This is a genomic window from Streptococcus sp. HMSC066F10 (assembly GCF_001813805.1).
Taxonomy (GTDB): Bacteria; Bacillota; Bacilli; order Lactobacillales; family Streptococcaceae; genus Streptococcus; species Streptococcus vaginalis.
The window spans coordinates 1-57671 of record NZ_KV813959.1 but is presented as its reverse complement, the minus strand read 5'-3'; the positions used below and the strand labels follow the sequence as shown (position 1 = coordinate 57671).

The window sequence follows — 57671 nt, the reverse complement described above, 5'->3', positions numbered from 1 at the left end:
TGACGAAAGAGATGACGATAATCCATAAAAGGCTCCTTTTATAGTTGCATTTACAATTATCATATAATAAAGAAGAAGGGAAAACAAGTATGTGGTATAAAAAGATATTTGAGGAATTAACCACCTTAGAATTTTATAAATGCTTGAAATTACGTTTGGAAACATTTGTCGTAGAGCAAAATAGTGTTTATAATGATTTGGATGAGCACGACTTAGAAGCGATCCATATTTTTCATGAAAATGAAGCCGGCGAGGTAGATGCTTATGCGAGAGTATTTGAAACGGGCACTACCATTCATTTTGGACGTGTCGTAACAGCGGCTTCTACTTGCGGTCAAGGGCTTGGTCGTAAGTTGGTCCAAGCTATTATGGAGACTTGTGCTGAAAAATGGCCTGAAAAAGAGATCTACATAGAGGCGCAAGAGCAGGTGGTGGGCTTGTATGAGAAATTTGGATTTGAAGCTGTTAGTGAACCCTTCATCTTAGAATCACGAGTACATGTGAAAATGGTTTACAAACGAGAATAAATGGGAAAATAAGTTTTGATAATGAGAAACGAAAGAGTCTGTTCCTAAAATAATTTAAGCCATTTTAAGAAAAGCACTCTATTTTAGTGGAAAATATGATAGAATAGCTGATAGGAGGAACAGTATGTTTCATAAAAGTAAGTTATTTTTTTGGACAACAGAAGTCTTACTACTAACCATTATCTTTTTTATCTGGCGGCAAATGGACGGCTTGATTTCCCCTTTTGTGAGCGTTTTAAATACGGTTTTAATTCCTTTTCTAATTGCGGGATTTTTGTACTATGTGACGAATCCTTTAGTGAAATTCCTAGAGAAAGAGCTGAAAATTAAGAGAATTTTTGGAATTTTGATTACCTTGGTTCTCTTGTTTGGAATTATTGCTCTGGGCATTATTTATCTGCTACCTATTTTGATTACGCAGTTGACAAGTTTGATTTCTTCTAGTCAAAATGTTTATGGGGAATTGCAAAATTGGATTAACCAGCTATCGCAGCACTCTCTCTTTAAAAATCTGAATATCCAGTCTATTATTAAGCAGTTAAATTTGTCTTATGTGGATATTTTGCAAAATATTTTAAATAGTGTCACCAATAGTCTGGGGAGTGTCGTTTCAGCAGTAGTGAATACATTTTTGATTCTCATCATGACGCCGATCTTTTTGGTCTATTTCTTAATTGACGGGGATAAATTACTGCCCATGTTGGAAAGAACTGTTTTGAAGCGGGATAAGCTCAACATCACGAAATTATTGACCAATCTTAATGCAACGATTGCTCGGTATATTAGTGGGATTTCGATTGATGCGTTTATTATTGGAACGTTGGCTTTCATTGGCTATAGTGTTATTGGTCTGAAATATGCTTTGATATTTGCTATTTTTTCTATGATTACTAATCTTATTCCTTATGTGGGTCCAAGCATTGGGTTGATTCCGATGATTATCACTTATCTGATTGCTGATCCGAAAAAAATGGTGATTGCAGTTATATATATGTTAATTGTGCAGCAAATTGACGGAAATATTCTCTATCCACGGATTGTAGGTGGCGTGATGAAGGTGCATCCAATTACCATTATGGTTCTCTTGCTTTTGTCAAGTAATATTTATGGGATTGTTGGGATGATTGTAGCGATTCCGATTTATTCTATTTTGAAAGAAATTGCAAAATTCCTAGCGAATTTATATGATAATCATCGAGCTGCACAGGAGCAAAAGAAAAATGAGGAGTACGGAATTATTAATAAATAAGAATGGGATGATGAATAAATTCAAAATCTGAAAGATGAATAGACATTCAGAAGGACTGTGTCTTAATGTTTTAGAATGATGAATATAGGGAAGTGGAAGCAAGCTAAATGTAACAAAAATTTAGTTTGGAATTCCACTCCTTTTTCTTTCTAATACGTTTTATTAAAACCATAAGTGTATTTTTATGCTAAAATAGAACTAATAAGATAGAGGAGGTACACTTATGGTAACACGTCGTAAATATTCTCCGCAGGAAATAAGAAAAAATTCTTCTTATTTCTCTCCTTTGAAGGCAATAATTGAAACAGCTTTTTATGAAAATCAGGTTGTTGCAATAAAAACAGTGGAATAAGCTTATCAATTGGCTTCCGCAGCTGCTGGGACAGTTGTCTTAGATATGCCTGTCATTCATACAAAGGAATTGGGCTTGCCTTCTTATGCTCGCGTTTTATTAACGAATTATGGAGCAGTCGTTGGTCGAACGGCCAAAGCTCGACGGATTTGGTAGGGACAGTGAGGAAGATGAAAAGCTGCTTTCAATAGTACGCAGTGCAATCTATCAGGCTCATCATCGAAAATTTTATAAGGCAGATGCAGTTGTGGGGCTCGCTGAAGCCTTCATGGCTTGTGCTCATCTCATGGTTCCTGAAGATGAAATCAACAATCTCTATTCTTGGCTTTTAAACTTACAAATTTTGGATGAAGAGTTTAAAAATCGTTTGAGAGTTTCTAAAAAGTACGATGAAAATGACATATTTGTTTTTTTCGATCCCAAATGGAAGCATCCAGATTATCCTGAAGGATTGGTATATTTTGATACTCAGCACAATTGTGTCATTATTTTGGGTTTAAATTACTTTGGTGAGTTGAAAAAAGCGACTTTAACCTTAGCTTGGGCAACCGCTGCTAGAAATGGTTATGTGGCGTGTCATGGCGGCTTGAAAATCTTTAAACAAAAAGAGGTTGAAAAGCAAGACTATGTAGCCTCCTTCTTTGGTTTATCTGGTTCAGGGAAATCCACACTGACACATGCCAAACACAATGGAAAATATGATATTAAGGTTTTGCATGATGATGCCTTTATTATTTCTGTCAAAGATGGGTCTTCCATTGCTTTGGAACCGTCCTATTTTGATAAAACGAATGACTATTCCATTGGACATAGGGAGCAGGACTTTTTTGTAACAGTTCAGAATTGTGGTGTGACACTGGATGACAATGGTCTAAAAAAATTGGTGACAGAGGACATTCGAAATGGAAATGGTCGGACAGTTAAGTCTCGTTTTGCAACGCTAAATCGGGTCGATCGAATTGATGAACCTATCCAAGCCATTTTCTGGATTATGAAAGATGATTCTCTTACACCCTTGGTTAAAATTAACGATTCGCTGATAGCTTCTACGATGGGTTGTACCTTGATGGCCAAGCGTTCCAATGCTGAAAATGTGATTGGCAAGCATGATGATTTGGTGATTGAACCTTATGCCAATCCATTTAGAGTGTATCCCTTGGTGGAAGATTATCGGATATTCCGTAGTCTCTTTGAATCTGGTGTCGACTGCTATATCATCAATACTGGATTTTATATGGGCAGGGGAATTTCAAAAGAGGTCAGTCTGAGTATTATTGAAAAAATTGTTGATGAAGAAGCAGATTTTAAACCATTTGGACCGTTGGAAGGTTTTGAATATATGGAATGTGAGGGCTATCCTGTTCCAAGTTTTGATTCTCGCTATAAACAATTAATCAGAGAAAGAATGCAGGTACGGTTAAATTTCTTGCTTGCTTTCAACCAAAAATACCCGAAAACGGCACTTCCTATTGATGCAATTTCACGCTTGGAAACAGTTCTGCAAAATTTAGAAGCCTAAACAATCGATTTTCTTCTTTGCAATCTTCCTTCAAACTTTCTTTTTAACACTCCCTGTGCAAGAAGTCAAAAAGTATGCTATAATTAAGATTACTTATATATGAGGAGAGAATATTCATGGAAGACCCTAGCAGTCAGACCTTGTTACTGCAAGCTTTATTATTACTGATTTTAACGCTATTGAACGCCTTTTTTTCAGCAGCAGAGATGGCGATGGTATCTTTAAATCGCGCTCGTGTAGAGCAAAAAGCTGAAGAAGGCGATGCAAAATACATTCGTTTGTTAAAAGTCTTGGAAAATCCTAATCATTTTCTGTCCACTATTCAAGTTGGGATTACTTTGATTACAATTTTGTCAGGAGCTAGTTTGGCTAATACACTCGGTCGGGAAATTGCTTCTTGGATGGGAAATTCTGAGACAGCAAGAGCGATTGCAAGCTTCTTATCTGTTGCTATTTTGACTTATATTTCGATTGTTTTTGGTGAATTGTATCCAAAGAGAATCGCTCTGAACCTCAAAGATTCCCTAGCAGTTCGTACAGCGCCAGTTATCATCTTTTTGGGAAAAATTGTCAGTCCCTTTGTTTGGCTTTTATCAGCTTCTACCAATCTGCTCAGTCGAATCACTCCCATGACTTTTGATGATGCAGATGAGAAAATGACACGTGATGAGATTGAGTATATGCTGACCAATAGTGAAGAAACATTGGATGCAGATGAAATTGAAATGCTGCAGGGGATTTTTTCACTAGATGAGATGGTGGCGCGTGAGGTAATGGTGCCGCGTACCGATGCGTTTATGGTGGACATCAATGATGATACCAAGGAAATTATCGAAAGTATTTTGAGGCAGAATTTCTCACGAATCCCAGTCTATGATGATGACAAGGATAATGTTATTGGACTTATTCACACCAAACGTCTGTTAAATGAGGCGTTTACTAATGGTTTTGATAATATTGTACTACGAAAAATTTTGCAGGAACCGCTCTTTGTGCCAGAAACGATTTTCGTGGATGATTTGCTGACAGAGTTGCGGAACACGCAAAATCAAATGGCGATATTGTTAGATGAATATGGTGGTATGTCTGGTCTGGTAACGTTGGAAGACCTACTGGAAGAAATTGTCGGTGAGATAGATGATGAAACAGATAAGGCTGAAGTAGAGGTGTATCAGGTTTCTGACCATACTTATTTCGTCCTTGGCACCATGAGTTTGAATGACTTTAACGAGTATTTTGAAGTTGAACTGGAAAGTGATGACGTTGATACCATTGCGGGTTATTATTTGACGGGCGTAGGCTCGATACCCGACGTGAAAGAGCGTTTGAGTTATGAAGTGGAAAGTCAGGGCAAAAAGCTCATTTTAACCAATGATAAGGTAAAAAATGGACGTGTGACAAAGCTCAAAGTAGAAGTTTCTGAAATAGTAGAAGAAGAGGAAGAAGTTGAGAAATAATCTCTGCTTCTTTCGTTTTTCAAAAATTGATAAGTTTGCTTTACTTTTTATAAATATGTGAATGGCATTAAAAATAAAGGAAGCAGATCGATGACAACGACATTCTTCCTTTTTGGCTATTTTTAATATTGAAGAGTGAATTTTGTGAAGGGTCATGATCATTTTTGCCGTTTGGAAAAGTCAACGAAACGGAATTTTTCGAGTTTATGACGACTATCTGTAAACTGAAATTGTTGTCCGTCTGCAAGATAAACTTTGGATTTGACAGAGACGACATGGTGGTCATTTCCAATGTTCATCAATATTTTATCGCGATTGGTGGCTGGATCAATTGTGATTTCTTTTTGGGCGTAAGAAATGTGTAGTCCCAGTTCATCTTCTAAATAAGCATAAATTGAATGTTCTGCAATTTCACGGCTAATAGAAGGGACAAAACTCTTATCAAGGTAATCAATATCCAAGACGGAGGCAATCCCGTCAACGACCCTTTGGCGAATAATCCGCCACACCAGACGGTATTCAGGAAAACCAGTAAGACTGGATAATTTTTTATCAACTGTAATTTTTTCTAACTGTATGACATTGGTTTTAGAATTCATTCCATGTTGCCGAACAAGTTCTTGGTAACTAGTTAGGTTGGAAACAGGAAAGTCAATCTGTTCTTGTTGGATGACTTTAGAGCCTTGACCTCTCATTTTTTGAATGAGACCAGCTTTTTGAAGCAAATCAAGCGATTTACGAATCGTGTCACGGCTGACCTTGTAGGTCTGGACAAGTTCGTGTTCGCTAGGAAGATAATCATTCATCTGATATTTCTCGTTTAGAATATCTTGTTCTAAGAGTTTAAAAATTTGTTCATATTTTTTCATGATATCCTCACTTGTTTTCTTTTTAGCATACAACTAAATAAATTTTACCAAAAAAGAGCCTTTTTTACCACGAACAACTTGCAGACATCTTTGGTATCGTTTACAATAAATGTATCAATCAATTGTACAATGATGAAAAAAAGAAGGAGAGTGTTAGGTTAAGCCTAGCCAAACAGAAAATGGGAAAATTTGAGAAAGACGCCAAGACGCTATTAGAGGCTATCGGCGGCAAGGGAAATATCTCAGCTGTCAGCCATTGTGCAACTCGGATGCGCTTTGTATTGGCAGATGAAAAGAAGGCGGACGTAAAAGCAATTGAAGCCATTCCAGCTGTAAAGGGAACTTTTACAAATGCAGGGCAGTTTCAGGTCATTATCGGAAATGATGTGCCGATTTTCTACAATGATTTTACAGCTGTTTCAGGGATTGAAGGAGTATCAAAAGAAGCAGCCAAAGCTGCTGCCAAAAGCAATCAGAATCCAGTACAGCGTGTCATGACAATGCTGGCGGAAATTTTCACTCCAATTATTCCAGCCATTATCGTTGGGGGGCTAATTCTCGGTTTCCGCAATATTCTGGAAGGTGTGCAGATTCAGGCACTCGGTCAAAAAATGGTTGACGGTGTTGCTCAGTTTGCTAAAGACGGTACTCCGATTTACAATACGATTGTGGATGTATCACAGTTCTGGAGCGGAGTAAACTCATTCTTGTGGCTGCCGGGTGAAGCGATTTTCCACTTCTTACCTGTTGGTATTGTTTGGTCTGTTTCTCGTAAAATGGGAACCAGCCAGATTTTGGGAATTGTTCTTGGGATCTGTTTGGTGTCACCACAATTGCTCAATGCGTACTCAGTAGCCAGCACACCGGCTTCAGAAATTGCTAAAAACTGGGTATGGGATTTTGGTTTCTTCACAGTTAAAAAAATTGGATACCAAGCACAAGTTATTCCAGCTCTGCTTGCAGGATTATCGCTATCTTATCTTGAAATCTTCTGGCGCAAACGCATTCCAGAAGTTGTGTCCATGATTTTTGTGCCATTCTTATCCTTGATTCCAGCTTTGATTCTAGCGCATACAGTCCTTGGTCCAATTGGTTGGACACTTGGACAATGGCTTTCAACAGCGGTGCTTGCTGGTCTGACTGGTCCTGTTAAATGGCTCTTTGGTGCGATATTTGGTGCCCTCTATGCACCGTTTGTTATCACTGGTCTGCACCACATGACCAATGCCATTGATACACAGCTGGTTGCAGATACAGGCGGTACGGCGCTATGGCCAATGATTGCCTTGTCCAATATCGCTCAAGGTTCAGCTGTATTTGCTTACTATCTGATGAACCGTCATAATGAACGTGAAGCACAGATTTCTCTGCCAGCAACGATTTCTGCTTATCTAGGTGTTACAGAACCAGCCCTTTTCGGGGTCAACGTGAAGTACGTCTACCCATTTGTGGCAGGGATGATTGGTTCTTCTATCGCAGGTCTCTTATCCGTAACCTTTAACGTAACAGCCAATGCTATCGGAATCGGTGGAATTCCAGGTATCTTATCTATCCAAGCTAAATACATGCTTCCATTCTTCCTTATTATGTTAGTAGCTATTGCAGTACCGATGATTTTGACTTTCTTCTTCCGCAAGACAGGCATGTTTACAAAGACAGAAGATGAAAGTGTCAAATCACCGCAAATTGAAGCCATTGACGAAGCAAAAGAAGCCGCTCCAAAAGTAGATTTTGCAGAAATTGCTAGCCCACTGGCTGGGGAAGTCAAAGAATTAAGCCAAGCAACCGACCCTGTCTTTGCTCAAGGCGTGATGGGACAAGGAGTTGTCATTCTTCCACGTGAGGGAGAACTGGTGGCCCCTGTGAACGGGACGGTATCAGTGCTTTTCCCAACCAATCATGCTGTTGGAATCGTGTCAGATGAAGGTGTCGAATTACTCATGCATATCGGTATGGACACAGTTAATCTCGACGGCAAAGGTTTTGAAGCTCATGTGGCTCAAGGAGACAGAGTGAGCGTAGGTCAGAAACTGGTTAGTTTTGATATAGCAGCTATTCAGGAAGCTGGCTTAGTGACTGAAACACCTGTGATTATCACAAATCAAGAGCAATTTCAGGCTGATGAACAGAGAACATTACCGCGGACTGTCGAACGTGGAGATAAGCTGATGACAGCTACTCGAATCGGGTAAAATGTTTGATACGATCTATGGTGAGCAGGATTTTATCTAACGAATGGACAAATTTATCTCAGTAATCCATTTGCCTCACTACTGGAAATCCAAGCAGCAATCTCTTAACGAGAGGCAAAAAGGCTCGTACAAAGAATAAAAGTAACGATAAAGGGGAGGAGCGCAAGCCCCGCCTCTTTCTTTTAGAAAATAGAAAAGGAAGACAAATGGCATTAGATAAGACAAAAGTCGTCTATCAAATTTATCCAAAATCATTTAAAGACACGACTGGCAATGGGCTAGGAGATTTTCAAGGCATTATTGAGAAAATTCCTTACCTCAAAGAATTAGGAGTGGATATGGTCTGGCTCAATCCTTTCTATCCCAGCCCGCAGCGTGATAATGGTTATGATATTTCAGATTATACGGCTGTCAACCCTCTTTTTGGGACGATGTCTGACTTTGAAGAGATGGTCCAAGTTGGGAAAGAATACGGCATTGACTTCATGCTGGATATGGTCTTAAATCATTGCTCGACCGAGCATGAATGGTTTCAAAAAGCTTTAGCTGGCGATCCGTACTACCAAGATTTTTTCTTTCTGCGTGATGAGCCGACAGACTGGCTGTCTAAGTTTGGCGGCAGCGCCTGGTCACCTTTTGGCGACACTGGCAAGTACTACCTGCACCTCTTTGATGTGACGCAGGCTGATCTCAACTGGCGCAATCCTTATGTCCGCGAAGAACTTTTCAAAGTTGTCAATTTTTGGCGGGACAAGGGTGTCAAAGGTTTTCGCTTTGATGTCATCAATCTGATTGGAAAAGATGAGGTGTTGGAAAACTGTCCGGAAAATGATGGTAAGCCTGCCTATACGGACAAGACCATTGTACATGACTACCTGCACATGCTGAATGAAGCGACTTTCGGACAGGCTAACTCATTTATAACTGTCGGAGAAATGAGTGCGACTACTATTGAAAACTGCATTCTCTATACAGATCCGGCACGTCACGAATTGTCTATGGCTTTCAATTTCCATCATTTGAAGGTGGATTATGAAAATGGTCAAAAATGGAGCTTGAAAAAATTTGATTTCGAGGAACTCAAGCATCTTTTCCATACGTGGGGCAAGGAAATGAGTGACCATGATGGCTGGAGTGCTCTATTTTGGAACAACCACGACCAGCCACGTGCCTTAAATCGTTTTGTTGATGTTCAGCATTTCCGCAATGAAGGAGCAACCATGCTTGCGGCCAGCATTCATCTATCTCGCGGCACGCCGTATATTTATATGGGAGAAGAAATCGGCATGGTGGATCCAGACTATGACTCTATGGCAGATTATGTGGATGTGGAGTCTATCAATGCCTATCAGATGCTGCTGGAGCAAGGCAAAACACCAGAAGAAGCTTTTGCAATTATTCAGGCCAAATCTCGCGATAATTCTCGCACTCCCATGCAGTGGGGTGATTCAGCAAATGCTGGCTTTACGACAGGCACCCCTTGGCTCAAAGCAGGGAAATCTTATCCTGAAATCAATGTTGAAAATGAGATACAAGGACCGATTTTCACTTTCTATCAAAAACTGATTGCCCTTCGTAAGGAGCTTCCTATTATTGCCGAAGGCAGCTATCAACCAGCTTATGAAGATAGTCAGCAAGTTTATGCTTTTGAGCGTCAATTAGGTGACGAAAAACTTTTGGTACTCAATAACTTTTATCCAGATCCGATTACGATAGATATTTTACCAGAGTATCAAAATGGCGAAGTGCTCCTTTCCAATTATGAAGAAACTCAAACAGCAGAAGTTGTAACATTAAGACCTTATGAAAGTTTGGCAATTATTGTAAATAAACACTAAATGTAGCAATAAATCCTAAAATCGACTGAACCATTCAGGCGATTTTTTTAAATTTGAAAGAAAGCGCTTGCATCGGCCTTCTGTTTTATTTATAATAATTACGGTAGAAATACATCTCAAGGAAATTTGATTTCTAAATTATGATGTAAAGGAGAATATATGAAAAAAACTTCAAAACAATTGCCTGTATTGTTTGCGACAGCTATTTTGTTAGCTAGTAGCGTTCTAAGTCCTATTGTTCAGGCAAATGAGGCGAGCTCTTCAAGTTCAGAAACTTCTGTAACAACGACTTCAGAGTCTAGTTCTGTTGCTTCGACAACTCAGTCGCAATCATCAGAAACAACTTCTGAAAGTTCAGCAAGCAGTACGAGTAGTACGAATGAGCCAAGTAGCACAAGCGAAGAAACACCTAAGACAGAAGCTTCAAGCAGTGAAGCAAGAGCCGCTGTTTCGGAATTTACCGAGGTAGCTAATATTGGTCAAATTCAAGGCGAAGCACATGAATCGCCTTATAATGGGAAAAAGGTGCGCGTGTCAAGTGTAGTCGTCACTAAAACGGATCGATATGGCTTTTATGCACAAGACATCAAAGCTGACGGGAACACAAAGACTTCAGACGCTATCTATGTAGTTTCAAAGGAAAAAGTAGCTGTTGGAGACCGATTGACGATTGAAGGTGAAGTTAAAGAAGGTTACATGGAGTCGCTCAGCGTCCGTCCGGGGCAAACTTTCCGTAAACCAACTGACAGCTTAACTGTAACACAATTGTTTGCTTCTAAGGTAACGAAAAACGGTACAGCCGCACTACCAGAATCAGTCAATATTTCAGAGCGTATGCCAAAAGATATCGTAGACAATACTCCGACTGTCTACGATCCAGAGCATGACGCCTTGGACTATTGGGAAAGTCTTGAAGGCATGTTGACAACAGTTAAAAAACCTCATGTGCTTGGACCACAATATCGCGGGGATATCTACCTGTTGCCTGCTGGCTATCAAGAATTACCGTTAAATAATATCGGTGGCGTCAATTTACGTCTGAATGTGCAAAATACGGCAACCATTCCAGTTTATGTAGGAAATAAGTTTGTTGCCAAAGCCAAAGATTACTTTAATGAAGATGTTGTTGGAGTCGTGAGTTATCGCAGTAAAGTCTTTAAGTTGGAGCCAACCCAATTACCAGCTTTGCAAGACGGTGGTTTGCAAAGAGAGGTTTCTAAACTTTACCCAAGTGAAGATAAATTGACGATTGCTTCTTACAATATCGAAAACTTCTCGGCGAACAATGCAACGGGCGAAACACCTGACGCAAAAGTGGAGAAAATTGCCAAATCCTTTATCAATGAAATCCATAGTCCAGATATTATCACACTCATAGAAGTTCAAGATAATAATGGAAGTGTCAATGACGGCACAGTAAGTGGTGTTGAAAGCGGGGAAAAGTTAGCTGCTAAGATTAAACAATTAGGTGGCAAAGAGTATAAGTATGTCGAAGTAGCTCCTGTTGACGGTGCAGACGGAGGAAAACCTGGTTCCAATATTCGTGTAGCTTTCTTGTACAATCCTCAACGAGTGAAGCTAGTAGAACGTGAAGCAGGAAGTAGCACAGAAGCGGCTACTTTCAAAGACGGTCATTTGGTGAAAAATCCTGCCAGAATAGCCCCAGCTAATCCAGTATTTGAAAAAGTTAGAAAATCTTTAGCAGCTGAGTTTGAATTTAAAGGCGAACGGATTGTCGTGATTGCCAATCATTTGAAATCCAAGCTCGGGGACGATGCGGTTTATGGTTCAAAACAGCCTGCAGTACAAAATACATTGGCACAACGGATTGAACAAGCTAAGTTGCTGAATGCCTTTGTAAAAGAAGGGTTGAAGCAAAATCCAAATTTGAAGTTTGTCTTAACTGGTGACTTTAATGACTTTGAATTTTCAGAAACTGCCAAAGCAGTGGCTGGTAATGAATTGGTAAATATGATGCTCAATCATGATGCAGCTGATCGGTATTCTTACTTCTACCGTGGCAGCAATCAAAGTTTAGATAATATCTTTATTTCAAAAAATATTGCAGATAAAACAGTATTCTCACCAGTTCATATCAATGCTTCCTTTATGGAAGAACACGGTCGGGCGTCAGATCACGATCCCGTTATTGCACAGCTTGATTTTAGTCAGAAGAAAGGTAATACGACACCGACACAATCAACTGAACCAAAACCTTCTGGTGACACCACAATGCCACCAAATAAAGATGATAAACTAACTAAAAAGAGGATTTTACCATCTACAGGAACAACAGGCGCTGAAGTCGTTGTTGTAGGGATTGTCATCTTAAACGCAACCCTCCTTTGGCGAAAGAAAGTGGCGGATTAAAAGGAATAGATGATAAACGAGAGAGTTTTAGACTTCTCTCGTTTTTTGAAAAACATTGAAAATGAAACCGAAAAACAGATTATTTTCTAAAAAATAGACAAATTGTCCCTCTATCTAGAAAAGAAGTGTTATAATAGTATTATAAAACGTTTTCAAGAGGATAAGACGATGGAAAAAGAAGTCATTGATTATGGAAAAGTAACAGGTATGGTCCATTCAACTGAAAGTTTTGGAGCTGTTGATGGGCCTGGTATCCGTTTCATTGTCTTTTTACAGGGTTGTAAAATGCGTTGCCAATATTGCCACAATCCAGATACATGGGCAATGGAAACCAATAATTCAAGAGAGCGAACGGTTGAAGACGTTTTGCAAGAAGCGCTTCGTTATCGTGGCTTTTGGGGTAAAAAAGGTGGGATTACAGTAAGTGGTGGTGAAGCTCTTTTGCAGATTAATTTTGTGATTGCACTTTTTACCAAAGCTAAAGAATTGGGAATTCATTGTACGTTAGATACTTGTGCGATGCCGTTCCGTAATACACCAGAGTATCTCAAAGTTTTTGATCGCCTGCTTGAAGTGACAGATTTAGTGTTGCTGGATATTAAAGAAATCAATGATGCCCAGCATAAATTTGTGACAGGGCATACCAATAAGAATATTTTGGAATGTGCAAAATATCTGTCTGATAAAGGTGTTCCAATGTGGATTCGCCATGTTTTGGTTCCAACGTTAACAGACCGTGATGACGACTTAAAAGAATTAGGTGAGTTTGTCAAAACGTTAAAAACAGTTGATAAATTTGAAGTGCTACCTTATCATACAATGGGAGAATTTAAATGGCGTGAATTAGGAATTCCTTATCCATTAGAAGGTATTAAACCACCAACTGCTGACCGAGTAAAAAATGCCAAAGAACTCATGAAAACCGAATCCTATACAGAGTATATGAATCGCATACATAATAGTTGATCAAAAGTAGAAAGTGAAATGTTGACCAGCACCTAAGAAGTTAGATAGAAAAACTGACGATTAAGTGCTTTTCTATTCCTCTCTTTGTGAAAATCTTAAAATTGTGCTAAAATAAAGTATATAAAAAGTTTACGAGGTACGATCATGTCTAAAATTTTAGTTTTCGGTCATCAAAATCCAGATTCAGATGCGATTGGCTCAGCTGTGGCCTTTGCTTATCTTGCGCGTGAAGCTTATGGCTTGGATACAGAAGCAGTGGCTCTTGGGACTCCAAATGAAGAAACAGCGTTTGTCTTGGATACTTTTGGTGTAAAAGCACCGCGTGTGGTGACATCTGCCAAAGCAGAAGGAGTTGAGCAAGTCATTTTAACAGACCACAATGAATTTCAACAATCTATTTCTGACATTGCAGAAGTAGAAGTGTATGGCGTTGTGGATCATCACCGTGTAGCTAATTTTGAAACATCCAGCCCACTTTATATGCGTTTGGAGCCTGTTGGTTCAGCTTCTTCTATCGTTTATCGTATGTTTAAAGAATCTGGTGTAGCTGTACCAAAAGAACTTGCAGGCTTGATGCTCTCAGGTTTGATTTCAGACACGCTTCTTCTGAAATCACCAACCACTCATCCGAGTGATAAAGTGATTGCACCTGAGTTGGCAGAGCTTGCAGGAGTTGATTTGGAAAAATACGGTTTGGCTATGCTTAAAGCTGGAACGAACTTAGCAAGCAAAACAGCCGAGGAATTGATTGATATTGATGCTAAAACATTTGAATTAAACGGAAATCAAGTTCGTGTGGCACAGGTCAACACAGTTGATATTGCAGAAGTTTTAGAACGCCAAGCAGAACTGGAAGCAGCTATTGAAAAAACAAATGCAGCCAATGGTTATTCTGACTTTGTTTTAATGATTACTGACATTGTCAATTCAAACTCGGAAATCCTGGCAATCGGTCGCAATATGGACAAGGTAGAAGCAGCTTTCAACTTTGTTCTTGACAATAACCACGCTTTCCTTGCTGGCGCTGTTTCTCGTAAGAAACAAGTCGTTCCGCAATTAACAGAAAGTTTTAATGCTTAAGAATAGAATAAAAAGGGAGTTTCGGCTCCTTTTTTGATACAATAGTTCTATGAAAATTCAAGATTTAAAAAATGGGGATTTGCTTTTTGTGTCCAGCCCATCTGATATAGCAGAAGCTATTCAGCGATCAACTGGGCGGTATAACCATGTGGCAATCTTCTTTGCTGGTTGGATTTACCATGCGACAAGTAAGCGCGGTGTCATTAAAGAATCGATAGATCAATTTTTACAGGTTGATGAATGTTATGCTGTTTATGCTTGTTCTGACATAGATGTAAAAGCTGTCTGGAAAAGAGCAGAGCAACACCTTTATAAACCTTATAATAATAGCTTTTATCCAGATACGACAGGCTTTTATTGTTCTGAATATATTGCAGAAATCCTCCCCATTTTTGAAACCATTCCTATGCAGTTCGGTGATGAAAAAGAGGAAATAGCTCCTTTTTGGCAGCAGTATTACAAAGAGTTAGGTTTAGCAGTTCCTCTTCATCAGCCAGGAACCAATCCTAGCCAATTGGCTCAATCCGAAAAATTAGTTTATAAAGGAAGATTAGATGATTAAAGTAATCAATCCCAGTCGTTTGACACGTCAGCCTTTTTTTCATGAATTGATAAATTATTTAGATCAACATGACGATGTTACTTTGCGAGAGATAAAGCGTGAGTTTGTAAATTTTCCCAATATTGATCGCTCTATAGAGGATTATATCAAGGCAGGCTATGTGCTTCGGGAAAATAAACGCTATCGTCAAAGCGTTCCTCTGTTGGAAAATGTGACGGCTTTGTCTTTGGATCAGGAAGTCTTTGTGCGAGATGATAGTCCTCTTTATCAAGAATTGCTGAATATGCGTTTTGAGACGCATTTAACCAATCAAACAAACCAAGCTATTTTAGTAGAAAAAACGGATTTTCTCAGAGAGCAGTTGACGCTTTCCAATTATTTTTATAGGTTGAAACAACAATATCCATTGATCAATCAGCAACAAAAACTCTATGATTTGGTAGGAGATGTAAATCCTGAGTATGCTCTAAAATATATGACGACCTTTCTCTTAAAATATGGTCGAAAAACTGAGCTGATGCAGAAACGGCGTGATATTTTTGTAGATGCTCTAGTGATTTTAGGCTACATCGTGCCTAACGAAGCAAGAAAACATGAATTAAAGTTGGATTTTGATCAGGCAACATTGACCTTTCGTGTAAAGGAAGCATTAGATAAACCTTAGAATAATAAAATTTTAAGGTTTATTTGATAGATTTATAAGTATAAGGTTTAAGTTTAGCAAGATTTGGTAGTCACTAAATCGTTTCGTTGCATGAAAGGAAGGTATCGTGAATCTTTTAGCAAAAATTCGTCCGTCTCAGCCGTTGAAGTATTTGAAATGGTTTGATATTGTCATTGTTACAGCTCTGCTATTTGGACAATTTATCTATCGCTCAACGGAACTTTATTTTGCGAGCTTATCACCGTCCACTACGGCAGCAGTAACAGGTACAGCTAGTAAAACAGCAAGTGACGGAGCAGCTTATTTCAGTAATTTAGAATTGCAGCTTCTCATGTTAGCTTTGACGATAGCCTATTTAATACTTCGCCGTTTTGACTTTAAGCAGTTGCCAATTCGTTTATCGTGGTCTGTGCTCTTTTGGGTTCCCTTTATCTTTGCGGTTATGGGGATTCTCGCAGATACAGTGACGACTCTTAGCGGAGAATACAATTATTTTGATCTGCAATTGTGGAAATATATTGATCTGACAGAAATTTTCCGCAAATTTATTGATTTGACACCTATGGCTGTTCTCTATGCTTTGCTCAATGGCTTCTATGAAGAATTTTTCTTCTTAGGTTTATTGACCTCAGTGAAAGATAAATATAAGTGGTTGGTTCTTCTTTATTCGACGATTGTTCGCGTTTCTTTCCATACCTATCAAGGAATGCTCTGGGCACTGACAATCGGTGTTGGTTTTGGACTTCTCTATTATTTTCTTTACAAATATAAGGTTAAAAATCTCTTGCCTTTCTTCCTCGTGCATGCACTTGCAGATATGTTTGGGTCAAGTCTAATGTATGTCTTGATTAGTTGGAGAAAGTAAAGTCATAAAGCAAGATTTTGATTTCTGAGGAATTGTGTTCATCTCTCCTTGCTAGTATAAATTTTCTTAAATAATTAAAGGTCGAAAACGCTTGTCTCGACCTTTATTATTTTCTATAAATATTTTTCAGCGATGGCATAATCACCTAGATAGTCAGTTTTTTTACCATTTATAATTTGGTAGCAATCTGCGCCCTTGCCAGCTAGAATGACGGCATCGCCTTCTTTGCTAGTTAAGCTAAGGGCTGTTTTAATAGCTTCTTCGCGGTCAGCAATCATATCAACATCAAAGGATATGTAAGAAGCAATTTCTTTGGCAATAGCAATTGGATCTTCGTAATTTGGATCATCTGCTGTCAGGATAACGGTCAATTCTGGATGTTGATTGATTAGTAGACCAAAATCTTTGCGACGGCTTTCTCCTTTATTTCCAGTTGCACCGAGCACCAAAACAATCCTACCTTTTTGATGTTCTTGGACGACAGATAGGAGATTGGCGAGGCTGACACCATTGTGTGCGTAGTCCACAAACACTTTGGCACCATTTTTTTGAGTCAGCACTTCCATACGTCCAGGTACGCGTGTGTTTGCAATTCCCTTCTTGATGTCCGCAATGGAAGCACCCAAGCGGAGACAGGCAAGGCTAGCAGCAAGCGCATTTTCTTGGTTGAAACGACCAATCAGCTGAATGTCAAATTTCTCTGCTAACTTTCCGCTTGTTTCAAAAGAGAAGGCTTGCGAGTGATGAATTTGATTGTCTGAATACTGTCCGTAGAAATCATGTTCCATGGAAGCAACTTGCTCAGCCAAAACTTCAAAATGATCCATTTCGCTATTGACCACCACAGCTTGGCTATTTTCCATGAGAAGCCGTTTATGATAAAAATAGTCTTCAAATGTCGGGTGTTCAATTGGTCCGATGTGATCAGGACTAATATTGAGGAAAACGCCAACATCAAAGGTTAAACCGTAAACCCGCTTTTTCAGGTAAGCCTGACTGGAAACTTCCATAATGAGATGAGTTCGACCATTTTCAACAGCTGTCGCCATCATTTTGAACAAATCCAAGCTTTCCGGTGTTGTCAAAGTAGATTTGAAGAAATGTTCTCCATCAAGCGTCGTGTTCATGGTAGACAAGAGAGCTGGCTTATGACTTTGTTGGAGGATATGATAGGCAAAATAAGCAGACGTTGTCTTTCCTTTAGTTCCTGTAAATGCGAGCAGTTTGAGTTTATTTTGTGGATTTCCATAAAATTCCATGGCAAGAAGGCTCATGGCTTGCTTTACGTCGTTGACTAGAATTACCGGAATAGTTACTTCAAAATCCGTCTCACTGACATAGAACTGTAAGCCTGATTCAACAGCTTTTTCCAAAAATTCTTTTTTAAAATTGTCACCTTTGACAAAGAAAAGAGTGGAAGCATCCACTTCACGGCTGTCGTAGCTGATTTTTTCAAAAACAAGACCACGATAATGATAAAAATATTGTCCCTTGTCGATAATCTCACGGAAATTGTGATCGTTTTTTAAAATGTTTAATGCGTTTTCAATTGTTATCATATTTCTATTGTAAACTTAATGGCGAGGTTTTACAAGCGGAAAGGAAAAGTTTATAATAAGATGAGATTATTTTCAGAGGTTATGTATGGAGCAACAAACAACAAATCAACAAAAACAAATGCTTCTAGGGACAGCGTGGCTGACAGCTAGTAACTTTATCAGCCGCTTTTTAGGGGCAATTTATATTATTCCTTGGTATATCTGGATGGGGAAACATGGTGCAGAAGCCAATGGTTTGTTTACCATGGGATACAATATTTATGCTTGGTTTCTTCTGATTTCCACGGCAGGTGTACCTGTTGCAGTCGCCAAGCAAGTCGCCAAGTACAATACGATTGATCAAAAAGATCATAGTTTTGCTCTCATTCGTGAATTTTTGAAATTCATGCTCTTGTTGGGAGTCATTTTTGCAGTGATTATGTATCTCTTATCACCGTTCTTTGCGCGTGTATCAGGAGTTGGGAAAGAGCTGATTCCAGTTATGCAGAGTCTGTCGTGGGCTGTGCTAGTATTTCCGGCCATGAGTGTTATTCGTGGATTTTTCCAAGGTTTTAACAATTTGAAACCGTATGCCATGAGCCAGATTGCCGAGCAGGTCATTCGTGTGATTTGGATGTTGCTTGCAACATTCTTCATTATGAAATTGGGCTCTAAAGATTATGTTGCTGCAGTGACCCAATCCACTTTTGCAGCCTTTGTCGGCATGTTTGCCAGTATGGCGGTTTTGGTTTATTTTCTTTGGAAAACCAATCTCTTGACATCTATCTTACACAAACCAGCTAATAGTGCTGAAATCAACAGTCATGCTTTGCTGGTGGATACGATTCGTGAAGCCATTCCTTTTATCATCACGGGTTCTGCTATTCAGCTTTTCCAAATTATTGACCAGATGACATTTATCAATACGATGAAATGGTTCACCAATTATAGCAATTCTCAGCTGGTAGTCATGTTCAGTTATTTCTCTGCTAATCCAAATAAGATTACCATGATTTTGATTGCAGTAGCAACTTCGATCGGCGGTGTGGGGATTCCTTTGCTGACAGAAAACTATGTCAAAGGTGATTTAAAGGCGGCTGCGCGCTTGATTCAAGATAATTTGAGTATGTTACTGCTGTTTCTTTTACCAGCAACGATTGGTTCCGTCTTAGTAGCCCATCCTTTGTATACGATTTTCTACGGACAACCAGATAGTTTAGCTTTGGGGCTCTTCATTTTTGCTATGTTACAGACGATTATTCTTGGTGTCTATACTGTCTTGTCGCCAATGATTCAGGCGCTTTTTCAAAATCGTAAAGCAATTTTCTATTTTGGTTACGGAGTTCTTGTTAAGCTCATTTTGCAAATTCCATTTATTTATCTGTTTAGAGCCTATGGACCGCTTCTGGCAACAACAATTGGACTCATCGTCCCAATCATTCTGATGTACCAACACATTCGTCAAGTAACTGGACTCAATCAAATCATTCTCTTCAAACGGAGTTTGTTGATTGGGATTTTAACGACAGTCATGGCTCTTTTGATTGCCATTGTAGAAGTCGTACTTGGCTTTGTCTTTCATCCAAGTGGACGCATTTCTAGTATGCTTTATTTGGTTATCATCGGTGGCTTGGGCATGGCTATTTATGGAGCAATGGCTTTGCGAGTCCGTTTGTTAGACCGTTTTATTGGTGAGAAAGCTCAAACCTTACGTCAAAAATTTCATATTCATTAAAAGGCCGAAAGGCTTTTTAATATTGTAGAAAATTTATAAAAATTAAGCTATAATGAAAATAGCTATTCTTGCAATCAAGTTCTATAATCTTTTGAATAGTCAGTATAGTTTAAAACTATATCTGGCTCTTGAAAAGAACAAAACACAGTGCTTTCGTAAGATGATACAATAGAATCACTTAGAAATATAAGAATTGCTTGATTCCGCGCTTATCTTATGGAGGTTATTTATTATGGATAAAAAGTTACAATTAGACACGATTTTAGCTCATGCTGGTATTAAAACGGATGAAGCAACAGGTGACTTGACAACTCCTTTGCATTTTTCAACGACCTATCAGCATCCAGAATTTGGAAAATCTACAGGTTATGACTATACGAGCACGAAAAACCCAACGCGAAGCAGCTTGGAAAAGGCGTTAGCAGCCATTGAGCATGCGGATTATGCATTAGCCACTAGCTCAGGAATGAGCGCCATTGTTTTGGCCTTTAGTGTTTTTCCAGTTGGGAGCAAGGTTCTGGCGGTTCGTGACCTTTATGGCGGCTCTTTTCGCTGGTTTCATCAAGTCGAGCAAGAAGGGCGCTTTCACTTTACATATGCAAATACGGAAGAAGAATTGCTTGCTGCTTTAACAGAGGATATAGATGTGGTGTATCTGGAAACCCCGACCAATCCTTTAATGCTTAAGTTTGATATTGCGGCTATTGCAGAAAAAGCTCATGCAAAAGGTACAAAGGTTATTGTAGATAATACGTTTTATACTCCAATCTATCAACGCCCTTTGGAAAATGGAGCGGATCTTGTGCTACATTCGGAAACTAAGTACTTAGGAGGACATAATGACGTTCTGGCTGGTGCTCTTATGACGAGTGATAAAGAGATTTATGAGAATCTATTCTACAATCTCAATACAACAGGAGCTGTTTTATCTCCATTTGATAGTTATCTCTTGCTTCGAGGTTTGAAAACCTTGTTTTTGCGTATGGAGCGTTCGACAAAAAATGCGCAAGCTGTAGCAGCTTTCTTGAAAGATTCGCCAGCAGTAAAAGAGGTTCTCTATCCAGGAAAGGGTGGCATGGTTTCCTTTAAAGTAAAGGATGAAGCAGTTATTCCACAGCTGCTAAATACGCTAAAAGTCTTTACTTTTGCAGAAAGCTTGGGTGGTGTCGAAAGCTTGATTACCTATCCTGCGACTCAGACACACGCAGATATTCCAGCTGACGTGCGGAAATCCTATGGCTTAACGGATGACTTGTTGCGATTGTCCATTGGGATTGAGGATAGTCAAGATTTGATAACAGATTTAAAATTTGCTTTGGAGGTATAATATGAGCAAATACAATTTTCAAACAGCACCGAATCGCTTATCTCACCACACTTATAAGTGGAAAGAGACAGAGACAGATCCTCAATTGCTGCCAGCATGGATTGCAGATATGGATTTTGAGGTTATGCCGGAAGTGAAAAATGCGATTCATGACTATGCAGAGCAGTTGGTTTATGGCTATACTTATGCGAGTGATGAGCTGCTCCAAGCGGTGCTGGATTGGGAAAAGAGCGAACATCAGTATTCGTTTGATAAGGAAGATATTGTTTTTGTAGAAGGTGTTGTGCCAGCTATTTCCCTTGCGATTCAAGCCTTTACCAAAGAAGGAGAAGCTGTTCTAATCAATTCTCCTGTCTATCCACCTTTTGCTCGTAGCGTTCGCTTAAACAATCGAAAATTAGTATCTAATTCTCTCAAAGAAGAAAATGGTCTGTTTCAAATTGATTTCGAACAATTGGAAAAAGAGATTGTCGAAAATAATGTGAAATTGTATCTTCTTTGCAATCCGCACAATCCCGGAGGACGTGTCTGGGAAAGGGAGGTTTTGGAAAAAATCGGTCATCTTTGTCAAAAACACCAGGTTATTTTGGTATCAGATGAGATTCATCAAGATTTGACCTTGTTTGGTCATGAGCATGTTTCCTTTAATACCATTTCACCTGATTTTAAAGAATTTGCCATTATACTGTCTAGTGCTACCAAGACCTTTAATATTGCAGGGACTAAAAATTCCTATGCTGTTATTGAAAATCCTTCATTACGTGCGCAGTTTAAACACCAGCAACTTGTTAATAACCACCATGAAGTGTCAAGTTTAGGTTATATTGCGACAGAAACGGCCTATCGTTATGGCAAACCTTGGTTAGTGGCACTAAAAGCTGTTTTAGAAGAAAATATTCAATTTGCAGTCGAGTATTTTGCCAAAGAGGATCCGCGTTTAAAAGTAATGAAACCACAAGGGACCTATCTGATATGGCTTGATTTCAGTGCCTATGGTTTGACAGATGATGAACTTTTTACTTTGTTGCATGACCAAGCCAAAGTCATTCTCAATCGAGGAAGCGATTATGGAAGTGAGGGCGAACTTCATGCAAGGCTGAATATTGCAGCGCCTAAGTCTTTAGTAGAAGAGATTTGCAAGAGAATTGTACGTTGTTTGCCACAATAAGAATGAAAAGAAATTTTCAGAAACAGCCATTTGGGGTTGACAATCATTCTTAAGTGGAGTATAGTTAGTATGAAAAATCGGTAGGTGAGGCTACCATAGGGATACGGATGACTACCGCAAAGTAGTGGAGACACTACGCGTTGGTTAGCAGTTGAGATCGCTAAGGTTTCGACTAATGTCATTTCACCGCCCTACGGAGTTAAAGCTTGAACGGTAACACAAGACATACAGTCCTGCCATGTTTTTCATGGTAGGATTTTATTGCTTTTTAGCTGATTTTTTAAAAGGAAACTGCAGGGGAAAGGAGTGAGGAATATGGCAAATGATGATCACCCGAGTCAACAGAAAACCAGTCGATTGCCATATCTGAGCATTCCTCATGCTCCCTTTGGAATCGACTCTAGCAAATGAACGATATCTGAGCAAAAAGCTGTGTGCAGTTATTTTGTTGCTTGGATGCGTCTTAGATAGAGGAGAAATCAGTGAAAACAGCAAAAGAAAGATTAACAGATGCTCTTCGCATGTCTGTACTGGATACGATGACTTTTTTCAACACTTCCAGAGCAGGGCTGACAGAAGAGCAAGTTGAGGAAAACCGTGATATATACGGCGAAAATGAATTGACTAAAGGGCAAGAAGATTCAATTTTTAAAAAGATCTATGAATCCATTATCAATCCCTTTACCGTCATTCTCTTACTCATTGCATTGGTATCCTTGGTGACCAATGTTTGGCTGGCAAAGCCAGGGCAAGAAGACCCGACGACATTTATCATCATTGTTGTCCTTGTCTTGTTGTCTGGTAGTATTCGCTTTGTGCAAGAATTGCGGAGCGACAAAGCAGCCAGCAATCTTTCACGTATGATTGTCAATACAGTGACAGTCGTCCGTGAGGGAAAAGAGCAAGAAATTCCGATTACAGAATTAGTAGTAGGAGACATTATCCGCTTGAGTGCAGGAGATATGCTACCAGCAGATGTGCTAATCTTAGATTCGCGCGACTTCTTTGTGCAACAGTCAGGTTTGACAGGTGAAAGTGATGCTGTTGAAAAAATGGCGCTGGATAAATGTGAGACAAAAGAAACAGATAGCTTGCTTGAGTCTGAAGCACTTGCCTTTATGGGAACCAATGTAATCTCTGGTCGTGCCATTGCTCTTGTTCTGGTCGTTGGAGACGATACCAAGATGGGTGCTATTGAGCAAACGCTCAATACGTATGACGAACCAACTTCATTTGAGCGGGAAATGAACAGTATTTCGTGGCTGCTCATTCGTCTCATGCTGGTACTTGTGCCCGTTGTCTTTTTCATCAATGGTCTGACAGACGGAGATTGGTTGGAGGCTGGTGTATTTGCACTTAGTGTCGGTGTTGGTTTGACACCAGAAATGCTGCCTATGGTCATCACTGCAAGCTTGGCTAAGGGTTCTATTCTTATGGCAAAAGAAAAAGTTGTCATCAAGAAACTCAATGCCATTCAAGATTTGGGAGCGATTGATATCCTTTGCACGGATAAAACAGGTACATTGACGCAAGATGAGATTGTCTTGGAATATCCGCTGGATATTCATGGAGAGCTTGATTTAGCCGTTCTTCGCAGGGCTTATCTTAATTCGTATTACCAAACAGGGCTAAAAAACCTAATGGATCGTGCTATTATCAATCGGACAGAAAAAGAAGCTGAAAAGCATGAAATCGTTCGGAACTTGGACCAAACTTTTAAGAAAATTGATGAATTGCCTTTTGATTTTGAACGCCGCCGCATGAGTGTGCTGGTTCGAGATGATGAAAATGTCGTTAGCATGGTAACAAAAGGTGCTTTGGAAGAAATGTTAGCCATTTCAAATTATGTCGAAGACAAAGGGAAAATCCTTCCTTTGACGGAAGAAATTCGTCAAGAAATTTTAGCAGAAGTTGCACAGTTAAATGAACAAGGACTGCGCGTGCTGGGCGTCAGCTATCGCTCAGACTTAGATGCTGACTATGAATACACAGTAGAAGATGAATCTGATATGATTTTGACGGGGTATCTTGCCTTTCTTGACCCGCCAAAACCTTCTGCGGCGCCTGCTATCAAGGCTTTAGCAGAATATGGTGTTGCCACCAAAATTTTGACAGGTGACAATGAAAAAGTCACAGAAGCGGTCTGTGAGAAAGTTGGTTTAGATGCAGAACATATCCTACTTGGCTCTGTGATTGAAACGATGTCAGATGAAAAATTGAGCAAGGTAGTTGAAACTACAACTGTTTTTGCAAAATTATCTCCTGACCAAAAAGCGCGTATCATTTTGCAGCTGAAAGCAAATGGGCACAAGGTTGGTTATATGGGAGACGGCATCAATGATGCACCTTCTATGAAAGTAGCTGATGTAGGGATTTCAGTTGATACAGCTGTCGATATTGCTAAAGAAACAGCTGATGTTATCCTATTAGATAAGGACTTGTTGGTGCTTGAAAAAGGCTTGGTGGAAGGTCGCAAAGTCTATGCTAATATGACCAAATATATCAAGATGACAGTCAGTTCCAACTTCGGGAACATCTTTTCCTTGTTGATTTCAAGTATTTTCCTACCATTTTTGCCTATGGCACCGATTCATCTGATTGTGCTAAATTTGGTGTATGACATTTCTTGTATCGCTTTGCCGTTTGACAATGTCGACTGTGAATTTTTACAAAAACCGCGCATTTGGAGTGCAAAATCCATTACTCGTTTCATGGCTTGGATTGGTCCAATCAGTTCTATTTTTGACTGTATGACCTTCTTGATTTTGTTCTTTATCGTTGCACCGATGATGACTGGCTCTGTTTATCATCATGGGATGTCTAGCGAGTTCATTACTATTTTCCAAACAGGCTGGTTTATTGAGTCCATGTGGACACAAACGATGGTTATTTACATGTTGCGCTCACCCAAATTGCCATTTATTCAAAGCAGACCGGCTTTGTCTGTAGTCATGACGACCCTAGCAGCCGTCTTCTTTGTAACCTTATTGCCCTACGGTCCTTTTGCAGCTCTCTTAAAAGTCGCTCCATTAAATGGTACTTATTTCTTATTCTTAATCCTTGTCATGATTTTATATATGGCAAGTGTTACGTTTGTGAAGCATCTTTATATTAAGAAATACCATGAATGGTTGTAAACAATTGACAATCTTTGAAAAGGCTTGTTTGTCACGAGCCTTTTTTATGTTTTTTTGATATAATAAGAAGAATAAATTGAAAGAAGGAAAACCAATCATGGAAAAATTTCAAGTGATCGCACATCCGCTCATTCAGCATAAATTGTCTATCTTACGTCGTACGGATACCTCTACTAAGGCTTTTCGTGAGTTAGTAAATGAAATTGCTATGCTGATGGGCTATGAAGTTTTACGTGACTTACCATTAGAAGATGTGGAAATTGAAACGCCGATTACAAAGACGGTTCAAAAACAATTGGCTGGTAAAAAATTAGCCATTGTCCCAATCTTACGTGCAGGTATCGGTATGGTGGACGGTCTTTTGAGCCTTGTGCCAGCTGCTAAAGTTGGACATATTGGTATGTATCGCGACGAAGAAACCCTAAAACCAGTTGAGTACCTCGTGAAGTTACCAGAAGACATTAGCCAACGTCAAATCTTTGTGGTAGATCCAATGCTGGCGACAGGTGGTTCAGCTATTTTAGCCATTGATTCATTGAAAAAACGCGGAGCACACAATATTAAATTTGTATGCCTTGTTTCAGCGCCAGAAGGTGTGAAAGCTTTACAAGAAGCTCACCCAGACGTAGAAATCTTTACAGCGGCCCTCGATGATCACTTGAATGAAAACGGCTATATCGTTCCAGGATTGGGAGATGCAGGAGATCGTCTTTTCGGTACAAAATAATGAGTTTTATGTTTGACCTTTTTTGACCAAAAGGCTATAATAGTCTCATATTTGAAAAATCTCACTAAGAATTGTTGATCAGATTAAAATATCAGATGAAAAGGAGAATACAATGATTCCTGTAGTTATTGAACAAACAAGCCGTGGAGAACGTTCCTACGATATTTACTCGCGTCTTTTAAAAGATCGCATTATTATGCTAACTGGAGCAGTTGAAGACAACATGGCCAATTCTATTATTGCCCAACTGCTTTTCCTAGATGCTCAAGATAGTACAAAGGATATTTATCTTTATATCAATACACCAGGAGGTTCTGTATCGGCTGGTCTAGCGATTGTTGATACCATGAACTTCATCAAGTCAGATGTCCAAACAATTGTCATGGGGATGGCTGCTTCCATGGGAACTATTATCGCTTCAAGCGGTGCTAAAGGCAAACGCTTCATGTTGCCGAATGCAGAATACTTGATTCACCAACCAATGGGCGGAACTGGTAGCGGTACGCAACAAACCGATATGGCGATTGCAGCTGAGCATTTGCTGAAAACTCGGAATAACTTGGAGAAAATCCTTGCGGATAATTCAGGGAAAACCATTAAGCAAGTACATAAAGACGCAGAACGCGATTATTGGATGAGCGCTCAAGAAACCTTGGATTATGGTTTCATTGATGAAATTATGGCAAATAATAAATTAAACTAATCCATTTGTTTATTACTGTATGAAAAATGTCCTCTGATGGGCATTTTTTTGATATACTTATAAATGATAAAAATAAATTAGAAAGAAAATTCATGTTTAAAAAAGAAGAACGCACAGGGATAATTGTGTATTTATATTATAATCGAGATGTGAAAAAAATAGAAGCTATTGGGGACATTGTCTATCATTCTAAAAATCATCGTTACCTCCAGCTGTATGTAGATACTGTGCAAGTAGATCGTATTGTTGAGAAACTATCTAAAGAAAAATATGTCAAACAAGTACGAGTCTGCCATATTCAAGAATTAGACACAGACTTTGTTGGAAGTCTGTTTAGAGATAAAGAAAACGTAAACATATAAAAAAATCTCATTTACCGCTTGACAATTGTCAGATAATTCGGTATATTCTTAACATATCATTTCGGAACGAGGAGATAAGAATATGAAGAAAAAATTTGCTCTATCATTTGTTGCTCTTGCAAGCGTTGCCCTTCTTGCCGCTTGTGGGGAAGTAAAGTCAGGTGGTTCCAATGCAACTGGTACAAAAGTTGCTGACAAGACCATTAAAATTGGATTCAACTTTGAAGAAACTGGTGCAACAGCAGCATACGGGACAGCTGAACAAAAAGGTGCCCAACTGGCTGTTGATGAAATCAACAAAGCCGGTGGTATTGACGGCAAGAAACTTGAAGTTGTTGACAAGGATAATAAATCTGAAACAGCAGAAGCAGCTTCTGTCACGACTAACTTGGTAACCCAATCAAAAGTAAATGCAGTCGTAGGACCTGCAACTTCTGGTGCAACAGCAGCGGCAGTTCCCAATGCGACAAAAGCAGGTGTCCCTTTGATTTCTCCTAGTGCGACACAAGACGGTTTGACGAAAAATCAAGAATACTTATTCATCGGAACTTTCCAAGACAGTTTCCAAGGGAAAATCATTTCTAAATATGTTACAGAAAATTTAAAAGCGAAAAAAGTTGTACTTTATACAGATAACTCAAGTGACTATGCTAAAGGTGTTGCAAAAGCTTTCCGTAATGCCTACAAAGGTGAGATTGTTGCAGATGAAAAGTTTGTCGCTGGTGATACTGATTTCCAAGCAGCTCTTACCAAAATGAAAGGCAAAGATTTTGATGCCATTATCGTACCTGGATATTATACAGAAGCTGGTAAAATTGTAAACCAAGCGCGTGGTATGGGCATTGATAAGCCAATCGTTGGTGGTGACGGCTTTAATGGCGAAGAATTTGTCCAACAAGCAACACCAGCTAAAGCTTCAAATATCTACTATATCTCAGGCTTCTCTTCAACAGTTGATGTCTCAGATAAAGCAAAGAAATTCCTTGAAGCTTACAAAGCGAAATACAACAATGAAGAACCTTCAACATTTGCAGCGCTAGCATACGACTCTGTTTATCTTGTTGCCAATGCTGCTAAGGGTGCTAAAACATCTGTTGACATCAAAGACAATCTTGCTAAGACAAAGAATTTTGAAGGTGTAACAGGTGATACTAGCTTTGACAAGAATCATAATACTGTTAAAACAGCCTTTATGATGACCATGAACAATGGAAAGGTCACAGCAGCTGAAACGGTTAAGCCATAATCCTTCTCAAGAAATTGCTTAAAATATATTTTATAGTGTATAAAAGAGTAACTATTTATGGTGAACATCGTAGATAGTTACTTCTCTTTATATGGGCTAAAAGAAAAGAGGCGGGACAAAAGTCTTAGTCTTAAGAATATTTTTTATTATGGTTTGTAATACCTAGTGATTGATTGTTAGATATGTTTTAAGCTGTTGAAAAGTAATCAACTGTGAAGTGAGACTTAAAAGGTTTAACGGTCTCATTTGCTCAAACTTAGAATAGATGAGTGAGAAAAATCAATTTTTTTGAAATGATGACTTGACTCGCTCTTTTTTCACGATAGATAAGAAAATGTGAAAAATCACATAGTTCTTTCTTCTATACTATAATTAGAAAGTGTGGTGGCCATGCTCCAACAACTTGTTAATGGTCTGATTCTGGGGAGTGTCTATGCTTTGCTCGCTCTCGGTTATACCATGGTTTATGGAATTATCAAACTCATCAACTTCGCTCATGGAGACATTTATATGATGGGCGCTTTTATGGGCTATTTCCTGATTAACTCTCTTCATCTTAATTTTTTCCTTGCCTTGATTTTGGCGATGGTTGGGACAGCAGCTTTAGGTGTGCTGGTCGAGTTTCTGGCTTATCGTCCATTGAGAAATTCAACTCGGATTGCAGCTTTGATTACTGCGATTGGTGTTTCATTTTTCTTGGAATATGTGATGGTCTATTTTGTGGGAGCCAATACTCGTTCGTTCCCGCAAGTGATTGAAACGGTTCGTTATAATTTTGGACCGATTAGTCTCACCAATATCCAACTGATGATTTTGGTCATTTCCTTAATCTTGATGGTGTTATTGCAAGTCATTGTTCAAAAGACCAAAATGGGGAAAGCGATGAGGGCAGTTTCGGTCGATAGTGATGCGGCGCAGTTAATGGGAATCAATGTCAATCGTACAATTAGTTTCACTTTTGCTTTAGGTTCTGCTTTGGCAGGAGCAGCAGGTGTACTCATCGCGCTTTATTATAATTCCCTTGAGCCTTTGATGGGAATGACACCAGGGTTGAAATCGTTTGTCGCTGCAGTACTTGGTGGGATTGGTATTATCCCAGGAGCAGCATTGGGAGGCTTTGTCATTGGTCTATTAGAAACTTTTGCGACAGCTTTTGGTATGTCAGATTTCCGTGATGCGATTGTGTATGGTATTTTAATCTTAATCTTGCTTGTTCGTCCTGCAGGAATTCTTGGTAAGAATGTGAAAGAGAAGGTATAGGCTATGAAAAAGAATGTAAAAGTAAATATTTTATGGTTTGTGCTCCTTCTTGCAGGGTATGGTTTGATTGCCTTACTTGTCAGCGCTGGAGTTTTGAATGATTTTTACTTACAAATCTTACAACAAATCGGCATTAACATTATTTTAGCAGTAGGTTTGAATTTGATTGTCGGTTTCTCAGGTCAATTTTCTCTGGGACATGCTGGTTTTATGGCAATTGGTGCTTATGCGGCTGCAATTATTGGTTCGAGAACAGCTACTTATCCTGCCTTTTTTGCGGCTATGGTGTTAGGAGCATTGATTGCAGGAGCAGTGGCTTTGGTTGTCGGGATTCCTACTCTTCGCTTGAAAGGTGATTATTTGGCGATTGCAACGCTTGGAGTCTCTGAAATCATTCGCATTTTAATCATTAACGGTGGTGATTTGACCAATGGAGCTGCGGGTATATTGGGTATTCCTGCCTTTACCAATTGGCAAATGGTGTATTTCTTTGTAGTTATCACAACCATTTTAACCATCAATTTCTTGCGCAGCCCGATTGGACGAGCAACCTTGTCAGTTCGTGAAGATGAAATTGCAGCAGAATCTGTAGGGGTTAATACCACTAAAATCAAAGTCATTGCTTTTGTTTTTGGGGCGATGACAGCTAGTATCGCAGGCTCACTCCAAGCAGGATTTATCGGCTCTGTTGTGCCGAAAGATTATACTTTTATCAATAGCATCAATGTCTTGATTATCGTGGTATTTGGTGGCTTGGGTTCCATGACAGGAACCATTGTTGCAGCGATTGTCTTGGGAATTTTAAACATGGTACTTCAAAATGTAGCAAGTATTCGGATGATTATCTACTCTCTTGCTTTAATTTTGGTGATGATTTTCCGTCCAGGAGGACTTCTTGGTACATGGGAATTAAGCCTCTCACGCTTCTTTAAAAAAGATAAGGAGGTCAACTAATGGCGCTTCTTGATGTAAAAAATCTAACAAAAAATTTCGGTGGGTTGACTGCTGTTGGTGATGTAACCTTGGAGCTGAATGATGGGGAATTAGTCGGTCTCATTGGTCCAAATGGTGCAGGAAAAACAACTTTATTTAATTTACTGACCGGTGTTTATGAGCCAAGTGAAGGAAGCGTGACCTTGGATGGGCATTTGCTCAATGGCAAGGCTCCTTATAAGATTGCTTCTTTAGGGCTCAGTCGAACATTCCAAAATATTCGCTTGTTTAAAGATTTGACAGTCTTAGAGAATGTCTTGATTGCTTTGGGAAATCACCACAAAGCACATGTTTTTGCTAGCTTCTTTCGTTTGCCAGCTTTCTATAAAAATGAAGCAGAATTGCGTGAGAAGGCTCTGGAATTACTAAAAATCTTTGACCTAGACGGTGAAGCAGAAACACTTGCTAAGAATTTAGCTTACGGTCAACAACGTCGTTTGGAAATTGTGCGTGCTCTAGCAACAGAACCAAAAATTCTCTTTCTTGATGAGCCTGCTGCGGGAATGAATCCACAAGAAACAGCAGAATTGACAGAGTTAATTCGTCGCATAAAAAATGAATTTCAGATTACAATTATGCTGATTGAGCATGACATGAGTTTAGTCATGGAAGTGACGGAGCGAATTTATGTATTGGAGTATGGTCGTTTGATCGCACACGGAACTCCTGACGAGATCAAAAATGATAAGCGTGTTATCGAAGCCTATCTGGGAGGTGAAGCCTAATGTCTATGCTAAAAGTTGAAAATCTTTCTGTCCATTATGGCATGATTCAGGCTGTCCGAGATGTCAGCTTTGAAGTCAATGAGGGCGAAGTTGTTTCTCTCATCGGTGCCAATGGTGCCGGAAAAACCACGATTCTTCGGACCATTTCAGGACTGGTTCGTCCAAGTGCAGGAAAAATTGAGTTTCTAGGAAATGAAATTCAAAAAGTTCCTGCTCAGAAAATTGTAGCAGCAGGGCTTTCTCAGGTACCCGAAGGACGCCATGTTTTCCCAGGCCTGACTGTTTTGGAAAACCTAGAAATGGGTGCTTTCTTAAAGACAAATCGTGATGAAAATCAAGCGAATCTAAAAAAAGTCTTCTCACGCTTTCCGCGTTTAGAGGAACGTAAGAATCAAGACGCTGCAACTCTTTCTGGAGGCGAGCAGCAGATGCTTGCTATGGGGAGAGCACTTATGTCTACTCCAAAACTCCTACTTTTGGATGAGCCTTCAATGGGGCTAGCTCCTCTCTTCATTCAAGAAATTTTTGATATTATTCAAGATATTCAAAAGCAAGGCACAACTGTTCTATTGATCGAGCAAAATGCCAATAAAGCCCTCTCAATTGCCGACCGTGGCTACGTTTTAGAAACAGGAAACATCGTGTTGTCTGGCACAGGAAAAGAATTGCTCGCTTCCGATGAAGTCCGCAAGGCTTATCTTGGTGGGTGAAAAAGGAGAAAGAAGTGGTTTTCTACTTCTTTTTTATTCACTAATAGTATTCTTGAAAACATAAGCAAGTACCTTGAAAGCGTTTGAAATAAACTAGAAAATACAGTATAATAGAACTGAAAAATCAGAGATAAAGGAGATTTCCATGGCAGTTAAAGATTTTATGACGCGAAAAGTGGTGTATATTAGCCCAGACACGACAGTAGCGCATGCGGCGGATATTATGCGTGAGCAGGGATTACACCGGCTTCCTGTTATTGAAAATGACCAATTGGTTGGTTTGGTGACTGAAGGAACGATTGCCGAAGCAAGCCCTTCAAAAGCAACGAGCTTATCCATTTACGAGATGAATTATTTGCTAAACAAGACAAAGATTAAAGACGTCATGATTCGTGATGTGGTGACGGTGTCACAATTTGCTAGTTTGGAAGATGCTACTTACTTGATGTTGAAAAATAAAATTGGCATTTTGCCAGTGGTGGACAATCAGCAAGTATACGGCGTCATTACAGATCGTGATGTTTTCAGAGCCTTTCTTGAAATTGCTGGCTATGGTGAAGAAGGCATTCGCGTGCGTTTCATTACAGAAGATGAAGTCGGCGTGTTGGAGAAGATTGTGCATTTGATTGTCGAAGAAAATCTCAATATCTCTAACGCTGTTAATATTCCACGCAAAGATGGCAAAGTTATCATTGAAGTTCAAATTGATGGTAATGTGGATTTGCCGGCTTTAAAAGCGAAATTTGAAGACAAAGGCATTCAGGTAGAAAACATTACCCGTACTTCAGCAAAAGCATTATAAGACAACAAATAACGCATGAGAGCAGTTCATTTAACTGTGTTCATGCGTTTTTTTATAATGGGAGCAAGATTATTTCTGAATCGGTTGCTTATTGACATCTAAGGTAAAGCCTTCACCAAGGATTTCATGGGCATCTGTAATGGTAATAAAGGCATGTGGATCGACGCTATGAATAACTTTTTTCATGGATTGCATTTCGTTTCGTCCAACGACGCAGTAAATGAGTTTCAAATCATTCTCGCTGTAGTAGCCTTGTCCATTGATGAAAGTAATTCCACGACCGAGATCTTCATCAATTTTCTTTGCCAATTCTTCTGGGCGGCTAGTAATAACCATGAAGCCCTTGCCGGCATAACCGCCTTCACCAATCAAGTCAATCACTCGTGAAGCGATAAAGACAAAAATCAAGGTATAAGTCACTAGGCGAACATCTTTAAAAACAAGTATAACGAAAATAAGGACGCAGAAGTCTACAGTAAACATCAATTTTCCCATGGAGATATTCGTATACTTGTTAGCGATTCGAGCAATAATATCGGTACCGCCAGTCGTACCACCGGCATTGAAAACAATTCCTAGTCCAACACCAGCAATAATCCCTGTCAGAAGCGTCACAATCACGAGGTCGCCTTCAAGGTTAATCACGAAAGGGATTTTTTCAAATATCGTCAGCCAAGCAGAAACGGCAAAGGTTCCTAAGATGCTAGAGTACAAAAGTCGCGATCCAAAAATTCTCCAAGCAATAATGAAAAGAGGAATGTTGATGATGAGATTCATCAGTGAAACAGGAATCTTAAAAAGATAGTATGTAATGAGGGTCACACCAGTTGCGCCTCCCTCATACAAATGATTCGGAATAATCAGATAATTGATTGCAAAAGCAAAAATTCCAGCTCCTAGAACAATCGTTAGATAGTTTTTAAACTTAGACATGATAACCTCCTAATAATTTCTGTACATTCTATTGTATCAAATCTTGAAAACTTATGTATCATTTTGAAAAAATTTTTTTAAACTTTTTCTGACAATGATTTTTCTGGAGTTTTTTGTTAAAATAGAAAGGAGAAAAAGGAAGAAATGAGTTAGTATGTCAAAAGGAATGTTCATCTCTTTAGAGGGACCAGATGGTGCAGGAAAATCAAGTGTTTTAGAAGCTTTGATTCCCATTTTAGAAGCAAAAGGGCAGGCGTTTGTCACAACGCGTGAGCCTGGTGGAGTGGCAGTTGCGGAGAAGATTCGCGATGTTGTTTTAGATCCGAAGCATACGGAAATCGATGAAAAAACGGAATTGCTCCTTTATATTGCCAGTCGCAGGCAACATTTGGTGGAACGTATTTTGCCTGCTTTAGATCGTGGTGAAATGGTGCTGGTGGATCGCTTTATTGATAGTTCGGTGGCGTATCAAGGTTTTGGTCGAGGTCTGAAGGTGGCTGATATTGATTGGCTGAATGATTTTGCGACCGACGGTTTGAAGCCAGATTTGACCCTTTATTTTGATATTGAAGCAGAGGAGGGCTTGGCTCGTATTGCTAAGAGCAAAGAGCGTGGTGCGGACCGTTTGGATCGTGAAAGTGTGGAATGGCACCAGCGCGTGCGTGAGGGATATTTGTCTATTCTTGAAAAAGAGCCAAATCGTGTGAGAAAGATTGATGCCAGTCAGCCATTAGAAAAGGTCGTCGCAGATACTTTAGCAGTATTGGCAGAACGAGTTGAGAGTTTAAGATGAAAATAGAAGAATTAGCTCAGTTGCAGCCAGTTTTGTTTGAGCGTTTTGAGCACATTTTACAGCAACATCGGCTGAATCATGCTTATTTGTTTACAGGAGCTTGCGGTAGTTTTGAGATGGCTCAATGTTTAGCACAGAGTTTATTTTGTACCAATAAAAATGGTGTCTTACCCTGTGGTGAATGTCGAAATTGCTGCTTGATTGAGGCAGAGGATTTTTCAGATGTGACGGTTGTTCGACCAATCAATAATATTATAAAGACAGAGCGAGTCAGAGAATTGGTACGCAATTTTTCGCAGTCTGGATTTGAGAGCAACAAGCAAGTTTTTATCATTTGTGACGCAGAAAAAATGCATGTCAATGCGGCTAATTCACTGCTGAAAGTGATTGAAGAGCCGCAAAGTGAAGTGTATATTTTTTTACTGACGGCAGATGAAAACCTTATTTTGCCGACCATTAAAAGTCGAGCGCAGCGATTTTATTTTCCGAAAAATAAAGCATATTTGTTTGAGGAATTAGAACAAGCTGGAGTGATGAAGATGCAAGCAGAATTGTTGACAGTTTACAGTCAGACGGAAGAAGAAGCTATGCGTTTGGCAGCTAGTTCATCATTTTTTGAACTAGTTAATGAATGTGAATGTCTTGTATCTTTTTGCTTGAATCAAAAAGCAATCGCCTATTTGCAGGTTGCGAAGTTAGCTAGTCTGGCTGATGATAAGGAAAAGCAAGGACAGGCTTTGAAGGTGCTGGAAATTTTATTTGCTAAAGAGATGGAAACAGAGTGTGGACGCTATTACTTAGACGGTATATTTACAGCGAGGAAAATGTGGCAAGCAAATGTTAGTTTTCAAAATGCACTAGAATATATGGTGTTACAAGAAAGAGAATGATGTGCTACGTTGGCACAGGAAAATGGTAGTGAGGATGAATAAAAAAGAATTATTTGATGCTCTTGATGAATTTTCTCAAAATCTGCTTGTGACTTTGGCAGAAGTAGAGGCAATTAAGAAAAATCTGAAAGGCGTAGTAGAAGAAAACGTAGCGCTTCGTTTGGAAAATGATAAATTACGAGAGCGATTGGGCCAAGTGGAGCATACAACAACACCAAAAACAAAAAGAAATCGCGATAATCTGCGTAAATTATACGAAGACGGTTTTCATGTCTGTACGGATTTTTATGGTCAACGCCGTGAAAATGATGCAGAATGCATGTTTTGTGACGAGTTGCTGTTTAGGGAGTAAGCATGCAGATTCAAAAAAGTTTTAAAGGTCAGTCTCCTTATGGGAAGCTCTATCTGGTGGCTACTCCGATTGGGAATATGGACGATATGAGCATCCGTATGGTGAATACTCTGAAAGAAGTCGATTTCATTGCAGCAGAAGATACCAGAAATACTGGTTTGTTGCTCAAGCATTTTGGTATTACTAAGAAGCAGATTAGCTTTCACGAGCATAATGCCAAAGAAAAAATCCCTGATTTGATTCGTTTGCTGAAAAGCGGGCAGAATATTGCTCAGGTTTCGGATGCCGGCTTGCCTAGTATTTCGGATCCGGGGCATGATTTAGTTAAAGCTGCTATTGCTGAGGAAATCGCAGTAGTGACTGTGCCTGGTCCCAGCGCAGGCATTTCAGCTTTGATAGCTAGTGGCTTAGCTCCACAACCTCATATTTTTTATGGATTTTTGCCACGCAAGTCTGGTCAGCAAAAAGAGTTTTTTTCTAATAAAAAAGCCTATCTAGAGACACAGATTTTTTACGAATCTCCTCATCGGGTCAAAGCCACTTTAGAAAATATGCTCAGTATCTATGGGGATCGTTCTGTAGTACTAGTACGGGAATTAACTAAGATTTATGAAGAATACCAGCGCGGCTTGATTTCGGAAGTGATTGGCTTTATTACGGAAAATCCACTAAAAGGTGAATGTTTGTTAATCGTAGAAGGTTTTAAGGAAGAAGAGATTGAACAGTCAGAAGCGGATTTGTTGGCAGAGGTTGATCTTCTAGTAGCAGCAGGAGCAAAGAAAAATCAAGCTATCAAAGAAGTAGCGAAAAAATACGGCTGGAATAAGAGTGAATTATATGCTCGTTATCATGAGCAAGTCAGTGAGTAAAAATGACTTTTTATAAACAAATTTATATTTCCCCTTTAGGAGAAATGTCTTTGGTTGCTGATGTGACAGGGCTTGTTGGAGCTTGGTTTTTCAAGCAGAAATATTTTGAGCGTGGTTTAGAGAAAGCTACGATGCCAGTAGAAAATGATATTCTGAAAAGAACTCGTCTTTTGCTAGATGATTATTTTAGCGGAAAGTATCCAGACTTTTCGAGTCTTGTTTTGGCTCCTGTTGGGACGGATTTTCAACAACGGGTCTGGGCTTATTTGCAAACTATTCCTTATGGGAGAACGGTCACGTATGGTCAGATAGCAAAGGAGTTAGATATTCACTCGGCGCAGGCTGTTGGTGGCGCTGTGGGCAGAAATCCCTTTTCTATCATCGTTCCCTGTCATCGAGTTCTGGGAAGTCAAGGGCAATTAACCGGTTATGCTGGGGGATTAGACAAGAAAATGTGGTTGCTGAAGCATGAAGGCGTAGAGCTTAGCGAGAAAGCTTTAGATAAATGATACAAATGGAGAAAATGATATGTTACGATTTATTGAATATCCAAAATGTTCGACCTGTCGCAAAGCCAAGGCTGAATTAAGCCAGTTGGGTTTGGACTTTGAAGCAGTAGATATTGTCAAGGAAACACCGAGTAAAGAGGAAATTTTAACTTGGATGGAAAATTCTGATTTAAACATCAAATCTTTCTTCAACACTAGCGGGCTCAAATATCGTGAGCTAGGTTTGAAAGATAAACTATCAGGATTGTCCGACGAAGAAGCCGCAGAGCTTTTAGCAACCGATGGCATGCTCATCAAACGACCAATCTTAGAAAAAGACGGAAAAATCCTGCAAATAGGCTACCGCATAGAATATGCAATATTAGATTTGTAAATAAAAAAGAAGTGAGGCAACAATTGCGATTTTAAAGAAATCCATTTTGTCGTCTCACTTCTTTTTAAGCTCTCTATTTTGGTATCATTGCTGTTCGTGTTATAATGTTTTTATATACTGAGAAAATTTCTTCAAACCTTGTTATCTTGGGAGTGAGATAGAACTAAAATTTGAAAATGTTAATCGTCGCTCTTTTGATTTAATCATCCGATACAACATATTCCGTCAGATATTTTGTATAGTCTCACCTTGCAAGGTTGCTAAACAGTCTGTGAGACTGTTTGATTTTCATTGAATATTAGTAAAAAACGAAAAGAGAAAAAATGGTTTTATCAAAAAAACGTGCGCGAAAGGTAATTGAGGAAATCATCGCCCTATTTCCAGATGCAAAACCTAGCTTGAATTTTACCAATCATTTTGAATTGTTAGTCGCAGTCATGCTGTCAGCTCAAACGACCGATGCAGCAGTCAACACAGTCACACCAGCCCTTTTTAAAGCCTATCCAACTCCACAGGAAATGGCAGCGGCTTCAGAAAGCGAAATTGCCAGCTATATTGCTCGTCTGGGGCTTTATCGCAATAAGGCTAAGTTTTTGAAAAAATGTGCTCAGCAGTTGCTAGATGACTTTGGCGGTCAAGTCCCACATACACGAAAAGAATTGGAAAGTCTTGCGGGTGTGGGACGCAAAACAGCCAATGTGGTCATGAGTGTTGGCTTTGGTATTCCAGCTTTTGCGGTGGATACCCATGTGGAGCGGATTTGCAAACACCATGATATTGTTAAAAAGTCCGCTAGTCCTTTAGAAGTCGAACAACGTGTGATGGAAGTTCTGCCCAAAAATGAATGGCTTCCAGCTCACCAAGCTATGATTTGCTTTGGTCGTGAAATTTGCCACCCAAGAAATCCTGAATGTGACCAGTATCCACAACTGTATCATTTTGATTGAAAAAAAGAGGAGAAACCTCTTTTTTTATAACTCAATTTCCAATACAATTGGTGTGTGGTCTTGCCTTGTACCTGAGTCAATCATTTCTGACTTGGTTACTTTATCTGCAATTCGATTGCTAGTCAGCCAGTAATCAATTCTCCAGCCACTGTTATTGATTTTGCTGGTCTTGCTGCGTTGTGCCCACCAGCTATAAACATTTGGAATATCGCCGTGAATGTAACGGAAAGTATCCGTAAAACCACGATTTAACAGATTGGTAAATCCGGATCGTTCTTCATCTGTAAATCCAGGTGAGCGACGGTTGCTAGAAGGATGAGCGAGGTCAATCTCATTGTGGGCTACATTGTAGTCCCCTGTCGCAAGGACAGGTTTTTCTATGTCTAAAGCTGTTAGATAGTCAGCATATTTTTTGTCCCAGATTTGTCGTTCTTCTAAACGTTTTAAACCATCACCTGCATTGGGAGTGTAGACTTGTGTGACAAAGAATTTTTCAAACTCAAGGGTAATAATACGCCCTTCGGCATCCATAGTAGAAGGTGCACCGATTTCTGGGAAGGTTATTTTTGGAGATAGATTCTCTTTGTATAAAAACATAGTTCCTGCATAACCTTTACGTGCAGGTTCTATAGAAGAGCGCCATGTAGTTTCATAATGTGGGAATAATTCATCCAAAACTTTTAGATGTTTTTTAGTTGGTCCGTTAGCAGATAATTTAGTCTCTTGAATGGCGATAATATCAGCGTCTAATCCTACTAAAGTCTGTAAAACAGCTTGTGACAATTGCGCGCGTGCGGAGTCACTGGTCAAAGCTGCATTGAGAGAGTCAATATTCCAAGAAATGAGTTTCATATAGATACCTTTTCTAGATTCATTTTTTTCTATTGTATCAAAAAATGACTGACTCGGCGAGTTTGAGGTTGTAAAAAGGAGAGTAAAGTGTATAATACTGGTGAAAGGAGATATAATGGGAGGACTATTGTTACATATTGTTTTATTCATATTCTTTATTTGGTACCTGATTAGGTTACTTCGTTTGAAGGGAAAGCAATCTTCTACTGAACCATTTTGGATACCTAAAGAAATCGGTGTGGGAATTGGGAACAATCCAAGGAACACAGCTGGTTTTTGGGTAAGTCTGGCTGTGACACTTTCTATTCTTACTGTTCTTCTTGTTTTGATAGTATCTTTGATTTTGTAAAAGAGATTTGGGAAAATGTTTTTATAATAATATTGTTTGTAAAACGCAGTTTAGTGTGGTTTACTCAAAAAATAGGGCAGGTGATAAATAGATCTTTCGTAGAAAGCAATAACAAAGTTTTAATCAAGTTTATTGACGCTGCTCTCGTTAGCTGTATTTGTAGCCTTCAACAGCTCCTCGGACTACTGGAGCTAATCATTGCTGCTGCGGAGCGGAATGACAAAATCCAACTCTTTAAGTTATTGATTTTGTCCTGCCCTCTTTCTTTTTTAAAACTATTTAGAAAAAAGTCTAAATAGGTCTTGTGTTTTTTAAAAGAAAGAGTATAATTCTATTTAGAAGATTATCTAAATAGAAAGTGTAACTTAAATGTCGAAGAAAACGGATATGCTTACTTTTATTTTTTTATCTTATAGCTTAGCTTGGTTGATTTGGATTGGGCTATGGTTAGCTAATGTCAAGCTTGGCGAGCCTATCGCTCAGGCTGGAACTATTCTTGCCATGTGGATGCCAGCTTTTGCTTTTTTTATCTTAAAGAAAATGAGATCAGCAAACATGAAATTACAGGCTCAATTTTCAACAAATCTCAAAGGATGTTGGCGCTATTATTTATTAGTGCTTTGGTTGCCTGCGGTATTGAGTTTTTTAGGAGCAGGACTGTATTACATCGTCTTTAGCAAACAGTTTAGTCTTGGTTTTGAGATGTTGCGAGAAATGCTGGGAAGAACAGGTAGTCCTCAAATAAATCTTCCCATACAGATCGTTATTTTTGCACAACTATTTTCAGCTTTGACGTATGCGCCTTTTCTTAATAGTCTGTTTGCTATTGGTGAGGAAATTGGGTGGCGTGGTTATCTTTATCCAGCACTACGCAAGCGTTTTTCAATAGTTCAAGCACACTTATTAGTTGGACTTATCTGGAGTATTTGGCATCTGCCGATTAATTTGCAGGGATATAATTATGGACTAACTTATTTTGCATATCCTTGGCTGGGAGTGCTTGCAATGTTTGTTTTTTGTTTTAGTTTAGGCGTTTTATTAAGTTGGGTGATGGAAAAGACGAATTCTATCTGGGCTCCAGCACTCTTGCACGGTGCTGTTAATGCCATTGTTGGCGTGGGTCTTTTATTTCAATTGCCAACAGAAAAAGCATTAGCCTTGCGTATTCTAGGTCCGACACCCACAGGACTTCTGGCAGTTTTACCTTTCTTGTGTTTAGCGCTAGCCATTTTACAAAAAGAAAAGAGGGAAACTCATGAGTTTCGCTAATACCTTTAAGGCCTTATCTCATCCTGTGAGAAGAGCGATTTTAGATTTGTTAAAAATGGGCAGTCTGTCTGCTGGGGAAATAGCGGAACATTTTGAGCTGACGGGAGCTACCATTTCGCACCATCTTAATATTTTAAAAAAAGCAGATTTGATTTTGGAGACGCGCCAGAAAAATTATATCTATTATGAACTCAATACTTCAGTCTTGGAAGAAATTGTAGTTTGGTTAGCTGAATTGAAAGGAGATAAGACTAATGAAGATTGATAAAAAACTATTGATACTAACAAGTGCTAGTATTTTGGTGCCTATGTTGATAGGCTGCTTTTTCTGGCAACAGTTGCCCCAAACAGTCGCAACGCATTTTGATTTTTCGAATCAAGTAAATGGATTCAGTAGTCGAGGGTTTACTGTTTTTGGTATTCCTAGTTTTCTGCTGCTTCTACATTGGTTTTGTTTATTTGTGACTAGCAAGGATCCTAAATCTAAGAATATTAGCTTGAAAATGTGGCATCTGGTTTATTGGATTATTCCTTTGACATCTTGTTTAGTCATGACAGCTATTTATGCGCAAGCCTTGGGTTATGCAGTTAATCATGCTCTGATGAATGGTATGTTTTTAGGAGTTCTATTTATTGCTATTGGGAATTACATGCCAAAAACTCGTCGCAATTATACGGTTGGTATACGTTTACCATGGACTTTGGATAATGATGATAATTGGATAAAGACACATCGTCTGGCTGGTAAAATTTGGGTAATTGGTGGTATTATCATTTTCTTTAATGGTTTCGTTCAGATTGCAGTTACGTTCGTGCTTGTTTTTACTCTAATCATTATGATTGTAGTGCCAATGATTTATTCTTACTGGTTATCTAAAAGGATACATTGATTCATTTGCTGTTTAGCTTGAAACTTTTTTAGTCTAATTATCGTTGTGGGAGCGGGACGACAAAATTGAACTCTTTGAGTTGCTGATTTTTGTCTCGCTCCTATTATCTTGTTAAAATACGATTTCTAGAAATATTGAAAAATTTTCTATAATAGACCGAGAAAATAGAGGGAGAAAAAATGAAATTTTATTCTTATGATTATGTTTTGAGTCAAATCAACCAGCAAAACTGGGTGACGATTGGACTTTCTATTTTGTTGTTACTTGTGACAGGTTTTTTTGCTTTTAAGGCTTATCGAAATAAGCGCGATTCGAAATTTCGTGAATTGGCGATTATCTCCATTTTGTCTTTGATTGCTATCGTTCTGATTGGGATTAGTACTTTTCAGACCAATCAAGCCTCTAATAACCAGTTCCAAACTTCTCTTCATTTTATTGAAGTTATTTCAAAAGATTTGGGAGTAGATAAGTCAGAGGTTTATGTCAACACTTCAGCTGCGACGGATGGAGCGATTTTAAAAGTTGGAGAAGATTTTTATCGAGCTATGAGTGGCAGTGAGCCAGATAAGTATTTACTGGAAAAAAATTAAATTACATAAGACAATGGATATCAAATTAGTGGAGGTTAAAAAATGACATTGAATTTTCTTGAAATCCTGATTAAACTAGCGTTGGGGCTGTTTTCACTCGTGTTTGTTATCAATGTGACAGGAAAAGGAAATCTGGCACCTAATTCCGCAATCGACCAGATTCAAAATTATGTTCTAGGTGGTATTATTGGTGGGGTGATTTACAATAGTTCTATTAACATTCTCCAGTATGCGATCATCCTCATTATGTGGACGATTTTGGTCTTGACTCTAAAATGGCTCAATAACAATATTCGGACAGTCAAGCATTTGATTGATGGTAAACCGACTACCCTGATTCAGCACGGGAAGTTAAGCCCTGAAGCCTGCCGCTCCGTTGGCCTTTCAGCGGCTGATGTGGCTCTGAAGTTGCGTAGCCAAGGAATTTTTCAACTAAAGCAAGTTAAACGAGCAGTCATGGAACAAAACGGTCAGCTTATTGTCGTACAGGCAGGTGAGGAAAATCCGAAATACCCCATTATCACAGACGGTGTTGTCCAGATTGATATTTTAGATTCTATTGACAAAACAGAAGAATGGTTAATCGAGAGGCTTGCTAAGGAAGGCTATACTGATATTTCTAATATCTTCATCGCAGAATATGAAAGTGGTAACTTGAGCGTTGTGACGTATTAAGAGTATTTTCCTTTTTGAATAGATAAAAGCGAAAAAGAGAAAAGGAGATCTTGCTAGGAATCTTGCAGAGAAATTAGGATAAAGGTGCTGCGAAGCTTATTTGAGATAAAAAGGTGAAAAATGAAGCTGCTGTTGAAATTATAGTTTAAAAACAGATAGCATTAAAGATAGCAAAGGAATATTAAAAAATCTTTTTCTAAAACGGCACAAATATAAAAAATAAAGCTCTATCTGACTAGTCCATCCAGATAGAGCTTTTGTTTTTGAGTAAACCAGAATTTTTGTTTGTAATTCTATTCTTGTAAGAACTGTCAACAAAAATCCTTACTGTCAGATAGGACAGTAAGAGAATTCAATCAGGGTTAGAACATTGCTGTTAGTACAGTAATAAATCCAAATACAATACCTGGAGCATTTGCAGTAGCAAGTGGTAAATCGCGTTCTTTTTTAAACAAACCATAATAAACCCAAAGGCTACAGTTGATTGCAACTACCAAAGGTTGGATAAAGTTTCCCTTATGTCCAGCTAAATTGTCCATAATTTGTGGGATATAAGATACATACATCATAACAGACATGAATGTCGCCACCCAACCTATCATTTTCATTCGTTTCCATAACTCCTCATAAAACGTAGTGTAGAGAACGAAAACTCATTTATAACATACTAAGTTCATATAAAACAAGCCTCATTCAATACTATTATTTTATACTAAGAATAAGATTTAAGCAAGAATAATATACTAATGATTATGAGTACAACGTAAGTCAACTCTATTTTTCATTTAAAAAGCTGTGTAATATGTTATAATAAAGTGTTACTAAAAAAGGTTTCATTTGCCTTGAAAGGAAAAACTATGACTGAAAAGAATTTTTATATTACAACACCAATCTATTATCCAAGCGGCAAGCTCCACATTGGCTCTGCTTACACGACCATTGCCTGCGATGTCCTTGCTCGTTACAAGCGTCTTATGGGTTATGATGTTTTTTATTTGACAGGGCTTGATGAGCACGGTCAAAAGATTCAACAGAAAGCAGAAGAAGCGGGTGTTACTCCTCAGAAATATGTGGACGGGATGGCGAAAGGAGTAAAAGAACTTTGGCAACTGCTGGATATTTCTTATGATAAGTTTATCCGCACAACCGATAATTATCATGAAAAAGTAGTAGCAGATGTTTTTGAACGTCTCTTAGCTCAAGATGATATTTACTTGGGTGAATATTCAGGCTGGTACTCTGTTTCTGATGAAGAATTTTTCACTGAAAGTCAGTTAGAAGAAGTTTTCCGTGATGAAACTGGCAAGGTTATCGGAGGAATTGCCCCATCAGGTCACGAAGTTGAATGGGTGTCAGAAGAATCTTACTTCTTGCGTTTGGGTAAGTACGCTGACCGTTTGGTAGAATTTTTCCATGCACATCCAGACTTTATTCAGCCTGATGGTCGCATGAATGAAATTATCAAAAACTTTATCGAGCCAGGATTGGAAGACTTGGCAGTATCACGGACTTCCTTCACTTGGGGAGTGCCTGTACCGTCCAATCCAAAACACGTTGTGTATGTCTGGATTGATGCTCTGCTAAATTATGTAACAGCTCTGGGCTATGGTCAGGATGCGGATGCCAACTTTGAAAAATTCTGGAATAACGGTACAGTCTTTCATATGGTTGGGAAAGACATTCTGCGCTTCCACTCCATTTATTGGCCAATTATGCTCATGATGTTAGACTTGAAATTACCAGAGCGCCTGATTGCCCACGGTTGGTTTGTTATGAAGGACGGCAAGATGTCTAAGTCTAAAGGAAATGTCGTTTATCCAGAAATGCTGGTAGAGCGTTTTGGACTTGATCCGCTTCGCTATTATCTCATGCGTAGTCTTCCAGTCGGTTCTGATGGCACTTTTACGCCAGAAGATTATGTTGGTCGTATCAACTATGAACTAGCTAACGACCTTGGTAACCTCCTCAACCGCACGGTTGCTATGATTAACAAGTATTTTGAAGGTGAAGTTCCAGTTTATGTGGAAAATGTGACGGACTTCGATGCTGATTTGGCAGCAGTAGTTGCTGATAGTTTGGCACAATACCACAAACAGATGGATGCTGTGGATTATCCACGCGCCCTTGAAGCGGTTTGGAATATTATTTCTCGTACCAATAAATACATTGATGAGACAGCTCCGTGGATATTGGCGAAGGATGAAGCTAAACGTGATGATTTAGCAGCGGTTATGGCACATTTGGTAGCTAGTTTACGTGTGGTGGCACATTTGATCAAGCCATTTATGATGACAACAAGTGACGCTATCTTGAGTCAGCTTGGTTTGCCAGAGGCAACTTCGCTGGAAAATCTTAACTTGGCAGGATTGTCAGCAGGCTTAACTGTGGTTAAAAAAGGAACACCAATCTTCCCACGCCTAGACATGGACGCAGAGATTGCCTACATCAAGGAGCAAATGGAAGCCAATAAGCCAGCCATTGAAAAGGAATGGGAGCCAGAAGAAGTAGAACTCAAACTCAACCGCAAGGAAATCAAGTTTGACGATTTTGACAAAGTAGAAATCCGTGTCGCAGAGGTTAAAGAAGTTTCTAAAGTTGAAGGTTCTGATAAATTGCTTCAATTCCGCTTGGATGCGGGAGACGGCGAAGATCGTCAAATTCTGTCTGGGATTGCTAAATACTATCCAAACGAGCAAGAATTGGTTGGCAAGAAAGTCCAAATCGTAGCGAACCTCAAACCACGCAAGATGATGGGACGTATCAGCCAAGGCATGATCCTCTCAGCAGAATATGGTAATCAACTAACTCTGCTCACAGTAAATCAAAATGTACCAAATGGTAGCTTGATTGGGTGAGCCCACAGGAAGATTAGAATTAAAAAGGAGGCTGGGACAATAATGTCTCAGCCTCGCTTTGTTTATCGTTACGGTCAATGGAATAAAAGAAATTGGTAGTCTATACCTACATCAACGGCTTATCTAAGAATTGTTTCCCCACGTCTGAGGGCCGGATAATTTTCCTAAAAAGTAGTTCACGTCGTCCTAGAGTCGGACAGTCTGCCTGAAAAGTGGTTCACTTCGTCTGAGGCTCGGATAGCCTGCCTGAGAAGAAGTTTGCTCCGTCTGAGGCTCGGACGACCTTCACGAAAATAGATTTACTTCATCCGAGGGTCGGACAACCTGCCTGAAAAATGGTTCACTCTGTCCGAGGCTCGGACGACCTATTTGAGTAGTAGTTAAAAAAAGGAGTGAGACAGGACTCCCTTTTGTAGTATAAAACATAATGATGCACTATTCATCTTTATTTAAAAACGAAAACCTCTCCGCCAGACTAGTCCAGCTTTCTCGTATATCGATCATAAAAACAGCTGGATTAGGTGTTTTAAAGTCGTCAATCCAAGCTTGGTAACGGATAGAGATGAGCAGGCGTGTTAGGCGGCTGAGCATTTCTTTTTCTTGCTCGGTAAGGGCTTGGGCATTTTGGACGATAGTCAGCAATTTCTTGATACTGTTGGGTTGGAAAAATTCATCAATGGACGTAATTTGAGCGTCTAAAATGAGGCCGAAAAAGACATCAAAGAAATCTTTAAGTTCATCATCGGGAACCGTCTCCACCCATTCTTTGAGAGTTTTGTCTGTCTGAATGCTGTCTGGGTTGAGCGTGTCAAGTAAGACAAAGTGCTCATTTTCAATTTGCCAAGAGAAGGTATCATGCTGGGCAATACCACCAATAGCTACACTCTTTACAATGTGCGCTTGCTTAGGTGTTTCCAGCATCATCCCGACAATAGAGCCCTGCGGAATGTAGCGCTTGATTTTTGAAGCCATTTCCTGATAGCCGTCTGTTTCAATCACTGTGTGATTCAATCCCGGAGCGTCAAAACTATAGATTTGAGAAATTCTTGCTTGCAAGGCAGGCTCCACTTGGCTGCCAGCGTAAGTCGCTAGATTGCCACCTTTGGAATGTCCTGTCAAGATAAAGGTCGCTGTTGGAAAAGCCTGCATGACCTTTTGAACGTAGCGTACAGCAGTTTGCTGGGCAGGGACATGTTCCATATAAGTCATATGGAAATCTTCCTTCCAGCCGATAATGGAATCATCTGTTCCGCGAAAAGCAATGACAAAGGTATCCAAATCAATCTTATAAGTCATAGCAGCAAATTGTTTTTGCACATCAAGATCAATATCATTCACATAACCCAAGAGTTTGATGTTCTTATAGCGTTTCACCTTAGCGGCTTGGTCCAAAAGTGCCAAGCGGTGTTTGGTATTCATCATGGAATTTTCTTGGGGCATGTATTGTGGCACATCAGTTAAACGGCTGGCTTTTTGCAGGTCAAAATCGTCCGTTACGATTGTGTCATAGTTTAGATACGTGATCTCGGTCAAAAGCAGAATATCTAGCTCTGTAAAGGGCTGATCGTAGATACTGTCGTATTGTACATCTTCTAAATAGTTAAAAATATTTCCCATAAAGGTTCTCTTTTCTGAAAATCTATTGTTAGTATAGCATATTTTCGCAAGTCTTTGTTATAATAGAGAAAGAAAGCGGAAATGAGGGATAGGATGCACAAGATATTATTAGTGGAAGACGATGCCGTCATTCGTCAACAAGTCAAAAAAATGCTGGAACAATGGGGATTTGAGGTGATTGCTGTAGAGGATTTTATGCAGGTGCTGACGATTTTTGTCAAGGAAGAACCGCATCTAGTCCTGATGGATATTGGTCTACCGTTGTTTAATGGTTATCATTGGTGCCAAGAAATTCGCAAGATTTCTAAAGTGCCTATTATGTTTTTATCTTCACGTGATCAGGCGATGGATATTGTCATGGCGATTAACATGGGCGGAGATGATTTTGTGACGAAGCCATTTGACAATAATGTCTTGTTGGCTAAGGTTCAAGGACTCTTGCGTCGTTCGTATGAATTTGGGACAGATCAAAGTTTGTTGGAATACCATGGGGTTATTCTCAATCTCAAGTCCATGGATATGATGTATGATGGAGAAGTGATTACGTTAACGAAAAATGAATTTCAAATTCTGCGTGTGCTATTTGAGCATTCTGGCAGTATTGTTTCGCGTGATGATCTCATGAAAGAACTTTGGAATAGTGATTTCTTTATTGATGATAATACCTTATCTGTGAATGTTGCACGGCTGCGCAAGAAATTAGAAGAAGTCGGTCTCAAGAATTTCATTGAAACAAAGAAAGGTATAGGGTACAGGTTAATTAATGGAACATCAGAATAAGCATCTATTTTTCAAATATTATCTGCGTTCTCGAAAACTTTTATGTTCATTGTTATTTATTTTTTATAGTTTGTTGTTTATTTTTTCTTATCTTTTTGAAGATGAACGCACCGTTTTGCAATATGTTATAATACTCTTGCTTTTGACGAGCTTAATAGGACTCATCTTAGACTTTGTGAAACAATATCAAAATTTTCGTCATGCTGTCTTATATGGTGAAAGCGATGCGTACACTCCTTTAGAAGCATTGCTCACCTCCAGAATTAGAACTTTAGAAAAAGATAAAAAAGAGCTAAAAATACAGCATCAAGAAAAGCAGAGTGATTTACTGGATTATTATACACTTTGGGTGCATCAGATTAAGACACCGATTGCTGCGAGCAAGCTCTTGGTGCAGGATTTACAAGAGCAGACGTTCAAAAATCAATTGGAGCAGGAGTTGTTTAAGATTGACTCTTATACGAACTTAGTCTTGCAGTATTTGCGGTTAGAAAGCTTCCATGATGACTTGGTCGTAGAGAAAGAAAATATAGAGGATTTAGTTAAAGAAGTCGTCAAAAAATATACGCTTTTCTTTATTCAGCAAGGTCTTAGTTTGAATTTGCATGATTTAAATCACACCGTTATTACAGATAAAAAGTGGTTTCTTGTCATTTTAGAGCAAGTGCTTTCTAATAGTCTCAAATATACGAAGCAAGGTAGCATTGAAATTTTCTTTCAGGAAGATACCTTGCATATGAAAGATACTGGTTTGGGGATTCAAAATTCCGATCTTCTCCGTGTATTTGAGCGAGGTTTTTCTGGTTATAATGGACGTTTGACGCATCAATCTTCAGGATTAGGGCTCTATTTATCTAAGAAAATTGCGGATAAATTGGGCCATGAATTACATTTGCATTCTGTGGTCGGCGAAGGGACAACTGTGATGATTACGTTCAAAGAGAAGAAATTGTTATTTGAATGAATGCAATCTTACAAAAGTGTAAGGTTGATATCTAAAAATGAAAGGTTATGTTATGGTAGCAGCCTTTCTTTTTTTGTATCATAAGATTAGAAAATAAACAATGTTTGATAAAGGAGGTAGTCATAAAAACAAAAGGATTGAATGCTTTTCAGCTGAAGCTCTTCATGGCTTTATTAATGGTTTTTGATCATCTTGGGAAAATACCAGGCTTACTGTCTGGTGAATGGGAGGGAATTTTTCATGCTTTGACACGTTGTGTAGCTGTTTGGTTCGCTTTCGCAGCAGTAGAAGGGTTTCGATACACACGGAGTCGCTTGCTTTACAATCTGCGTCTCTTTTTCTGGGCAATGATCATGTTTGTTGGAAATACTATTCTCAATTTGCTGTTTCACTCTAAAGGAGTTCAGATATATAATAATATTTTCCTAACGTTAGCTTGCGGTGTACTTGCGCTAATTCTCTTTTTTGGAATTTCGCCCAATGACGACCCAATTAACATTAAACGGCAGCCCATCCGCTTTATCTTAGGACTTGTTGTTTGCTTGCTTGCTAGTTTTGTGACAGAAGGCGGCATGGTCATTATTCCATTTATGTTGATCACCTATACTTGTAGAGAAAAGAGAAATCTCCGCAATCTTCTGTATGGTATTTTAGCGGTTGTCCTATTTTGTATGAGTATTCAGATTTACCCGACATGGAGCGATACGCTGTTAATGATGTTTTATAATTCCGATTGGCTTTTTATCACAGTACTGCCTTTCATTTCACTCTATAATGGCGAACGCGGTTCTGTGACTAAGTGGAGCAAGTATTTCTTTTATATCTTTTATCCAGCTCACTTATGGTTGATTACTTGCATTGCTTACCTCGTTCAAAAATGAGTAAATCATAGTCTTGCAGCGAGCAATTCGCTGCAAAGTAGTATCAAAAAAGGAGAACAAGATGAAATATGGTAAAATTTTATTGAAACAAGACAGTCAATTGCTTCAGACAAACGTAAAAGATATTGGAAAAGCGCAATTTGGCTATGAAGTGAGTCAATCAGCGCAACAGTTATATTTTAGATTTTAAAAAAGGAGAAAATGATGACACTATTAGACGTACAACACGTGAAGAAAATTTACAAAACTCGCTTTCAAGGCAATCAAGTAGAAGCATTGAAAGACATTCATTTTACAGTAGATGAAGGTGATTATGTCGCTATCATGGGCGAGTCGGGTTCTGGGAAATCCACTCTGCTCAATATTCTTGCCATGCTAGACAAGCCAACCGAAGGACGCGTCTTTCTTAATGGCACGGATACAGCGACGATTAAAAACAGTCAAGCTTCGAGCTTCCGTCGGGAAAAATTAGGTTTCGTTTTTCAAGATTTCAACCTGTTAGACACGCTCTCGGTCAAGGACAATATCCTCTTGCCGCTCGTCTTGTCGCGCCGTCCGATTACAGAAATGATGCAAAAGTTGGTTACTACTTGTAATGAACTGGGGATTAACCAATTGCAGGAAAAATTCCCCTATGAAATTTCCGGTGGTCAAAAGCAGCGGGTGGCAGTAGCGCGTGCTATTATCACCAATCCAGAAATTCTGCTGGCAGACGAGCCAACAGGGGCGCTCGATTCTAAGTCTTCTGCGGCGCTTTTAGATGTATTTGATGACATCAATGACCGCGGACAGACGATTCTTATGGTAACGCACTCGACTTCTGCGGCAAGCCGTGCTAAGCGCGTACTGTTCATCAAGGACGGAATTTTGTACAATCAAATCTTCCGAGGAGATAAGACCAAGCGCCAGATGTTCCAAGAGATTTCTGATACCTTAAGGGTTATGGCAAGCGAGGTGAATCAAGGTGCTTAGATTAGCGGGAAAATTAGCGGTTTCTAACCTAGTGAAAAATCGTAGATTATACTATCCATTTACGTTGGCAACTTGTTTAGTCGTCGCTATTTCATATATTTTTAATTCTTTAACGTTTAATCCTCATTTACAAAAAATGCAGGGGGCAAGTTCTATTTCATTTGTCTTGGCTCTTGGAGTGATTATTGTGACGATTGCTGCAGCGATTATCGTTTTTTATGCTAATAGTTTCGTCATGAAAAACCGTTCGAAAGAGCTAGGTCTTTATGGAATGCTAGGGCTTAATAAACGTCATCTCTTTACCATGGTGTTCATTGAGTTATTGATTTTAGGAGCGACGACTGTCACGATTGGTCTTGGATTTGGTATTGTATTTGATAAACTGATTTATGCTTTTTTACTGAAATTAATGGGGTTAAAAGTTGTCCTAGTATCCACGTTTCAATGGTTAGTTCTTATTTCAGTTGTTGTCATCTATGGCGTTATTTTTGCGGGCTTGGTGCTTGTCAACGGTTTCAGGATTCTACGTTTTAATGCTTTGCAATTGGCCAAGGAAAAGAATAGTGGTGAAAGAAAAGGACGATTTCTTCTGATTCAAACGATTATTGGATCGATTTCTTTAGGCTATGCTTATTACCTAGCTCTGAGTGTCAAAAATCCATTGACAGCAATTGGTATATTTTTTATAGCTGTTCTCTTTGTTATTTTAGGGACTTATCTGCTGTTCAATGCAGGAGTTACGGTATTTTTACGGTTGCTTCAGAAAAATAAACGGTATTATTATCAACCTAATAATATGATTTCTGTGTCCAATTTGATTTTTCGGATGAAGAAAAATGCAGTGGGATTGGCAACGATTGCGATTCTTTCAACGATGGTTTTGGTCACCTTGGCTGGAGGTGTCAATATTTATGCAGGTGCTGGTTATCTTAAAAGCGTGATGTATCCCCAAGATTATACGATAAAGGGGAAGGGAGTGTCAGCTGCTCAATTGGATCAGGCATTGACAGAATTTGCAAAAGAGAATCATTTAACAGTCACTAAGAAAAATGCTTATCAATATTATTCGATGGGAATTAAAAATCAAAAGGGCAATCAGCTTGATATTTATCCAAAAGGTGAAACACGAGTTTCTCCACAGGCTTATATTCTGCTGTTTTCAGCTGATGATTATCGGAAAATGACGGGCAAAATATTGAATTTAAAAGATAATGAGACAGCAATCTTTGCAAAAGGAATGTCTATTAAACAAGATCAACCTCTTAAACTGATTGGACAAGAATTGACAGTGAAAGAACTTTTAACAGAGGACTTTGTTCTTGGAAATGTCGTAGATCAGTATAATATCATTGTGCCGCAGTCACTTTTTATGGTGGTCAATGACCCACAAAAATTGGTGGATTCACAAAAGCAACATTACACGATTAATACAGAATTATATGGCGGTTTGAATATCAGGGCTTCTAATAAGAAAAAGGGCGATTTGGATACAGCTTACCAGAAGAAGCTGAAACAGTTCAATACGACGCTCCCCGATAATGCCGGTGTGTATGGTTATACAAGAATCCAAGGTGTGCAGGAAATTATGAGTATGTTAGGTGGCGTTTTATTTATTGGTATTTTCCTTTCAATTGTCTTTATGCTGGGAACGGTTTTGGTAATCTACTACAAACAGATTTCAGAAGGGTATGAAGACCGCGATCGCTTTGTAATTTTACAAAAGGTAGGATTAGATGAAAAGCAGACCAAGCGCGCCATTCGCAAACAAATTTTGACTGTGTTCTTCTTACCGCTTGCTTTCGCTTTTGTGCATCTGGCATTTGCTTATCGTATGCTGAGTCTCATGTTGAAAGTGCTGGGTGTCGTAAATGCTACATTGATGTTGGAAGTTACGCTTGGCGTTTGTGCTGTTTTCTTTATCGTCTATGTACTTGTCTTTTTCATCACATCACGCAGTTATCGTAGAATTGTGTCGATGTGAGTTAGCGATAGGTACGGATAATAGTGAAAAGGAGTAGGGCTATTCTTGCTCCTTTTTCAATTTATTTAACAAAAAAGAGGGACGTTTGATTCCTTTTTGATTGCTTTTATGGTAGAATAATTCAATCTAATAAATTGGAGTTTAGGATGAATATTTTTCGTAAAAAAGATGTCAGTAGAGATCGGACTGGCATGCGTCGTCATTTACGGTTGCTTGATTTGATTTTGTTAGGAATTGGCGCTATGGTGGGAACGGGTATTTTCACTATTACTGGAACAGCGGCTGCAACTCTAGCTGGTCCAGCTTTGGTGATTTCGATTATTATTTCTGCTCTTTGCGTGAGTATTTCTGCTTTCTTTTATGCAGAATTTGCGTCAAGAATTCCTGCAAATGGAGGTGCTTATAGCTATCTCTATGCTGTTTTTGGAGAATTTCCAGCTTGGATAGCAGGTTGGCTGACCATTATGGAATTTATGACGGCGGTATCTAGTGTTGCCTCTGGTTGGGCTTCCTATTTGAAAGGCTTGCTGAATGGATTTGGTTTGAGTATGCCAAGAGCGCTTAATGGAACCTTTAATCCGCAAGTGGGAACCTATGTAGACTTACTGCCGATTCTTGTTTTGGTATTTGTAACAGGTGTGGTTTTATTAAATTCTAAAGCAGCTCTGCGATTTAATTCTGCTTTGGTTGTCTTGAAGTTTTCGGCGCTTGCCCTTTTTATCTTTGTAGGGATTTTCTTTATTAAACCTGAAAATTGGTCTCATTTTGCCCCATTTGGCTTTGGAAAATTATATGGTGGTAATGTTGGAATTATGGCTGGTGCTTCTCTGATGTTCTTTGCTTTTCTAGGTTTCGAGTCTATTTCTATGGCAGTGGACGAGATTAAGGAGCCACAAAAGAATGTTCCACGAGGGATTGTGCTGTCTTTGTCTATTGTAACGGTGCTTTATATATTGGTGACACTAGTTTTGACAGGGATTGTTCACTATAGCAAGCTAGATGTAGCAGATGCTGTCGCTTTTGCGCTTCGCAGTGCTGGGCTTGGCTGGGCGGCTAATTATGTGTCAGTGGTAGCGATTTTAACTTTGATTACCGTTTGCATTTCCATGACTTATGCTCTGTCGCGTATGATTTACAGCATTGCGCGTGACGGTTTGTTGCCAAAGTCTTTCAGAAAATTAACTGCCACTAGTCGGGTACCGAAAAATGCTACGATTTTGGTAGGGATAGCTGCGGCAGTATGTGCTGGTATTTTCCCGTTAGCCAGTATCGCATCTTTTCTAAATATCTGCACCTTGGCTTATCTGATTTTGTTAGCAGTGGCTATTTTGAAGTTGCGCAAGGATAAAGGACTTCCTCAAGCAGGGGAGTTTAAAACTCCTCTGGTACCTCTGACGCCAATCTTATCCATTATTATTTGCCTGTCTTTCATGACCCAATATGGCTCTGATACTTGGCTAGCATTCGGCCTTGCCTTACTAGTCGGAACAATTATTTATTTTATCTATGGCTACCAACATTCGGAAATCAATTGATGAGTTTATCTTACAAAAATGTAAGAAATAATTGTAAATTGTAAGATGAGGTTAGGGAAAAGCCCCAGCTTCATGCATTTTATAGTTTGGGTTGTAAGACGCAGTGGTTGGTTGGATATCCTTATCTCTTGTTATACCGGTGATAACGGCTATCCTAACCAACTGTGCGGAGGTGGGACGACGAAATCAAATTCTTCGAATTATTGATTTCTGTCCCACTCTCATTTTTCCATATAATAGTGATAATAAAGTAAGTGATGGAGGAAAAAATGAAAAAGGGATGTATTGGTTGTCTAGGTGTGCTAGGAGTATTGCTTTTAGCGGCATTGGGAGCAGTGTTATATTTCGGTCCTAATGATGATATCTATCTTTTACCACCTAGTCCTGAGCAATACGCAAAATCTGCTCTAAATAAGATGAATTCTGCTCTTTATATTGATGAAAATTGGTCACAAGAAAAGGAAAAAACATTAAAAGAAGTCAAATCTGCCAAAACTTATGCAGATACCTATCCAATTCTAAAGAAAATGACAAAACTATCGGGAGGAAAACATTCTTATTTTTATACACCGAAGGAATTTAAAACTTCACAAAAGGAAGAAAGTCAGCTTCCTGTTGTAAAAAATGAGAATGGCATTCTTTACTTGAAATTACCTCCTTTTATGGGAAACGAGAAAGAAGCTAAGGCTTATCAAACGATCCTAAATCGGGCACTAACTAAGGAAACTTACAAGGGAGTAATTGTGGATTTGGAGAATAATAGCGGTGGCAATATGTATCCTATGATTGGTGGATTAGCTGCTTATTTTGCCTAATGATACTCTCTTTCAATTTGAATATGCAAATGGTCAAAAAATAGGTACTACTTTATCACAAATATTGGCAAGCAAGCAGACAGAAGAAAATTCAAATAGCAGTTCCAAAACAATTCCTATAGCAATTCTAGTTAATGGTAATACAGCTAGCTCTGGTGAAATGACGACATTAGCTTTCAAAGGCTTACCAAACGTTAAAATTTTTGGCAAGCCAACAGCTGGCTATACAACAGGAAATATGGTTTATTCTCTTTATGACGGGGCAACAATTCAGCTGACGGTTTCTCGGATTATTGACCGAAAGGGTAATCGTTATGAAAATACTCCAATCGAGCCAGATATTGCTGCAACCACACCATTGAATGATGCTAGAACTTGGTTACTAGAGCAAATATCGAAATAATCTCTAAACAGCGATTACCGCTGTTTTTTGTTATATTGGATAGGTCAGATCATTTTATCTTGGTGGCAGAAAATGCAGCAGGTCAACTTGTCGGTTATGCCCACGCTTGTCGTTATGACTGCCTTTACTTTTCATCTTTGCTCAATCTGTTGGCTTTGGCTGTTGCTCCAGACTTTCAAGGACAGGGACATGGCAGATCGCTTATGCGAGTCGTGCGTGAAGAGGGTTCAGCTGCAGGCTATGCAGGTATTCGCATAAACTCTGGCATTTCTCGAACTGAAGCCCATGAATTTTATCGAAAACTGGGCTGTGAGGAAAAAGCTGATCAGAAACGTTTTTATTGGGAATTTTAAGAAAGGAAATCTATGAAAATTGAACCATTAAGTCAAAGCAATGCAGAAGAAATTGCGAATCATTGGCATTACGAAGGCATCTATGCTTTTTATGATATGCAAGCAGATTCTGAGGATTATGAAGAAATTTTATCTCCTGAAGCGCGTGGTGATCACTATTATCAGGTTCTCAAAAATGATGAATTATATGGCTTTTTTTGCCTTTTTCCAGTTGACAAGGCCAAGCAGGAGCTAGGTTTAGGCATGAAGCCAGAGTATTGTGGCAAAGGTCAAGGCAAAGAGTTTTTACAAACGATTTTACGGTTTATCGAGGAAAACATTTCAGTGCAAATCCTGACTCTCTCAGTTGCAGATTTTAATCAAAGAGCTCAAAGGCTTTATCTCAATTGTGGTTTCAACGTAATCGGACGGCAGCCTCAGGAAAGCAATGGCGATAGTTACCTTTTTATCAAAATGGAAAAGGAGTTGAAATGAGAGTTGCGGTTATCCAAGGAACCACTCGAAGAAATATGAATTTGCTGCTATTTGAATCTGTAAAAAAAGCAGTCCAATCGTCTGACGAAGTGCTGAATTTTGGTATTTTTGAGGAGGAGAACGAGCAGTATTCTTATGTTGAAATAGCGATCTTGATCAGTTTCTTAATGGAAAGCGGAGCAGTCGATTTTGTCGTAACAGGATGTTCCTCAGGTCAAGGTATGATGCTTGCCTGTAATAGTTTACCGGATCTTTTGTGTGGTTATATAGAAAATCCTCAAGACGCGTTCCTCTTTGGACGCATCAATGGAGGAAATGTTGCTTCCCTGCCACTCGACTTAAATTTTGGTTGGCAAGGCGAATTGAACCTGCAATATACATTAGATAAACTATTTGATGGTGAGTTTGGTATGGGTTATCCTGAACATGAAGCGGAAATAAAAAGGTTGGAAGCAAGTGCCCTAAAGAATTTGAACCGTTTAACGAAACGCAGTTGGGAAGAATTATTAGACCAAATTCCAAAAGATAATCTCAACAAGCTGTTGCAAAGAAAGATAGTGATGAATGCCATTATAAATAAGGGAAGTAATAAAGAGTTCATCCGATTGCTGAAAGCGAAAGCAGATAAAATGGACGCAGATAGAAAGTGGAATAAAGTTTGACAATCAAATAGGGAAAGTATGAGATTGACTTCTGTTGCAGTTATCGTTATTTGAGAAAAAAAGGGAGTGGGACAGAACTAAAAATAGAAAATTTTTAGTTCGTAGTCCCACCCCTGCAAGGGTGCTTAAACAGTTATCAAGCTGT

General features: G+C 39.1%; 55 protein-coding genes, 3 pseudogenes and 1 riboswitch (1 of these 59 running past the window's edge). Of the genes and pseudogenes, 51 read left to right on the top strand and 7 right to left on the bottom strand.

From position 1 onward, the window contains the following. Positions 1–26, bottom strand: the beginning of a protein-coding gene (locus HMPREF2933_RS02090; protein WP_070672419.1) for a MarR family winged helix-turn-helix transcriptional regulator. 388 nt of this gene lie to the left of the window's left edge; 26 of the gene's 414 nt are visible here — the first part of the coding sequence; its start codon is at positions 24–26; the stop codon falls past the left edge of the window. A 63-nt stretch (positions 27–89) separates the two neighbouring features. Between HMPREF2933_RS02090 and HMPREF2933_RS02085 the strand changes: the two genes are divergently transcribed. The 4 genes and pseudogenes from HMPREF2933_RS02085 to HMPREF2933_RS02070 all read left to right on the top strand — a co-directional run bounded on the left by HMPREF2933_RS02085 (position 90) and on the right by HMPREF2933_RS02070 (position 5104). Then, entirely contained in the window at positions 90–527 is a 438-nt protein-coding gene (locus HMPREF2933_RS02085; RefSeq protein WP_024052061.1) for a GNAT family N-acetyltransferase, read from the top strand. A 124-nt stretch (positions 528–651) separates the two neighbouring features. Next, positions 652–1776: an AI-2E family transporter gene (locus HMPREF2933_RS02080; RefSeq protein WP_024052060.1), complete on the top strand. Its 1125-nt coding sequence runs from the start codon at positions 652–654 to the stop codon at positions 1774–1776. Positions 1777–1999: 223 nt separating this feature from the next. Continuing rightward, positions 2000–3647: pseudogene (locus HMPREF2933_RS02075) on the top strand (phosphoenolpyruvate carboxykinase (ATP)). 116 nt (positions 3648–3763) lie between these two features. Beyond that, entirely contained in the window at positions 3764–5104 is a 1341-nt protein-coding gene (locus HMPREF2933_RS02070; protein WP_024052057.1) for a hemolysin family protein, read from the top strand. 158 nt (positions 5105–5262) lie between these two features. Here the strand turns inward: HMPREF2933_RS02070 and treR are convergent, their stop codons facing one another. Continuing rightward, positions 5263–5973, bottom strand: coding sequence for a trehalose operon repressor (treR, locus tag HMPREF2933_RS02065; RefSeq protein WP_022525174.1), 711 nt, complete (start codon positions 5971–5973; stop codon positions 5263–5265). 179 nt (positions 5974–6152) lie between these two features. Between treR and treP the strand changes: the two genes are divergently transcribed. The 8 genes from treP (at position 6153) to HMPREF2933_RS02025 (ending at position 16510) form a co-directional block, all read left to right on the top strand. Further along, on the top strand, positions 6153–8165 hold the full coding sequence (gene treP, locus HMPREF2933_RS02060) for a PTS system trehalose-specific EIIBC component (protein ID WP_024052056.1): 2013 nt from the start codon (positions 6153–6155) through the stop codon (positions 8163–8165). Between the two features lie 206 nt (positions 8166–8371). After that, a complete protein-coding gene (gene treC / locus HMPREF2933_RS02055) occupies positions 8372–10003 on the top strand; it encodes an alpha,alpha-phosphotrehalase (RefSeq protein ID WP_070672417.1) in 1632 nt (543 codons plus the stop codon). A gap of 159 nt (positions 10004–10162) precedes the next feature. Continuing rightward, entirely contained in the window at positions 10163–12373 is a 2211-nt protein-coding gene (locus tag HMPREF2933_RS02050) for an endonuclease/exonuclease/phosphatase family protein (RefSeq protein WP_024052054.1), read from the top strand. 168 nt (positions 12374–12541) lie between these two features. Then, positions 12542–13339, top strand: coding sequence for a pyruvate formate-lyase-activating protein (pflA, locus tag HMPREF2933_RS02045; protein ID WP_024052053.1), 798 nt, complete (start codon positions 12542–12544; stop codon positions 13337–13339). 144 nt (positions 13340–13483) lie between these two features. Continuing rightward, the gene (locus HMPREF2933_RS02040) at positions 13484–14419 is read left to right on the top strand and encodes a manganese-dependent inorganic pyrophosphatase (protein ID WP_024052052.1); all 936 of its coding nucleotides are present in this window, start codon (positions 13484–13486) and stop codon (positions 14417–14419) included. A gap of 49 nt (positions 14420–14468) precedes the next feature. Then, a complete protein-coding gene (locus HMPREF2933_RS02035) occupies positions 14469–14981 on the top strand; it encodes a YiiX/YebB-like N1pC/P60 family cysteine hydrolase (protein ID WP_024052051.1) in 513 nt (170 codons plus the stop codon). Then, positions 14974–15645, top strand: a complete 672-nt coding sequence (locus tag HMPREF2933_RS02030) for a DUF1803 domain-containing protein (RefSeq protein WP_024052050.1) — start codon at positions 14974–14976, stop codon at positions 15643–15645. The genes HMPREF2933_RS02035 and HMPREF2933_RS02030 overlap by 8 nt, the downstream gene beginning before the upstream one ends. 106 nt (positions 15646–15751) lie before the next feature. Continuing rightward, a complete protein-coding gene (locus HMPREF2933_RS02025; RefSeq protein WP_024052049.1) occupies positions 15752–16510 on the top strand; it encodes a CPBP family intramembrane glutamic endopeptidase in 759 nt (252 codons plus the stop codon). A 113-nt stretch (positions 16511–16623) separates the two neighbouring features. Here HMPREF2933_RS02025 and HMPREF2933_RS02020 read toward each other — a convergent pair whose 3' ends face one another. Beyond that, complete coding sequence (locus HMPREF2933_RS02020; protein ID WP_024052048.1) at positions 16624–18069, bottom strand: UDP-N-acetylmuramoyl-L-alanyl-D-glutamate--L-lysine ligase; 1446 nt, start codon at positions 18067–18069, stop codon at positions 16624–16626. A gap of 85 nt (positions 18070–18154) precedes the next feature. On the opposite strand from HMPREF2933_RS02020, the gene HMPREF2933_RS02015 reads away from it, so the two are divergent. From HMPREF2933_RS02015 to HMPREF2933_RS01955, 13 genes are all read left to right on the top strand, one after another. Next, positions 18155–19783 carry a putative polysaccharide biosynthesis protein gene (locus HMPREF2933_RS02015; RefSeq protein WP_070672414.1) on the top strand — a complete coding sequence of 543 codons (1629 nt, stop codon included), beginning with the start codon at positions 18155–18157 and terminating at the stop codon, positions 19781–19783. A 232-nt stretch (positions 19784–20015) separates the two neighbouring features. Continuing rightward, entirely contained in the window at positions 20016–21110 is a 1095-nt protein-coding gene (locus tag HMPREF2933_RS02010; protein ID WP_070672412.1) for a cystathionine gamma-synthase, read from the top strand. 1 nt (position 21111) lies between these two features. After that, on the top strand, positions 21112–22278 hold the full coding sequence (locus tag HMPREF2933_RS02005) for a MalY/PatB family protein (protein WP_024052044.1): 1167 nt from the start codon (positions 21112–21114) through the stop codon (positions 22276–22278). Positions 22279–22347: 69 nt separating this feature from the next. After that, positions 22348–22500, top strand: a riboswitch (M-box (ykoK) riboswitch). A 260-nt stretch (positions 22501–22760) separates the two neighbouring features. Then, entirely contained in the window at positions 22761–25415 is a 2655-nt protein-coding gene (gene mgtA / locus HMPREF2933_RS02000; protein WP_070672409.1) for a magnesium-translocating P-type ATPase, read from the top strand. 97 nt (positions 25416–25512) lie between these two features. After that, positions 25513–26142 carry a uracil phosphoribosyltransferase gene (gene upp / locus HMPREF2933_RS01995; RefSeq protein WP_003025639.1) on the top strand — a complete coding sequence of 210 codons (630 nt, stop codon included), beginning with the start codon at positions 25513–25515 and terminating at the stop codon, positions 26140–26142. Positions 26143–26230: 88 nt separating this feature from the next. Beyond that, positions 26231–26845: an ATP-dependent Clp protease proteolytic subunit gene (locus tag HMPREF2933_RS01990; RefSeq protein WP_224783675.1), complete on the top strand. Its 615-nt coding sequence runs from the start codon at positions 26231–26233 to the stop codon at positions 26843–26845. A 92-nt stretch (positions 26846–26937) separates the two neighbouring features. Next, positions 26938–27207: a DUF2129 domain-containing protein gene (locus HMPREF2933_RS01985; protein WP_042754006.1), complete on the top strand. Its 270-nt coding sequence runs from the start codon at positions 26938–26940 to the stop codon at positions 27205–27207. Positions 27208–27289: 82 nt separating this feature from the next. Beyond that, the gene (locus tag HMPREF2933_RS01980; RefSeq protein ID WP_024052039.1) at positions 27290–28453 is read left to right on the top strand and encodes an ABC transporter substrate-binding protein; all 1164 of its coding nucleotides are present in this window, start codon (positions 27290–27292) and stop codon (positions 28451–28453) included. Positions 28454–28843: 390 nt separating this feature from the next. Then, positions 28844–29713, top strand: coding sequence for a branched-chain amino acid ABC transporter permease (locus HMPREF2933_RS01975; protein WP_024052038.1), 870 nt, complete (start codon positions 28844–28846; stop codon positions 29711–29713). Between the two features lie 3 nt (positions 29714–29716). Beyond that, entirely contained in the window at positions 29717–30667 is a 951-nt protein-coding gene (locus HMPREF2933_RS01970) for a branched-chain amino acid ABC transporter permease (RefSeq protein ID WP_024052037.1), read from the top strand. Continuing rightward, positions 30667–31431, top strand: coding sequence for an ABC transporter ATP-binding protein (locus HMPREF2933_RS01965; protein WP_003032371.1), 765 nt, complete (start codon positions 30667–30669; stop codon positions 31429–31431). The genes HMPREF2933_RS01970 and HMPREF2933_RS01965 overlap by 1 nt, the downstream gene beginning before the upstream one ends. Then, positions 31431–32141: an ABC transporter ATP-binding protein gene (locus tag HMPREF2933_RS01960; RefSeq protein ID WP_003032369.1), complete on the top strand. Its 711-nt coding sequence runs from the start codon at positions 31431–31433 to the stop codon at positions 32139–32141. Before HMPREF2933_RS01965 ends, HMPREF2933_RS01960 begins: the two co-directional genes overlap by 1 nt. A gap of 145 nt (positions 32142–32286) precedes the next feature. After that, entirely contained in the window at positions 32287–32943 is a 657-nt protein-coding gene (locus HMPREF2933_RS01955; RefSeq protein ID WP_024052036.1) for a CBS domain-containing protein, read from the top strand. Between the two features lie 69 nt (positions 32944–33012). Here HMPREF2933_RS01955 and HMPREF2933_RS01950 read toward each other — a convergent pair whose 3' ends face one another. Then, on the bottom strand, positions 33013–33876 hold the full coding sequence (locus HMPREF2933_RS01950; RefSeq protein WP_070584034.1) for a YitT family protein: 864 nt from the start codon (positions 33874–33876) through the stop codon (positions 33013–33015). A 154-nt stretch (positions 33877–34030) separates the two neighbouring features. Here HMPREF2933_RS01950 and tmk point away from each other — a divergent pair, with 154 nt between their 5' ends. The 7 genes from tmk to nth all read left to right on the top strand — a co-directional run bounded on the left by tmk (position 34031) and on the right by nth (position 38609). After that, positions 34031–34669, top strand: coding sequence for a dTMP kinase (tmk, locus tag HMPREF2933_RS01945; RefSeq protein WP_024052034.1), 639 nt, complete (start codon positions 34031–34033; stop codon positions 34667–34669). Continuing rightward, positions 34666–35559, top strand: coding sequence for a DNA polymerase III subunit delta' (locus HMPREF2933_RS01940; RefSeq protein WP_024052033.1), 894 nt, complete (start codon positions 34666–34668; stop codon positions 35557–35559). The genes tmk and HMPREF2933_RS01940 overlap by 4 nt, the downstream gene beginning before the upstream one ends. Positions 35560–35593: 34 nt before the next feature. After that, complete coding sequence (yabA, locus tag HMPREF2933_RS01935; protein WP_003025601.1) at positions 35594–35911, top strand: DNA replication initiation control protein YabA; 318 nt, start codon at positions 35594–35596, stop codon at positions 35909–35911. 2 nt (positions 35912–35913) lie between these two features. Beyond that, the gene (rsmI, locus tag HMPREF2933_RS01930) at positions 35914–36780 is read left to right on the top strand and encodes a 16S rRNA (cytidine(1402)-2'-O)-methyltransferase (protein WP_070584036.1); all 867 of its coding nucleotides are present in this window, start codon (positions 35914–35916) and stop codon (positions 36778–36780) included. 2 nt (positions 36781–36782) lie between these two features. Continuing rightward, on the top strand, positions 36783–37289 hold the full coding sequence (locus HMPREF2933_RS01925) for a methylated-DNA--[protein]-cysteine S-methyltransferase (RefSeq protein ID WP_070584038.1): 507 nt from the start codon (positions 36783–36785) through the stop codon (positions 37287–37289). A gap of 19 nt (positions 37290–37308) precedes the next feature. Beyond that, on the top strand, positions 37309–37662 hold the full coding sequence (locus HMPREF2933_RS01920; RefSeq protein WP_024052030.1) for an arsenate reductase family protein: 354 nt from the start codon (positions 37309–37311) through the stop codon (positions 37660–37662). A 323-nt stretch (positions 37663–37985) separates the two neighbouring features. Beyond that, a complete protein-coding gene (gene nth / locus HMPREF2933_RS01915; RefSeq protein WP_024052029.1) occupies positions 37986–38609 on the top strand; it encodes an endonuclease III in 624 nt (207 codons plus the stop codon). Between the two features lie 24 nt (positions 38610–38633). Here the strand turns inward: nth and HMPREF2933_RS01910 are convergent, their stop codons facing one another. Next, positions 38634–39461 (bottom strand): exodeoxyribonuclease III, encoded by an 828-nt coding sequence (locus tag HMPREF2933_RS01910; RefSeq protein ID WP_024052028.1) that lies wholly within the window; start codon positions 39459–39461, stop codon positions 38634–38636. Positions 39462–39576: 115 nt separating this feature from the next. On the opposite strand from HMPREF2933_RS01910, the gene HMPREF2933_RS01905 reads away from it, so the two are divergent. The 6 genes and pseudogenes from HMPREF2933_RS01905 to HMPREF2933_RS01875 all read left to right on the top strand — a co-directional run bounded on the left by HMPREF2933_RS01905 (position 39577) and on the right by HMPREF2933_RS01875 (position 43234). Continuing rightward, positions 39577–39810: a hypothetical protein gene (locus HMPREF2933_RS01905; protein WP_024052027.1), complete on the top strand. Its 234-nt coding sequence runs from the start codon at positions 39577–39579 to the stop codon at positions 39808–39810. Positions 39811–40179: 369 nt separating this feature from the next. Continuing rightward, complete coding sequence (locus HMPREF2933_RS01895) at positions 40180–41079, top strand: CPBP family intramembrane glutamic endopeptidase (RefSeq protein ID WP_070584040.1); 900 nt, start codon at positions 40180–40182, stop codon at positions 41077–41079. Next, positions 41066–41344, top strand: a complete 279-nt coding sequence (locus HMPREF2933_RS01890) for an autorepressor SdpR family transcription factor (protein ID WP_024052025.1) — start codon at positions 41066–41068, stop codon at positions 41342–41344. Before HMPREF2933_RS01895 ends, HMPREF2933_RS01890 begins: the two co-directional genes overlap by 14 nt. Continuing rightward, a complete protein-coding gene (locus HMPREF2933_RS01885) occupies positions 41334–41969 on the top strand; it encodes an SdpI family protein (RefSeq protein ID WP_070584042.1) in 636 nt (211 codons plus the stop codon). The genes HMPREF2933_RS01890 and HMPREF2933_RS01885 overlap by 11 nt, the downstream gene beginning before the upstream one ends. A gap of 179 nt (positions 41970–42148) precedes the next feature. Beyond that, positions 42149–42605, top strand: a pseudogene (locus HMPREF2933_RS01880) (DUF3290 family protein). Further along, positions 42602–43234, top strand: a complete 633-nt coding sequence (locus tag HMPREF2933_RS01875) for a DUF421 domain-containing protein (protein ID WP_003034245.1) — start codon at positions 42602–42604, stop codon at positions 43232–43234. The pseudogene HMPREF2933_RS01880 and the gene HMPREF2933_RS01875 overlap by 4 nt, the downstream one beginning before the upstream one ends. A gap of 362 nt (positions 43235–43596) precedes the next feature. On the opposite strand, the gene HMPREF2933_RS01870 is transcribed toward HMPREF2933_RS01875, so the two are convergent. Continuing rightward, a complete protein-coding gene (locus HMPREF2933_RS01870; RefSeq protein ID WP_024052022.1) occupies positions 43597–43842 on the bottom strand; it encodes a SemiSWEET family transporter in 246 nt (81 codons plus the stop codon). 249 nt (positions 43843–44091) lie between these two features. Between HMPREF2933_RS01870 and metG the strand changes: the two genes are divergently transcribed. Then, positions 44092–46089, top strand: a complete 1998-nt coding sequence (metG, locus tag HMPREF2933_RS01865) for a methionine--tRNA ligase (protein WP_024052021.1) — start codon at positions 44092–44094, stop codon at positions 46087–46089. Positions 46090–46524: 435 nt separating this feature from the next. On the opposite strand, the gene HMPREF2933_RS01860 is transcribed toward metG, so the two are convergent. Then, positions 46525–47706, bottom strand: a complete 1182-nt coding sequence (locus HMPREF2933_RS01860; RefSeq protein WP_024052020.1) for a DUF2974 domain-containing protein — start codon at positions 47704–47706, stop codon at positions 46525–46527. Between the two features lie 93 nt (positions 47707–47799). Here HMPREF2933_RS01860 and HMPREF2933_RS01855 point away from each other — a divergent pair, with 93 nt between their 5' ends. The 12 genes and pseudogenes from HMPREF2933_RS01855 to HMPREF2933_RS01810 all read left to right on the top strand — a co-directional run bounded on the left by HMPREF2933_RS01855 (position 47800) and on the right by HMPREF2933_RS01810 (position 57526). Further along, positions 47800–48486, top strand: coding sequence for a response regulator transcription factor (locus HMPREF2933_RS01855; protein WP_003073462.1), 687 nt, complete (start codon positions 47800–47802; stop codon positions 48484–48486). Beyond that, the gene (locus tag HMPREF2933_RS01850; RefSeq protein WP_024052018.1) at positions 48470–49450 is read left to right on the top strand and encodes a sensor histidine kinase; all 981 of its coding nucleotides are present in this window, start codon (positions 48470–48472) and stop codon (positions 49448–49450) included. Before HMPREF2933_RS01855 ends, HMPREF2933_RS01850 begins: the two co-directional genes overlap by 17 nt. A gap of 122 nt (positions 49451–49572) precedes the next feature. Then, complete coding sequence (locus tag HMPREF2933_RS01845; RefSeq protein ID WP_070672473.1) at positions 49573–50331, top strand: TraX family protein; 759 nt, start codon at positions 49573–49575, stop codon at positions 50329–50331. A gap of 61 nt (positions 50332–50392) precedes the next feature. Further along, the gene (locus HMPREF2933_RS10290) at positions 50393–50521 is read left to right on the top strand and encodes a hypothetical protein (RefSeq protein WP_024052016.1); all 129 of its coding nucleotides are present in this window, start codon (positions 50393–50395) and stop codon (positions 50519–50521) included. Positions 50522–50535: 14 nt separating this feature from the next. Then, positions 50536–51303 (top strand): ABC transporter ATP-binding protein, encoded by a 768-nt coding sequence (locus HMPREF2933_RS01840; RefSeq protein WP_070241572.1) that lies wholly within the window; start codon positions 50536–50538, stop codon positions 51301–51303. Further along, positions 51296–53284, top strand: a complete 1989-nt coding sequence (locus tag HMPREF2933_RS01835) for an ABC transporter permease (RefSeq protein ID WP_070672407.1) — start codon at positions 51296–51298, stop codon at positions 53282–53284. The genes HMPREF2933_RS01840 and HMPREF2933_RS01835 overlap by 8 nt, the downstream gene beginning before the upstream one ends. 146 nt (positions 53285–53430) lie before the next feature. After that, complete coding sequence (locus tag HMPREF2933_RS01830; protein WP_024052013.1) at positions 53431–54819, top strand: APC family permease; 1389 nt, start codon at positions 53431–53433, stop codon at positions 54817–54819. A gap of 269 nt (positions 54820–55088) precedes the next feature. After that, entirely contained in the window at positions 55089–55634 is a 546-nt protein-coding gene (locus HMPREF2933_RS10285) for a S41 family peptidase (RefSeq protein ID WP_024052012.1), read from the top strand. Then, positions 55627–56037: a S41 family peptidase gene (locus tag HMPREF2933_RS10280; protein ID WP_024052011.1), complete on the top strand. Its 411-nt coding sequence runs from the start codon at positions 55627–55629 to the stop codon at positions 56035–56037. Before HMPREF2933_RS10285 ends, HMPREF2933_RS10280 begins: the two co-directional genes overlap by 8 nt. 32 nt (positions 56038–56069) lie before the next feature. After that, a pseudogene (locus HMPREF2933_RS01820) lies at positions 56070–56390 on the top strand (GNAT family N-acetyltransferase); the annotation flags it as partial. A 12-nt stretch (positions 56391–56402) separates the two neighbouring features. After that, entirely contained in the window at positions 56403–56864 is a 462-nt protein-coding gene (locus tag HMPREF2933_RS01815) for a GNAT family N-acetyltransferase (RefSeq protein WP_024052009.1), read from the top strand. Further along, on the top strand, positions 56861–57526 hold the full coding sequence (locus HMPREF2933_RS01810) for an RpiB/LacA/LacB family sugar-phosphate isomerase (RefSeq protein WP_024052008.1): 666 nt from the start codon (positions 56861–56863) through the stop codon (positions 57524–57526). Before HMPREF2933_RS01815 ends, HMPREF2933_RS01810 begins: the two co-directional genes overlap by 4 nt. Positions 57527–57671 lie beyond the last annotated feature (145 nt).

Bases quoted from the DNA above. Each gene is read 5' to 3' on its own strand.
- HMPREF2933_RS01855 (WP_003073462.1), top strand. From the start codon at position 47,800: ATGCACAAGATATTATTAGTGGAAGACGATGCCGTCATTCGTCAACAA.
- rsmI (WP_070584036.1), top strand. From the start codon at position 35,914: ATGCAGATTCAAAAAAGTTTTAAAGGTCAGTCTCCTTATGGGAAGCTC.
- HMPREF2933_RS01910 (WP_024052028.1), bottom strand. From the start codon at position 39,461: ATGAAACTCATTTCTTGGAATATTGACTCTCTCAATGCAGCTTTGACC.
- HMPREF2933_RS01980 (WP_024052039.1), top strand. From the start codon at position 27,290: ATGAAGAAAAAATTTGCTCTATCATTTGTTGCTCTTGCAAGCGTTGCC.
- HMPREF2933_RS01810 (WP_024052008.1), top strand. From the start codon at position 56,861: ATGAGAGTTGCGGTTATCCAAGGAACCACTCGAAGAAATATGAATTTG.
- HMPREF2933_RS01840 (WP_070241572.1), top strand. From the start codon at position 50,536: ATGACACTATTAGACGTACAACACGTGAAGAAAATTTACAAAACTCGC.
- HMPREF2933_RS01955 (WP_024052036.1), top strand. From the start codon at position 32,287: ATGGCAGTTAAAGATTTTATGACGCGAAAAGTGGTGTATATTAGCCCA.
- HMPREF2933_RS10285 (WP_024052012.1), top strand. From the start codon at position 55,089: ATGAAAAAGGGATGTATTGGTTGTCTAGGTGTGCTAGGAGTATTGCTT.
- metG (WP_024052021.1), top strand. From the start codon at position 44,092: ATGACTGAAAAGAATTTTTATATTACAACACCAATCTATTATCCAAGC.
- HMPREF2933_RS02070 (WP_024052057.1), top strand. From the start codon at position 3,764: ATGGAAGACCCTAGCAGTCAGACCTTGTTACTGCAAGCTTTATTATTA.
- HMPREF2933_RS02050 (WP_024052054.1), top strand. From the start codon at position 10,163: ATGAAAAAAACTTCAAAACAATTGCCTGTATTGTTTGCGACAGCTATT.
- nth (WP_024052029.1), top strand. From the start codon at position 37,986: ATGGTTTTATCAAAAAAACGTGCGCGAAAGGTAATTGAGGAAATCATC.
- HMPREF2933_RS01850 (WP_024052018.1), top strand. From the start codon at position 48,470: ATGGAACATCAGAATAAGCATCTATTTTTCAAATATTATCTGCGTTCT.
- HMPREF2933_RS01925 (WP_070584038.1), top strand. From the start codon at position 36,783: ATGACTTTTTATAAACAAATTTATATTTCCCCTTTAGGAGAAATGTCT.
- HMPREF2933_RS01940 (WP_024052033.1), top strand. From the start codon at position 34,666: ATGAAAATAGAAGAATTAGCTCAGTTGCAGCCAGTTTTGTTTGAGCGT.
- tmk (WP_024052034.1), top strand. From the start codon at position 34,031: ATGTCAAAAGGAATGTTCATCTCTTTAGAGGGACCAGATGGTGCAGGA.
- HMPREF2933_RS10290 (WP_024052016.1), top strand. From the start codon at position 50,393: ATGAAATATGGTAAAATTTTATTGAAACAAGACAGTCAATTGCTTCAG.
- HMPREF2933_RS01970 (WP_024052037.1), top strand. From the start codon at position 29,717: ATGAAAAAGAATGTAAAAGTAAATATTTTATGGTTTGTGCTCCTTCTT.
- HMPREF2933_RS01895 (WP_070584040.1), top strand. From the start codon at position 40,180: ATGTCGAAGAAAACGGATATGCTTACTTTTATTTTTTTATCTTATAGC.
- HMPREF2933_RS02010 (WP_070672412.1), top strand. From the start codon at position 20,016: ATGGATAAAAAGTTACAATTAGACACGATTTTAGCTCATGCTGGTATT.
- HMPREF2933_RS01920 (WP_024052030.1), top strand. From the start codon at position 37,309: ATGTTACGATTTATTGAATATCCAAAATGTTCGACCTGTCGCAAAGCC.
- HMPREF2933_RS02020 (WP_024052048.1), bottom strand. From the start codon at position 18,069: ATGATAACAATTGAAAACGCATTAAACATTTTAAAAAACGATCACAAT.
- yabA (WP_003025601.1), top strand. From the start codon at position 35,594: ATGAATAAAAAAGAATTATTTGATGCTCTTGATGAATTTTCTCAAAAT.
- HMPREF2933_RS01965 (WP_003032371.1), top strand. From the start codon at position 30,667: ATGGCGCTTCTTGATGTAAAAAATCTAACAAAAAATTTCGGTGGGTTG.
- HMPREF2933_RS01870 (WP_024052022.1), bottom strand. From the start codon at position 43,842: ATGAAAATGATAGGTTGGGTGGCGACATTCATGTCTGTTATGATGTAT.
- HMPREF2933_RS02030 (WP_024052050.1), top strand. From the start codon at position 14,974: ATGATTAAAGTAATCAATCCCAGTCGTTTGACACGTCAGCCTTTTTTT.
- HMPREF2933_RS02015 (WP_070672414.1), top strand. From the start codon at position 18,155: ATGGAGCAACAAACAACAAATCAACAAAAACAAATGCTTCTAGGGACA.
- HMPREF2933_RS02085 (WP_024052061.1), top strand. From the start codon at position 90: ATGTGGTATAAAAAGATATTTGAGGAATTAACCACCTTAGAATTTTAT.
- HMPREF2933_RS01830 (WP_024052013.1), top strand. From the start codon at position 53,431: ATGAATATTTTTCGTAAAAAAGATGTCAGTAGAGATCGGACTGGCATG.
- HMPREF2933_RS01860 (WP_024052020.1), bottom strand. From the start codon at position 47,706: ATGGGAAATATTTTTAACTATTTAGAAGATGTACAATACGACAGTATC.
- HMPREF2933_RS01975 (WP_024052038.1), top strand. From the start codon at position 28,844: ATGCTCCAACAACTTGTTAATGGTCTGATTCTGGGGAGTGTCTATGCT.
- HMPREF2933_RS01890 (WP_024052025.1), top strand. From the start codon at position 41,066: ATGAGTTTCGCTAATACCTTTAAGGCCTTATCTCATCCTGTGAGAAGA.
- HMPREF2933_RS02005 (WP_024052044.1), top strand. From the start codon at position 21,112: ATGAGCAAATACAATTTTCAAACAGCACCGAATCGCTTATCTCACCAC.
- upp (WP_003025639.1), top strand. From the start codon at position 25,513: ATGGAAAAATTTCAAGTGATCGCACATCCGCTCATTCAGCATAAATTG.
- HMPREF2933_RS01905 (WP_024052027.1), top strand. From the start codon at position 39,577: ATGGGAGGACTATTGTTACATATTGTTTTATTCATATTCTTTATTTGG.
- HMPREF2933_RS01960 (WP_003032369.1), top strand. From the start codon at position 31,431: ATGTCTATGCTAAAAGTTGAAAATCTTTCTGTCCATTATGGCATGATT.
- HMPREF2933_RS01815 (WP_024052009.1), top strand. From the start codon at position 56,403: ATGAAAATTGAACCATTAAGTCAAAGCAATGCAGAAGAAATTGCGAAT.
- pflA (WP_024052053.1), top strand. From the start codon at position 12,542: ATGGAAAAAGAAGTCATTGATTATGGAAAAGTAACAGGTATGGTCCAT.
- treC (WP_070672417.1), top strand. From the start codon at position 8,372: ATGGCATTAGATAAGACAAAAGTCGTCTATCAAATTTATCCAAAATCA.
- HMPREF2933_RS01985 (WP_042754006.1), top strand. From the start codon at position 26,938: ATGTTTAAAAAAGAAGAACGCACAGGGATAATTGTGTATTTATATTAT.
- HMPREF2933_RS01885 (WP_070584042.1), top strand. From the start codon at position 41,334: ATGAAGATTGATAAAAAACTATTGATACTAACAAGTGCTAGTATTTTG.
- HMPREF2933_RS02040 (WP_024052052.1), top strand. From the start codon at position 13,484: ATGTCTAAAATTTTAGTTTTCGGTCATCAAAATCCAGATTCAGATGCG.
- treP (WP_024052056.1), top strand. From the start codon at position 6,153: ATGGGAAAATTTGAGAAAGACGCCAAGACGCTATTAGAGGCTATCGGC.
- treR (WP_022525174.1), bottom strand. From the start codon at position 5,973: ATGAAAAAATATGAACAAATTTTTAAACTCTTAGAACAAGATATTCTA.
- HMPREF2933_RS01950 (WP_070584034.1), bottom strand. From the start codon at position 33,876: ATGTCTAAGTTTAAAAACTATCTAACGATTGTTCTAGGAGCTGGAATT.
- HMPREF2933_RS02035 (WP_024052051.1), top strand. From the start codon at position 14,469: ATGAAAATTCAAGATTTAAAAAATGGGGATTTGCTTTTTGTGTCCAGC.
- HMPREF2933_RS02080 (WP_024052060.1), top strand. From the start codon at position 652: ATGTTTCATAAAAGTAAGTTATTTTTTTGGACAACAGAAGTCTTACTA.
- HMPREF2933_RS01875 (WP_003034245.1), top strand. From the start codon at position 42,602: ATGACATTGAATTTTCTTGAAATCCTGATTAAACTAGCGTTGGGGCTG.